Genomic DNA, 57,671 nt, shown 5'->3' on the forward strand with positions numbered 1-57,671 from the left:
CGGTTCTCGTCGATATCGCTACCGAAGTTGGTGGAGCGCACCGTTGCATTGCGCCATTTGACGCCGAAGTTCTTCAGCGGGCCGTCCTGGAAGACGTAGGCGATGTCCATGTTGCGTTCCCACTCCTTGCCGTCTTCGCGACCGGCACCCAGGTCGATGTTGTCACCGGACAGGTAGCGGGTCATGAAGGTCAGGCCGGGAATGCCGAGGCTGGCGAAGTTGAAGTCGTAACGGGCCTGCCAGGATGTCTCGTCCTTGTTGGCGAAGTCGCCGATCTGCACGTAGTTGACCAGGAAGGGATCGGTGCCGTTGATGTAGGCGAAGCCGGTGTCGCCACTCATGCTCTGGTAGCCGAGGCCAAAGGCGTGGCCGCCAAGGGCGTAGGTGAACATGGCGCCGAAGGCCTTGTTGTCGACGTTGCTGGAGCCTTCGTCGGTGGAGCGGGCGTAGCGCAGGTCGCTCTTCAGCGACTGCTTGTCGCCCAGCGGCAGCAGGTGGACGGCGCTGAAGAAGTGCTGTTTGTAGAACTGGTCCAGTTCGCCATAGTGGTAGCCGGTGGTGAGGCTGTCGGTCCACTTGTAGTTGGCGCCGGCGAAGTTGAACTCGTCGCTGGTGGTGCCTCTGCGGAAGCTGATGGCGCGGGCCGCCCCGCTGGTGATGGTCATGTCCTCGTAATCGGAGGAGTCACGCTGGTTGACCTGCTTGAGCTGGCCGGCATCGAAGGTGAGGCCGTCGAGCTCCATGGCGTTCAGGTGGCCGCCCTGGAAGGTCTGCGGCAGCAGGCGCGAGTCGTTGTACTGGACGACCGGCAGCTTGGGCAGCAGGGTGCCGACCTTGAGCACGCTCTTGGAAACGCGCAGTTTGGCGGTCAGGCCGAGTTCACCGTATTCGTCCTGGGCGCGGCCGGTTTCACGGTCGCGCTTGAGCAGGCCGGTGCCGGCGCGGTCGGGGCTGGAGTCGAGCTTGACGCCGAGCAGGCCGAGGGCATCGACGCCCACGCCGACGGTGCCCTCGGTGTAGCCGGATTCGTAGCGCAGGAGGAAGCCCTGGGCCCATTCCTCGGCCTTGGCCTGGGGGGCGTTTTCCTGGCGGAAGTCGCGGTTGAAGTAGAAGTTACGCAGTTCCAGGCTGGCCTTGCTGTCCTTGATGAACTCGGCCTGGGCAGGGGAGGCGACGCCGATGGCGGTGCCGGTTAGCAGGAGCAGGGAGGAACAGAGACGGCTATGTCGGGACATGTTCTTTCTCTTGTTATTGTGGAAGCGGGTGAGCTGGCGGGCCTCTTGTTGGAGGGTCAGCACAGCCGCGCAACTATTCACGGGCGAGCTGCCCATTGAAATGCGCTGTTCTACCGACCGCCGGTACGTAGAACTACCGAGCCGCTGCTCGGCAGCGCTTTGATGCGAGTGACCATGCAACTCAAATACAAGATCGTGACGCTCAGCGTTCTGCCCCTCATCGTGTCGGTGCTTTTTATTTGCGTCCTGGTGTTCGCCCAGAGCCGCAAGCTGGAGGAGGAACAGGCCAGGCTGGTGGAAAGCAGCATCATGGCTGCCAAGAAGGCCGAGCTGAAAAACTACCTGGAGCTGGCCCTGAGTCTGATCGCTCCGCTGTACCAGAGTGGACGGGACGATGAAGAGGCCCGGCAACAGGCGCTGCACATGCTGTCACGGGCGAACTTCGGCATGGACGGCTACTTCTTCGTCTACGACCGCCAGGGCAAGAATCTGATGCACCCCCGGCAGGCGAACCTGGTGGGCAAGGAGCTCATCGGCATGAAGGACAAGAACGGCCTGCCGGTCATTCAGGCGCTGCTCGACAGTGCCGAGAATGGGGATGGCTACCAGCTCTACACTTGGGAGAAGCCCTCCAACCGACAGGTGACCGAGAAGCTCTCGTACGTGGTGATGCTGGACCGCTGGGGCTGGATGCTGGGCACTGGCATTTACATCGATGATGTCGAGGTGGCGACCCTCAAATCCCGTCAGGAGGTGGCCAAGGGCGTGCTGACGACGGTACTGGCGATTGCGTCCTTCTCGTTGATCGCCGTGCTGGTGGTGTTCACCGGTGGCTTGATGCTGAACTTCACCGAACACCGCCTCGCCGACCGCAAGCTGTCCGCCCTCAACCAGCGCATCGTTCATCTTCAGGAAGAGGAGCGCTCGCGAGTATCCCGCGAGTTGCACGACGGCATCAGCCAGCAACTGGTGTCGATCAAGTTCCAGTTCGAGCTGGCCAGTCTGGAGCTGGAGAGCGGGCAGAGCAGGGGGTTGGAGAACCTGCGGACAGGCACGACACGCCTGGGCGAGGCGATTGGTGAAATCCGCCGCATCTCCCATGACTTGCGCCCGTCATTGCTGGACACCCTCGGCCTGTCGCCCGCCATCGACCAACTGGTGCGTGAATTCGAGCAGCGCACGGCGATCCGCACCCAGTACGAACGCGGGCTGGACGACGCCAGCCTCGATATGGACGTTCGCGTCACGCTGTTCCGCATCATCCAGGAGGCCCTTGGCAACATCGAGCGCCACGCGAAGGCCAGCGCCGCTATAATCTCGCTCTCCGCCAACCGGGACAGCATTGTCCTGCGGGTGGAGGACAACGGGGTGGGATTCGATCCCGGCGTGATGGATAGAAGCCAGGGAATCGGTCTGCGCAACATCAGGGAGCGGGTGGACCACCACCAAGGCGCTTTCAGTCTTTCCTCGATAACCGGCCGCACGGAATTGCAGGTCGAGATTCCCCTGCAAAGAGCTTGACGGCTCTACCCAACCAGAGGCCGTGATGAGCTTTCCCCGCCCCATCAGAATCGCGCTGATCGACGACCACGTGCTGGTGCGCGATGGCGTGAAATCCCTGCTATCGGCCATGCCGCACTTCGAGGTCGTGGCACAGGCCGAGTCCGGCGCCGAAGCGCTGGAGCTGGTGGCCTCCACCGAGCTGGACCTGCTGCTGGTGGACGTCGGCCTCAAGGACATGAACGGCCTGGAACTGACGCGCAAGCTGTGCAGCCTCTATCCGGGCATCAAGATCCTGATCCTCAGCATGTACGACAACCAGGAGTACGTGCGCACCTCCATCAACGCTGGCGCTTTTGGCTACGTGCTGAAAAACGCGCCTTCCACCGAGCTGATCGCCGCCATTGAGGCCATCGTCGCCGGCGGCAGCTTCTACAGCCCGGAAATCGCCCGCAAGCTGGCCACCAACATCCGCGACGAGAACGAGCTCACTCCCCGCGAATTGCAGGTGCTGTCGATGATCGCCAAGGGGCTGAACAACAAGGAAGTGGCGCGCGAGCTGGATATCAGCGTGCGCACGGTGGAAACCTACCGCCTCAGCATTCGCCGCAAGCTGAACATCGACACCCCCGCCGCACTGGTCAAGTACGCCCTGGAGCATGGGCTGATTTCCATCTGAACCTGATCCCGGCAACTTTCGGGCCGCGTTGATGGGTTTCGTTTCATGTTCTACCGGGACAGCGCCGTAGGATGGGTAGAGCCTGCGAAACCCATCGCTCCGTCATCGGGTTGCAGCGCTGTAGGACGGGCAGCCCAACTGCCGACTAGAACAGCACCATCTGCTTGTCGACCAGCGAGGCGAAGTCGTCCCCCACGAAGGGCAGGATGGCATCTGCAATGGGTTGCAGCTGGCGGGTGAGGTAGTGGTCGTAGTCGATGGCCGAGCGGCGCGTTTCCAGTGGCTCGGGACCATTCACGGTAATCAGGTAGCTGATCCAGCCTCCGTTCTGGTACTGGCGCGGTCGGCCCTGGCGGTCGTTGAACTCGTCGGCCATGCGCGCGGCGCGAACGTGCGGCGGCACGTTGCGGGTGTAGTCGTCCAGTTGGCGGCGCAGCCGCTTGCGATAGACCAGTTGTTCATCCAATTGTCCGGCCAGGGTGCGTTGCACGTAGTCGCGCACGTAATCCTGGTAGGGCTGGCGATTGAAGATGCGCTGGTAGAGCTCCTGTTGGAACAGCTGGGCCAGGGGCGACCAGTCGGTGCGCACGGTTTCCAGGCCCTTGAAGACCATCTCGCGGCTGCCGTCCGGACGCGCCACCAAGCCGGCGTAGCGCTTCTTGCTGCCTTCCTCGGCGCCACGGATGGTGGGCATCAGGAAGCGCTGGTAATGGGTTTCGAACTGCAGTTCCAAGGCGCATTCCAGGCCGTACTCCTGCATCAGGTGTTCGCGCCACCACTGGTTGACGTGTTGCACAAGGCTACGACCGATTCGCGTGGCCTCGTCTTCGCCATGGGGGCGCTTGAGCCAGACGAACGTGGAGTCGGTGTCGCCATAGATCACGCTGTAGCCCTGGGCTTCGATCAGCTCACGGGTGCGGCGCATGATCTCGTGACCACGCATGGTGATGGAGGAGGCCAGGCGCGTATCGAAGAAGCGGCATCCGCTGGAGCCGAGCACGCCGTAGAAAGCGTTCATGATGATCTTCAGCGCCTGGGACAGCGGCTTGTTGCCGTCGCGCTTGGCGGCCTCGCGGCCTTGCCAGACCCGTTCCACGATGGCTGGCAGGCTGTGCCGGCTGCGGGAAAAGCGGGCGCCGCGGAATCCCGGCACCGAATGCGCGTCGTCCGGCTGCTTGAGCCCCTCGATCAGGCCCACCGGGTCGATCAGGAAGCTGCGGATGATCGACGGGTAAAGGCTCTTGTAGTCCAGCACCAGTACCGACTCATAAAGGCCGGGACGCGAGTCCATGACAAAGCCGCCGGGACTGGCTTCCGGTTTCTTCTCGCCGAGGTTGGGGGCGACGAAGCCCTGGCGGTGCATCAGCGGCAGGTAGAGATGCGTGAAGGCCGCCACCGAGCCGCCGCTGCGATCGGTGGCCAGGCCGGTAACCGTGGCGCGCTCCAGCAGGAAGTGGAGCAGTTCGGTCTTTTCGAAGATGCGGGTGACCAGCTCGCAGTCCTTGAGGTTGTAGCGCGCCAGGGCGGGCTTGTCCTCGGTGAACATGCGGTTGATCTCGTCCATGCGCTGGTAGGGCGTGTCGATCGCCTTGCCTTCGCCGAGCAAGGTCTGGGCCACGTTTTCCAGGCTGAAGGACGGAAAGCTCCAGGTGGCCGAGCGCAGTGCCTCGATGCCGTCGATGATCAGCCGCCCGGTGGCTTCGGCGAAGTAGTGATTGTTGCCGCTGCCATGCTCGCGCCAGCCCATGGGGTCGCCGTCGCGGCCCAGGCGCAGCGGTACCTTCAGCTGCTCGGCATGGGCTTGCAGCACCCGCAGGTCGAACTGCACCAGGTTCCAGCCGATGATGGCGTCCGGGTCATGCTTGGCGAGCCACTGGTTCAGCGCTTCCAGCAGCTCGGCGCGGCTGTCCCGGTAGTCGAGCTGGAAATCGATGTCGCTGGCGTCGCCGTTGGCTGGGCCGAGCATATAGACCTGCCGTTGGCCGCAGCCTTCCAGCGCGATGGAATAGAGTTCGCCGCGCTCGGTGGTTTCGATATCCAGGGACACCAGCTTGAGCTGTGGGCGGTAGTCGGGAGTCGGTTTGAGCTGGGCATCCAGCAGCCGGCCACTGGCATCCGGGGTGCCGCCGAAGAGCACGGGCGCGGTGATGAAACGCTCCATCAGGTAGCGCTCCGGCGGACGGATATCCGCTTCGAAGACATCCACGCCAGCCTTGCGCAAGGCCTTGTCCAGGCGCATCAGCTGGCGGTACTGCTTGCAGTAGAGGCCGAGCACCGGGCGGTGCTGGAAATCGCAGAGGGCGAGGGGGCGCAGTTCCACGTCTTGTTCGGCCCGCAGCAGGGGCTCAGCACGCTCGCGCTGCTCGGCAGGAATGAAGGCCACCGACGTCTGGACGGGCAGGCGAATCTGTCGCGGGCCGGCGTCAGTGGCCAGCCAGAATTCGACTTCCGTTCCCTCGGGCGTGTCCCGCCAATGCCGGGTCAGGACGAAGCCTTGCTGTAAATCCACGACTGAAACCTCGGAACCTTTCTTCACTGCGGGATTCTACTCGTCATCGTTCCGCTGCGTGCGGCGGACGAGGTGCTGCTCATGGTGTCTGATTGACATGAAGAGAATGAGCTAAGCCATTGAATTGACAGCATACGGTCTGTCTGAGCAAGACTATTTTATCTGGCCAGCAAGGGGGCTTTTCTTTATGCTCCGCGGCCATTTTCATCCGTCCGGGAGACGATCATGCTGGACAATACCCTCGTACAACTCGAACAGCTCGTCGGTGAGCTGCTGCAACAGAACCAGGCCATCGCCGACGACAACGCGCGCATCCGTGCCGAGCTGCGCAAGGTCCGCGAAGAGAATGACAGCCTGCAACTGGCCGCGATGGAGCAGGAAGAGAAGCACAGCGCCACCGCGGAGCGCCTGCAGGCACTGGTTCGCCGCGTCAGTGAGAGCCGCGCCAGCGCATGAACAGAGACGGCATCCGCGTGCTGCGCATCCTCGGGCGCGAGTACAGCATCAAGGCGCCACCCGGTGAGGAGCAGGTGCTGCGGGATGCGGCTGCGATGCTGCAGGCGGAGATCGCCGCCAACAACAAGAAATTCCCCTACGTTACCGGCAGCGAGCTGGTGGTGCTTTCCGCGCTCAACCTATGCGCGCGCCAGTTGAACGCCGGCGACAATCCCCAGGATGAGGCCGACGTTACCCAGCGCCTGGCCGTGCTCAATCGGCGCATTCGCGAGCAACTGGACAACGCTGGCAACTGACCCAAGGGTGGAAATTCACAATGTGGATTTCCACCCACCGGGGGTCACTGGATGACGCGCAGGATATCGGCGCGGTTGATCTCGGTGCGACCGTCTTCGTACCACGCCGGAATGGCATCCTTGAGCAGTTCCTTGTCGCCATCCAGCTTGAACGGCTGGGTGTAGCGCTTCTTGCGGTAGGCATAGATGTAGTAGGTGCCTTCGCGATAGAGGATGCGGTCGAAGGTGTAGAAGCCGATGTGCGAGCCGTTGCAGCGCGCGGTCAGCACCACGTCGCCTTCCTCGTAGGGCAGGGCGCCCTCGGCGCATTCATAGGTGAAGAACTCGCGAACATCGTCCCAGGCCACGCCGTCGCTGCTGGACTTGAGGTGGTTGCGCGCCTCGTCTTCGGATTGCGGCGAGTGGTCGCTGTACCAGATGAACAGCGGGATGCTCTGGTTGATGTCGTCGCCCAGCCAGCCTTCGCTGTCCAGGTACTCGGCGGTGCGCGCCAGGCCGGCCTGCATGCGACGGTGGTTCTGCTTGTAGCTGTCCAGTGCATCTTCGAAGGCCTGCGAATGGCTGCAGGCCATCACGCCGTCGATGGCCTTCAGTGCCTGGACTCGCGTCAGGTAGGCATCGTACAGGGCCGCATCGGTGATCACGGTACAGGTATCGCGCACCAGGCTGACGCCCACCTGGGTCAGGTTGGCGCTGCCGACTATCACCACATCCGGCTCGATCAGGTACAGCTTCCAGTTCACGCTTGCCTGGTAACGGAAGTCCACCGACAGGGCCAGGTCAGGATTGGACTCGTTGAGGCAATGCTCGATGAAGTCGGGGGACGTCAGCGAGTTGATGCTGCCGACGATGATGTCCAGCTGGTTGCCATTCTCGATCATCTGGTCGATCAAGGGTTCGGTGCCGCTGGCGAAGGCCGAAACTATCGTGATCTTCTTTCCGTTCAGTTCGCCCAGATAGGTTTCAAGGCTGTCTTCGTAATCCAGAATTTCCATACAGTCTCCAGCGACATCGACTCTGCAATTTCGTCATTTTCGCACAGGCGATGCCATAAGCCAGCGTCCGAATTGCTCTGCGGACCCGCTGCATGGCTCGGACGTCTGTCGTGCAGCCCGGGGCGCGAGGCTCCGGGGCAGGAATGCGCGGGAAATGGTCGCTTCAATCGTTGCTTTCGGCGAATTCGCGCAGGGCATCGCCGTCCAGCCGGTAGCGCACCCATTCGTCCTGGGGCAGGGCGCCGATGGCGCGATAGAAGTCGATGGCCGGTTGGTTCCAGTCCAGCACGCTCCATTCCAGGCGGCCGCAGTCGTTGGCGCGGGCTTCGCGGCCGATTTCTCGCAGCAGGCGGCGACCGGCGCCGATGCCGCGTTGCTCCGGAGTGATATAGAGGTCTTCCAGGTAGATGCCATTGCGGCCCAGCCAGGTGGAGTAGCTGTAGAAGTACACCGCGTAGCCGATCGGCTGGTCGTCGAGCAGGCACATCAGGGCGCGGGAGGGTGCGTTGTCGGCGAACAGGGTGCGGCGAATGTCTTCGACGCTGGCGATGACCTCGTGGCCGGCACGCTCGTAGACCGCCAACTCGGTGATGAAATCGAGAATCTGTTGCGCGTCTTCAGGCTGGGCGGGGCGGATCGAGAGGGGCACTGTGACTCTCCATGGGCAGTTGAGGCGGCCATGCTAGTGCCTTTGACGGTCCGCATGAAGCGTCTGCCGAATCGCTCGCTAAGCTTGAGGGAGTACCCGGCCTGCGGAGGGCGAGGGCGTGATACTGCTGGCGAGCGTTCTCCTGGCCCTGTTGATGGGCTATGCCGTGCAGCGCGGTGGCACCTGCCTGGTGGCCGCGCTGGAAGAGGCCGTGAACAAGGGCCATTGGGCGCGCTTCCGGGCATTGCTGGAGACTTCGCTCTGGGTGCTCGGCGGCTTCGTCCTGCTGCGCGCTTTCGATCGCCTGCCCATGGTGCCCATGGGCTATTCGTTGCATTGGCATGCTGCGCTGGGCGGGGCCTTGTTGGGTATCGGGGCGTTCCTCAACGGGGGGTGCGCCTTTGGCGTGGTGGCGCGGATCGGCTCCGGGCAATGGGCCTGGTTGGCGACGCCGCCGGGCTTTCTCGCCGGCTTTGCCCTGGCCGGACGCAGCCAGGCAATGACGTCGGCCATGCCGGTGGCCATTCCGGACTGGTTGCAACAGGTTCCCATCGGCCTGGTGCCGCTGATCATCGCGGCGCTGGTGGCACGTCTGGGCTGGCTGGCCTGGAACCGGCACAACGGTTCGGCGAATGCGTCCATCTGGTCGCCGCACCACGCCACTATCGTCCTCGGGGTTGCCTTCTTGCTGCTGTTCGTCTGCGTGGGCGCCTGGGCCTACACCGACATACTTGCCGAACTGGGCACCGGACGTTTCATGGAGCTGGGCCTGCGCGGCGTGCTGCTGCCGGTGATGTTCGCCGGGGCGCTGCTGGGCGGCTGGACGGCTGGCCTTTGGGAGCATCGCTGGCCTACGCCGCGGGCGCTGCTGAAGTGTTTCTGTGGCGGGGTGCTGATGGGCCTTGGCGCCACCCTCGTACCCGGTGGCAATGACAGCCTGATCCTGTTCGGCATGCCGCTGCTCTGGCCGAATGCCTGGCTGGCCTTCGCCAGCATGTGCGTGGTGGTGGTGAGCTCACTCTGGTTGGTGCGGCTGCAGAAAGGGCGTGCGTAATGGAGCAGCGAACATCGCCTGTGCCAGACGAACCCATTCCCGGATTGCATCCGGGCTACGTTTGAGAACGGAGGGTTAGGGATTCGATAAAAAAGCCCGGCGATTGAGGCCGGGCTTCTTCTTTCGACGGTTGCAGACTCAGGCAGCGTGATCGAACGCCTTGCCCTTGGCCTTGCGCTCCACCTGCTTGCGGCAGGCTTCGCCAAAGGCTTCGAAGATCTTCACCGAATCGGGGTTCTTCGCCGCCTGCCATTCCGGGTGCCACTGCACCGCGAAGAGGAAGGGCGACAAGTTCGGCGCGTGGATGGCTTCCACCAGGCCGTCTTCAGCGCGGGCGATCGCCTCGATGCCTTTGCCGAGGGTTTTCAGGCCCTGGCCGTGCAGCGAGTTGACGCGGATTTCATCTGTGCCCAGCACCTTGTGCAGCCAGCTGTTCTGCTGAATGCGCACGCTGTGCGCCGGCGCGTACTGGACGTCTACCGGGTCTTCAGTGTTTTCGCGGTGGTCATTGAAGCCGGGCTCGGCGTAGACCTTCTGGTACATGTCGCCGCCCAGGGCGACGTTGATTTCCTGCATGCCACGGCAGATGCCGAAGATCGGCAGTCCGCGTGCGAGGGCAGCACGAATCAGGGGCAGGTCGAAGAGGTCGCGATCCTTGTCCTGGCCTTTCTCCGGAGTCAGGTTTTCCTGGCCGTAGAGCGCCGGGTCGATGTTGCTGCCGGCACCGGTGAGGTAAACGCCGTCAGCCATATCGAGGTACTGCTCGAGGTCTTCGGTGCCGCAGCATGTGGGCACGAGGACGGGTACACATTCGGAGATTTCTACCAGCGGGACGATGTACTTGTGGGTCATCACCTGGTAGTCGTGGCCCTTGCGTTCCTGGGCGCCCATGGACATCAGGACGACCGGTTTACGAGTGGTCTGTTTCTTATTGCCAATGTTGCTGTTGGACATATTTCACCTTGGGACAGGCTCAGCCTATCGTTGCTGTGCAGGCGCGCCAGTGAGGGTTAGCGCTACCTGAGATCCCGAGCACTGCCGGCTATCGGCGGGGCGATTTCCGGTCGAGACCTGCTATATAGCCTGCCAGAGCCGTTTAATATGTCAAACGATGTCGACGGAAAACGTAAAAAATATTGGCCGATTTTTATCGGTTTTTCATGCATAACTAATTGATTTATAAAGATAAGTTTGCCTGTAAGAAAATATTTTTAGGTTCAGCATCCAGAACGAGTGTTCAGAATGCTGGGCTTTCATGCCGGGTGGGGAAGTCCCGTCCTAGAGCGTCGTCGCCTTGCCCTGGCGGTCCAGCTCAAACACCTTGTTGCGCATCAGCCGCTCCCTGAGCCAGCGCTTGGCCTTGCCGCGCCCCTGCCGGCGCGGCCAGAGCAGGTCCACGCCCACCAGCCAGTCTGTGTGCGGATAGGCTTCCAGTTGCAGTTCGACCAGGTCGCCGTTGGCCAGGTCCCGATGGATCAACTGACGGGGCAGGGTTGCCCAGCCGACGCTCGCGCGCACCATTTCCAGCAGCGCCATATAGCTCTCCGCTTGCCATAGCCGGGTCGCGCGCAGGTATTCGCTGCTGGGCAGTTTGCTGGCATGCGCGCTGAAGGCCAGACGGCGGTGGGCATGAAGGTCGGCGAAGCGGACCCGAGGGAGCTGTGCCAGCGGATGCCCGGGGTGGGTGACGTGGACCATGATCAGCTTGCCCAACTGCTGGAACTCTAGCTCTCGCGGGTATTCCGGTTGGGAAAAGGCGATGCCCATCTCCACCTCACCCTTCTGCACCATGCCAGCCACATCGCCGTGTACCGGGTGACGGACGATCAGGTCCACATAAGGAAAAGCCTGCTCGAACTCGCAGAGCACCGGCATCACGGTGTTGTAGGGCACCTCAATGGCCAGGGTCAGGCTGGGCTCGGTTTCCTCCGTCAGGCTGTCGGCATGACCTTCCAGCGCCAGGCAGCGCTCCAGCACGGCTTCGGCTTCCAACAACAGCTTCTGACCCGCGGCGGTCAATGTCGGGATACGCGTTGAGCGGTCGAACAACTCGACGCCAAGGTCCGTTTCCAGGTTGGCGATGGCGGCACTCACGGTGGACTGCGTGCGCCCCAGCCTGCGCGCAGCTGCAGAGAAGGAGCCTGCCTGCGCAGCGGTTACCAGCACCTGCAGCTGATCCAGTGAAAACCTCATCATGCCTGTCCTTTCATCCATCGATGGAGACGATGGTTATTCATTTGGTCCATCGCTATCAAGTGGGGAGTATGGCGCCCAACCAGCACTGCCTCCTCGAATCGCTGGGCAACCCAAACCTCATAACAAGAACACGTTGCTTCCCAGGAGAATCCCCGATGAGCCATCCCCATCCCGTGGACCAGTTGCTTCCCGTCCGCCAACTCTTCACCTACGGCCTGCAGCACGTGCTGGTGCTCTATGCGGGCGCTGTGGCCGTTCCCCTGATCCTCGGCAGCGCCCTGGGTCTGACGTCTGCCCAGATCGTTCTGCTGATCAATGCCAACCTCCTGACCTCCGGTATCGCCACCCTGATCCAGACCCTCGGTTTCTGGCGTTTCGGCGCGCGTCTGCCGCTGGTGCAGGCCTGCTCCTTCATCGCCCTGGCGCCGATGGTGATGATCGGCAAGTCCTACGGGTTGCAGGAGGTGTTCGGTGCGGTGATCGCCGCCGGGGCCATCACGATTGCCCTGGCGCCGGTGTTCAGCCGTCTGTTGCGCTTCTTCCCGCCGGTGGTGATCGGCAGCCTGATCACCATCATCGGTATCTCGCTGATGCCGGCCGCGGCCATCTGGTTCGGGGGCGGCAACCCCGGCGCGGAGGATTTCGGCAAGCCGGCCAACCTGCTGTTGGGGCTGGCGACTGTAGCCATCACGTTGGTGGTCCACGCTCGGTTTTCCGGCTTCGTCGGTAACCTCAGCGTGCTGATTGGGCTGTTCGCCGGCAGCCTGATCGCTGCCGCATGCGGCATGACCGACTTCAGCCGGGTAGGGGAGGCGGACTGGTTCGAACTGTCCGCGCCGATGGCCTTTGGCGCACCGCAGTTCTCGCTCACGCCCATCCTGATCATGACCCTGGCGATGCTGGTGATCATGGCCGAGACCACCGGCAACTGCCTGGCCATCGGCAAGCTCACCGGTCGCGCCATCACCCCGCGCACCTTGGGCGATGCGTTCCGCGCCGACGGCCTGTCCACCATGATCGGCGGCCTGTTCAACAGCTTCCCCTACAACGCTTTCACCCAGAACACCGGTCTGATCGCGCTCTCCAACATCAAGAGCCGCTTCGTGGTGGCGGCTGCCGGTGGCCTGATGATCCTCATGGGCCTGTTTCCCAAGCTGGGCGCCCTGATCGCCGCGGTCCCCACGCCTGTGCTGGGCGGCTGCGCCATCGTGATGTTCGGCATGACCACGGTAGCCGGCATCCAGGAGCTGTCGCGGGTGCGCTTCGACGGTACTCGCAATGCCCTGGTGGTGGCGGTGTCCGTGAGTGTGGGCGTGCTGCCGATGTCCTTCCCGGCGCTCTTCGAGCACTTCCATGGCGCCCTGCGCCTGGTGCTGGAGAGCGGCATCTTCCTCGGCGCGGTGAGCGCCATCGTCCTCAACCTCCTGCTCAACCGGGAGGAAACCGCCAGCCAGGGCGACACCGCCGAGCTGGCCGACTGATTCGCGCATTCGCGCCTTTACTGCCAAGGAGTCATCGATGACCTTCAGCAATCTCGTTCCCACCGGAACCAGTGACCTCGATCTGGAGTTGCTGCGCCTCTCCATTCGCCTTTCCGAAGAGTCCCGCGAGCGCGGTCGCCACCCATTCGCCGCGTTGGTGGCCGACCGCAACGGCAAGGTGATCGCTCAGGCCGGCAACAACTCCATGCCGCCGGAAGGCGACCCGACCCAACATGCCGAACTGGTCGCTGTCGCCCTGGCGGCCAAGGTGCTGAGTCCCGACGAGCTGGCTCATTGCACCCTCTATACCAGCGCCGAACCCTGCTGCATGTGTGCCGGTGCGGTGTATTGGACCGGCATCGGGCGGGTGGTCTACGCGTTGTCGGAACACGCGCTGCTGGGTTTGACCGGTGCCCATCCGGAGAACCCGACCTTCTCTCTGCCGTGCCGCGAAGTGTTCGCGCGCGGCCAGCGCGAGGTCGAGGTGCTGGGGCCGATGCTGGAGTCCGAGGCCGCCACCGCCCACGACGGCTTCTGGTCGTGAGAGACCGCCTCTCCATTTACCTGGACGGTGTGGCCAGAGGCTGTGTGGCAGAACGCCTGGCGCTCCATTGCCGTCCTTCGTAGGGCGTGTTCGAGCGACGCGAAGCCCAACGTTGCGTGACTCTGATCGGTCACCGACGTTGGGCCGCGCTGCGCTCGGCGCCAACCGACAAGAACCCGCGCTCTTGCCTTGTGCAAACCATTTCCCACAGTGGCTGTCTTTCATGCCATGTTTTCCCGGCATGAACCGCAAGGCAGCCCCTTCATGAGCAAGCTCGTCACACGATTCGTCATCATTGCCACGCTTTTGACCCTGGCCGCGTGCGGCACCCGGGGACCAGAGGAACCGGTACTGCGGCCCGCTGAGGTGCGCGCCAAGGTGGCCAGGTTGATGCCGTCCAGCGTGGCGGATCGCCAGGGTTGGGCTGCCGATATCCAGGCCGCCTTCGCCGCCCAGGACATCCCGCCCACTAACAGCAACCTGTGCGCCGTTCTGGCGGTCACCGAGCAGGAATCCACCTATCAGGTCGACCCGCCGGTGCCAGGGCTGGCAAAGATTGCCCGGCAGGAAATCCAGCGCCGCGCCAGCCGCGTGCATGTGCCGGCGTTCCTGGTGAGTTCTGCGCTGAAACTCGATTCACCCAATGGCAAGACCTATGAGCAGCGTCTCAACCGTGTGCGCACGGAAAAGGAACTGAGTGTGATTTTCGACGACTTCATCGGCATGGTGCCCTTGGGTCAGAAGCTGTTCGGCAACTTCAACCCGGTGCATACCGGCGGCCCGATGCAGGTGAGCATCGCCTTTGCCGAAGCCAATGCGCAGGGCTATCCCTATCCGGTCAAGGGCTCCATCCGCCAGGAGGTGTTCACCCGGCGCGGCGGTATGTACTTCGGTATCGCCCACCTGCTGGGCTATCCGACCCATTACCCGAAGCCGCTGTACCGCTTCGCCGACTTCAACGCCGGCTGGTACGCCAGCCGCAATGCGGCCTTCCAGAATGCCGTGAGCCTCGCCTCGGGAATTCCCCTGGCACTGGACGGCGACCTGGTCATCCACGGCTCGAGCAAGGCGGGCTCCACTGAACTGGCGGTACGCGCCTTGCGGAAGTCGCTGGACCTCAGCGACTCCGCGATTCGCCGCGCGCTGCTCAAGGGCGACAGCCTGGCGTTCGAGGAAACCGACCTTTATGAGCGGGTCTTTGCCTTGGCCGACAAGGTCGAGCGACGCAAGCTGCCGCGAGAAGTGATGCCGGGCATCGACCTGAAGAGCCCGAAGATCACCCGCAAGCTCACCACCGAGTGGTTCGCCAAACGGGTGGATGAGCGTTATCAACGTTGCATGAAGCGCGCCTCGGCGACGTGAGGCCGCGCTTCAGCGCCAGGCGCATGGGGGCCGAGCGGCACCGGCGCTGAGTACATAGACGATTCGGGTTGGGAATGCCGTCGGTAGTTCCCGCCTTCGCCGTCGAGTGCGCGTGGCTCAGTACTTGATATCCCGAGCTCTCTCCCGCCCTTGCTGTTTGGTCTGCCGCTTATCTTGCCTGCACTGGGGGTTGCTTTGCTGATCGGCTGCGCGACAGTCCTGCTTTATCTGTCGTGCATCCTGACGGGTTTCCTGCCTGACATCTCGCGCGGCACGACGTTGTTGACCCTGCTCTGTAGCCCAGGATGTTCCTGCCACGGTCATCAGGAATATCGCGGCTACCAAGGCAGGTAGGCGAAGAATAGGCATGAGATGACCTCCTGTAGCCGAGGTGGCTTAACTACAAGTACAGCTGATTTCCCATTCGTTTGCCGCTGGGCCGAGAAACGGAGCGTGCAAGCGGGCGTCCCGCCTCAACGCTCCATCACATAGGTTCCGGGCGCGGGGCAGAGCGGAGGGTACTTGCGTGAGCCCAGCTTCTTCGGCGCTGGCAGGCTGTCGCCTGAGCGTTGTTGAATCCACTCCCGCCAATGGGGCCACCAACTGCCTTGCTGGCGTTCGCCGGCGTTCTGCAGCCAGGTTTCCGGATCGTCGGCAGCAGCAGGCGCCGCATAGAAGAACGACTTGGGATTGCCCGGCGGGTTGACCAGGCTCTGCAGGTGGCCGGCGTTGGACAGTACGTAGGTGGCGTCCGCGCCGAACAGGCGGGCCGTGCCATAGCAGCCTTGCCAGGGCGTGATGTGGTCGGTGGTGCCGCCAATCACATAGGCGCCGACCTCCACTTGGGTCATGTCGATCGATTCGCCGGCAATCTCCAGGGTGCCCGGGTTGCTGTAGGGGTTGAGTTGCACCAGGTCGAGGTAGTCCGCGTGCAACTGTGCCGGTAGCCGCGTGGTGTCGTTGTTCCAGGCGAGGATGTCGAAGGCCGGCGGCTTGTTGCCCAACAGGTAGTTGTTGACCCAATAGTTCCAGATCAGGTCGTTGGGGCGCATCCAGGCGAACATGCGTGCCATGTCCTGGCCGCTCAGCACGCCCTTGCGCCGCGAGCTGGCCTTGGCCGCGCGCAGGGCAGCCGGGGTGGTGAAGAGGCCGAGCGTGGTGTCGTCCAGTGCCGAGGGCATGTCGAGCACGCACACAGCCCAGCTGGTGTTGGCCACCTTGTGACCTTCACCACGGGCTGCCAGCCAGCCGAGGTAGGCCGCCAGGGTGATGCCGCCGGAGCAGGAGCCCCACATGTTCACGTCCGCGCTGCCGGTTACCTGGCGCGCCACGTCCACGGCCTGGTCGAGGCACAGGGCGTAGTCGGACAGGCCCCAATCGCGGTGTTCGCTGGTGGGGTTGCGCCAGCTGATGACGAACAGGTTCACGCCGCTGTCCTGGATCCACTTGATCAGGCTCTTTTCCGGCGCCAGGTCGATGGCGTAGTACTTGTTGATCTGCGGCGGTGACATCACCAATGGCCGCGCGTAGGTGTTCGCGGTGGTCGGCGCGAACTGCAGCAGCTCGAACATCTCGTTGCGGAACACCACCTCGCCTTTGGCTGTGGCGATGTTCTCTCCCACCTTGAATGGCGTGCTGTCGACCTGTGCCGGGAGTCCCCGGTTGTTCAGCAGGTCCTGGGTGAACTGTCGAACGCCCTTGGCCAGGCTCATGCCTCCCGTATCGACCAACTTGCGCAGGGCGGCGGGATTGGTCAGGGGCGAATTGCTCGGCGACAGGGCATCGGCCAGCAGCGACGCGACGAACTGGGCCCGGCTTTTCTCCATGGGAGCAAGATCGGTGGACTCGATGAAGCGAGTGAACTCGCTCTGGCCGGCCAGATAGCTTTGCAGCAGGGCACGCAAGAGAAAATTGGATTGCCAGGCCGGATCGGCGAAGCGCTTGTCCCTGGGGTCTGGCGCAACGCTCGACGTACCCCCGACGATGGCGCGCAACTCCTTCAGGTAACCCCCGAGGTGGTAGCCGGCCTTGAGCGGCGATTTGCCCAGGGCCTTGAGCAGGTAGCCGGTAGAGCTGGCCAGGTCCGCTGCGCGTACGCTGACCAACGGGTTGCCTGCCAGAGTCTGGTTCGCTGCCGTGCCGATCAGCTCGTGCTGCTCGGTGTTCTGCGGGAGGTCGGCGTCCTTGCGGGTGCGGCGGGTTCGGCCTGCTGCTGGAAGTCGCTTGGCGGTTGTTGCGGTCTGGCTCGATCGAGGGGATTTGCTCATTACGACTCTCATGTTCCCGGGCAAGGAACCCTGCTTGCGTTGAAGAGCATCGACTCTAGGCGGCGCGCCGACCGGAAGCCTTGCATCGCACGACAGCGGTTTTTCATTTCATGACATCGGCAGCGTTGGCCGACGGGTTGTGGGGGTAGCCCCCGACGGCAAATCGTCGAGGCTATTTCAATCAAGGGGCCGGGAGGGATGGAGGGAGGGAGCAGGATGCAGGATGCAGTTAAGCGAAGCGGTACCCGTCAACGGTGGTCGACGGGACCACCCGTCTTAACCGCGGCGTGCAAATATTTGCGTCGCTCCCTGCACCTTGTTGGTGTACCAGATCACCCGGCTTACGCCCCGCGTAATGGCCACATAGGCCAGGCGCAGGCTCTCGTCCTGCATCGCCTGGTCGTAGCTGTTGCGGAAGAAGCCCGAGTAGGCGTAGAGCGCATTGCGCAGCGGGTGTTTCTCCGGGGGCATGCAGTCGTCGACGATGATTGCCACCTCCGCCTGCAAGCCCTTGGCGCGGTGAATGCTGTAGGCCCGTACCGGCAGCGTCGAATCCAGTTGCGCCTGGATTTGCCGCAACGGTTCATTGCGCCGGCTCAGTACCAGCACGGCATTGCGGTCGGCACTGGCGCGGCTGGCGACGTGTGTGCACTGCGCCTGGATCTCCTTCACCAGTTCCGGCAGGCGCGCCTTGAGGTCGAAGCGGGTCACCAGCTTCACCCCATGGTCACCCGGTTGCATGGCCTTGAACGCCTTGCTCGCTTTGGTTTGCTTGAAGGCCACGCCGTCCAGCACCGCCTCGCCGTCGCGCAGCACCGGCTCGATGGAGCGGTAGTTGGTTTCCAGCATCAGCACGGTGCTTTTCTTCGTCTTGCCCTTGCTGGGGAAGTGTTTGTCGAAGTCCATGAACAGCTCCGGCGAGCTGCCGCGCCAGCCGTAGATGGACTGCCAGTCGTCGCCGATGGCCATCAGGCTGACTGCCTCGCCGCGGCGCGCCAGGCTGCGATGCAAGGCCTGCAGCCACTGGACGATCTGCGGCGAGATGTCCTGAAACTCGTCGATCAGCAAATGGCAGAAGGGCATCAGGGCCTCGTTGGGCACGCTGTCGCCCTTGGCCAGGACTTCACCCAGGCGCTGGAAAGCGGCGTTGAAGGTCATCAACCCCTGCTCCCTGAGCCGCTCGTCGAAGTACTTCCAGAACTGCACCTGGGCTTCGACGAAGGTGCGCTCACGTGGGGAGCAACTGAGCTCGTGTGGTTTCAGCTGGTCGAGGCGTATGCCGATGCTCTCCATGAACCCGGCCTGCGCATGGAAGGCTTCGAACAGCGGTAGCGAGGTGAACTCGCCGGCCAGTTTGAAGCCTTCCAGCGGCGCCTTGGGAATTTGCGGCGGCTGCCCTTCGGCGGGGGCGGGCAGGGGCGGCAGGTCCAGCAGGCTGTGTACCCGCTCGCGGAAGGTGGCGTCCGCCGTGTAGCACGCCTGATAGGCCTGTTGCAGCAGGCGCTGCTGGGCAGGGCGCAGGCGACCGGCGAGCAGCGGGTTGTCCAGCTCGCCCGCCGTGGCTTCATCCAATTGCTCGAACCAGCGCGGGTTACCCAGCAGCTCCTTGGCCAGGGTGCCCATTGCCGAGTGGAAGGTGCGTACGCACTGGCGCGCCTGGGCCGCGTCGAAGGGGAATTGCCAGAAGGCCAGGACCTTCAGCAGTTGCTCGCGCAACTGGGCGCAGGAGGCGTTGGTAAAGGAAATGACGGTCAGCTTCTCCGGCGCCACGCCCATATGGCAAAGCATGAACACCACCCGCAGCACCAGGGTGGTGGACTTGCCGGAACCCGCTCCGGCGAAGATGCGGGTGAGCGGGGCGCGGCCAAGGATCATCGCCCATTGCTCGTCTGAGGGCGCGCTCACCACGCCGACGGCCACCGCCTGGGCAACCCGTGCGCGCATGGCCTCTGCCTGCGCATCCGTCACCTTCATTCTGGCGCCGCTGTAAATACCGTCGTCATTGGCTGGGCGCGGTTTGGCGGGGCCGTCGCCAGCAGCGGTCTTACGGGTGCCACCGGCCTTGGCTTTAGCGGCGGTGGCGGGTTTCTTTGCCCGGGGTTTCGGCTTTCTGAGCTGGGCGGCCGCTTCGTTCTCGGCGCGCAGGTATTCAGTGGTTCGTGGGAAGTAACGCGCCAAGGCCCCCGACAGCAGCGACTTGTAGCGTTTCACAGCAGACAGCATGGGTTGATCCCTGTAACCACGACAAAGCGCGGAATCATAAGCGCTTTTGCGCGAAGACTGGATGATGGCGGATTGCTGTCGACCAAGCCGGGGCGGCTGGGACTCTCGCACAGGGATGGCTCGTCCCTGTCAAATTCGCTCACCCAGGTTGATGCCTTTCGACATTGCCGCCACCGGCCCCCGGCGCGACCATCCCGGCACTCCAACAAAAACAACCTGGGAGGCCACCCGATGCGCGATTACTTCACCGCTGCCCGCGAATTCGATTACGCCAGCGCCGCTTCCAACGCCCTGGCCGGGGAGCTCGACGCGCTCAACGCCTGTGTCGAATGCTGCGATCGCCATGCCGATTCGGGGCGCGTCGCCCTGGTCTGGGAAGGGCGCAACGGTGAACGGGCCACCTGGACCTTCGCCCAGCTCAAGGACGCCGCCGCGCGCTTCGCCAATTTCCTGCAGGCCCGTGGCGTGCGCCCCGGGGACTGCGTTTCGGGCTTGCTGCCACGTACCCCGGAGCTCCTGATCACCATTCTCGGCACCTGGCGTGCCGGTGCCGTCTACCAGCCCCTTTTCACCGCCTTCGGGCCCAAGGCCATCGAGCACCGCGTCCAGGGTGCTGGCTCGAAGCTGGTGGTGACTGACCTGGCCAACCGTTCCAAGCTGGACGAGGTAGGGGGGGCACCGCCGGTTCTGACCGTCGGCGAGGATTTCTGGCGCGAGCTGGAGCTTCAGCCGGACAGCTTCGAGCCGGTGTTGCGCAAGGCGTCCGATCCGTTCCTGCTGATGTTCACATCCGGCACCACCGGCCTGGCAAAGCCGCTGTCCGTGCCGCTCAAGGCCATCGTCGCCTTCGTCAGCTACATGCGTGACGCGGTGGACCTGCGCCCCGAGGACCGATTCTGGAACCTTGCCGATCCGGGCTGGGCCTACGGCCTCTACTACGCGGTGACCGGTCCGCTCGCCATGGGCCATGCCACCACCTTCTACGAAGGCGGGTTCACCGTTGAAAGCACCTGCCGCATCATCCGCGAGTACGGCATCACCAACCTGGCCGGCTCGCCGACCGCCTACCGCCTGCTGCTGGCTGCACGCGACGAGGTAGAGGGCGCCATCAAGGGCAGCCTGCGCGCCGTCAGCAGTGCCGGCGAGCCCCTCACGCCAGAAGTGATCCGCTGGTTCGCCGAAGGCCTGGGTTGCACCATCCATGACCACTACGGGCAGACCGAACTGGGCATGGTGCTGTGCAACCACCATGCGCTGGAGCACCCGGTGCGCCTGGGGGCAGCCGGCTTCGCCATGCCCGGTCACCGCGTGGTGGTGCTGGACGAGCAGCACCGCGAGCTGCCCTGCGGCCAGCCCGGCATCCTGGCCCTGGACATGTCGCGTTCGCCGCTGTTCTGGTTCCCCGGCTATCAGGGCATGGCCACCAAGGCGTTCGTCGGTGACTACTATCTGAGTGGTGACACCGTGGAGCTGAACGAGGACGGCAGCATCAGCTTCGTCGGCCGTTCCGACGACGTGATTACCACGTCCGGCTATCGGGTCGGCCCCTTCGATGTGGAGAGCGCGCTGATCGAGCATCCGGCCGTGATCGAGGCCGCGGTGATCGGCAAACCCGATCCGGAGCGCACCGAACTGGTCAAGGCCTTCGTCGTGCTGCACGCCGGCTACACTGCCGACGCCACCCTGTCCGAGGCACTGCAGCAATACGTTCGCAAGCGCCTGTCCGCCCATTCCTATCCGCGCGAAATCGAGTTCGTCGCGGAATTGCCCAAGACCCCGAGCGGCAAGATCCAGCGCTTCCTCCTGCGTAACCAGGAGATCGCCAAGGCCCAAGCAGCCGCCGCTCACTGATCCGAAGGAGTCGTAAACGTGCGTATCGAGAATTCCGTTTTCCTGGTGACCGGCGGCAGCTCCGGCCTTGGCCTGGCCACCGCCCGCGAGCTGGTGGGGCAGGGCGGCAAGGTGGTGCTGGTGGACATCAACGCCGATGCCGGCGCCGCCCGTGCCGAAGAACTGGGTGCCAACGCCCGCTTCGTCAAGGCAGACATTACCCGTGATGAGGACGCCCGCGCGGCCGTGACCGCCGCCGTCGAGGCCTTTGGTGGCCTGCACGGGCTGGTCAATTGCGCGGGTGTCGCCCCGGCCGAGAAGGTCATCGGCCGCAACGGCGCGCATGCCCTGGACAGCTTCGCCCGGACGATCAGCATCAACCTGGTGGGCAGCTTCAACATGCTGCGCCTGGCCGCAGAAGCCATGGCCCAGGGCGAGCCGAATCAGGAAGGTGAGCGCGGCGTGATCATCAACACCGCCTCGGTCGCGGCCTTCGACGGGCAGATCGGCCAGGCGGCCTATTCCGCGTCGAAGAGCGGTGTGGTCGGCATGACCCTGCCGATCGCCCGCGAACTGGCGCGCCACGGTATTCGCGTGATGTGCATCGCGCCCGGCATCTTCGAAACCCCGATGATGGCCGGCATGCCCCAGGAAGTCCGGGATTCCCTCGGCGCAGCAGTGCCGTTCCCGCCGCGCCTGGGTCGCCCTTCCGAGTACGCCGCGCTGGTCCGTCATATCGTCGAGAACACCATGCTCAACGGTGAAGTCATCCGCCTCGACGGCGCCATTCGCATGGCTGCCAAGTAAGGAGAACGCCATGACCCAGAGAACCGATCCGATCGTTATCGTCAGTGCCGTGCGCACGCCCATGGGCGGCTTCCTCGGCGACTTCAAGGACATGACTGCGGCGCAACTGGGCGCTGCCGCCAACCGCGCCGCATTGGAACGCGCCGGCGTGCAAGGCGACGCCGTGGACGAAGTCATCATGGGCTGCGTGCTGCAGGCCGGCCAGGGCCAGGCCCCCGCACGGCAATCCGCGCTTGGTGCGGGCCTGCCCCAGAGCGTGGTCTGCTCCACGGTGAACAAGATGTGCGGCTCGGGCATGAAGTCCGTGATGCTGGCCCATGACCTGCTGCTCGCCGGCAGCGCCGACGTGGTGCTGGCCGGTGGAATGGAGAGCATGTCCAATGCGCCCTACCTGCTAGAACGCGCCCGCTCCGGCTACCGCATGGGCCACGGCAAGGTGCTGGATCACATGTTCCTCGATGGCCTGGAAGACGCCTACGACAAGGGCCGCCTGATGGGCACCTTCGCCGAGGACTGCGCCCAGGCGTACGGCTTCACCCGCGAACAGCAGGATGCCTTTGCCATCACCTCACTGACCCGCGCCCAGAAGGCCATGGCCGACGGCCGCTTCACTGCCGAGATCGTGCCGGTGGAAGCCACGTCCGGCCGTGAACGGGTGACCATCAGCCAGGACGAACAACCGCCCAAGGCGCGCCTGGACAAGATCCCCACCCTGAAGCCGGCTTTCCGCGAGGGCGGCACCGTCACCGCGGCCAACGCCAGCTCCATTTCCGATGGTGCCGCGTCGCTGCTGCTCATGCGCCTGTCCGAGGCGGAAAAGCGCGGCCTGACCCCGCTGGCGCGTATCGCTGGCCATGCCTCCTTTGCCCATGCGCCGAACCTCTTCACCACGGCGCCGGTGGGTTCCATCCAGCGCGTTCTGGCCCGCACCGGCTGGGGTCTGAATGAGGTGGACCTGTTCGAAGTGAACGAGGCCTTTGCCGTGGTGCCCATGGTCGCCATGCGTGACCTGGATATCCCCCACGACAAGCTCAACGTCCACGGCGGCGCCTGCGCCCTGGGCCACCCCATTGGCGCCTCCGGCGCCCGTGTGCTGGTGACCCTGCTCAACGCCCTGACCCAGTACGACCTGAAGCGTGGCGTGGCGTCGCTGTGCATCGGTGGTGGTGAGGCGACTGCAGTCGCCATCGAGCGCATGAGCTGAGGAACGCGCAATGATCCCGAACGAAGACGAAATCCAGATCCGCGACATGGCCCGGCAGTTTGCCCAGGAACGCCTGAAACCCTTCGCCGCCGACTGGGACCGTGAGCACCGCTTCCCGGCCGAGGCCATCCGCGAAATGGCCCAGTTGGGCTTTCTCGGCATGCTGGTGCCGGAGGCGTGGGGCGGCGCGGCCACCGGCCACCTGGCCTACGCCATGGCCCTGGAGGAGATCGCTGCTGGTGATGGCGCCTGCTCCACCATCATGAGCGTGCACAACTCGGTGGGCTGCATGCCCATCCTCAAATACGGAAGCCAGGAGCAGAAGGAACGCTTCCTGCGCCCGCTGGCCACGGGCGAGATGATCGGCGCCTTCGCCCTCACCGAGCCCCAGGCGGGTTCCGATGCCAGCGACCTTCGCACCCGTGCCCGCCGCGACGGCGACCACTACGTGCTGAACGGCGCCAAGCAGTTCATTACCTCGGGCAGCCATGCGGGGATGGTGATCGTATTCGCCGTGACCGATCCGCAGGCCGGCAAGAAGGGCATCAGCGCATTCATCGTGCCCACCGACACGCCCGGTTATCAGGTCGTTCGGGTCGAGGAAAAACTCGGCCAGCACGCGTCGGACACCTGCCAGATCCAGCTGGACGAGGTGCGCATTCCGGCGTCCCTGCGCTTGGGCGAGGAGGGTGAGGGCTACCGCATCGCCCTGTCCAACCTGGAAGGCGGGCGCATCGGCATTGCCGCGCAGTCCGTCGGCATGGCCCGCGCGGCCTTCGAGGCGGCGCGGGACTACGCCCACGAGCGCAAGACCTTCGGCAAGGCGATCATCGAGCACCAGGCGGTGGCCTTCCGCCTGGCCGATATGGCCACCCAGATCGCCGTCGCGCGGCAGATGGTGCACCACGCTGCCAGCCTGCGCGAAGCCGGCATGCCCTGCCTGACCGAAGCCTCCATGGCCAAGCTGTTCGCCTCGGAAATGGCCGAGAAGGTGTGTTCGGCTGCCATCCAGACCCTGGGCGGTTACGGCTACCTGAAGGACTTCCCGGTGGAGCGGATCTACCGCGACGTGCGCGTGTGCCAGATATACGAAGGCACCTCCGACGTGCAGCGCATGGTGATCGCCCGCAGTCTTTGATCCCTGGGGCAGCTGCGCTGCCCTTAGCGAATGAGTTCCCCCCATAAGGCCTGTACCGAAGCACTGTGGGGGCGATTTCAATCGCTATGCAGGCCGCAGGCCTGCCCATTTTTCATGAAGGAACTTCCTATGACCTACCAGACCCTGCTGGTGGAGCAGGCCGGCGCTGTCGGCCTGGTCACCCTCAATCGCCCCGAGGCGCTGAACGCCATCAACACCCAGCTCATCGACGAGCTGAACCGGGTGCTCGACGGATTCGAACGGGATGCATCCATCGGCTGCGTGCTTATCACCGGTTCCGCCAAGGCCTTCGCGGCGGGGGCGGACGTCAAGGAAATGGCCGAGCTGTGCTTTCCCGGCACTTACCTCGACGACTTCCTCGGCCGCTGGGATCGCGTGGCCCAACGGCGCAAGCCGATCATTGCCGCCGTGGCCGGCCACGCACTGGGTGGCGGATTCGAACTGGCGCTGATGTGCGATTTCATCATCGCCGCAGACACCGCGCGATTCGGATTGCCGGAAGTGAAACTGGGGGTGATTCCGGGTGCCGGCGGTATCCAGCGCCTGACCCGCCTGGTAGGTCGCGCCAAGGCTATGGAGCTGCTGCTGAGCGGTCGCAGCATGGATGCCATCGAAGCCGAACGCAGTGGCGTGGTGGCACGGGTGGTGCCCGCGGCCGAACTGCTGGAAGAAGCCATGGACAGTGCCAGCCGCATCGCCGCGCAATCGCGCACCGCGGTGATGATGCTCAAGGAGTGCGTCAACCGCGTGGACGAAGGCTCGCTGGCGGAGGGGCTGCGCTTCGAGCGGCGGCTGTTCCAGGCAGTGTTCGCCACGCCGGACCAGAAGGAAGGCATGGGCGCCTTCATCGAGAAGCGCAAGCCGGAGTTCGGTCGTTAGCCCCGTCCTCTAGGGGGCATTGTGGGGGCGAATTCATTCGCTGAGGGGAGCGCAGCAGCCCCCCGCGGTATTGCAGGGCAGGTCTTCGACCTGCTTAGCGATTGAAATCGCCCCCACAGTGTTCGTGCCCAGATATCACGCCCGTTCCTTCTGCTCCTGCGCCGTCACCTGCTGGCAGATTTCGATGATCTGCTCGCGCATCCAGCGGTTGGCCGGGTCCTGATCGGTGCTTTCGTGCCAGTAGAGGTGGGTTTCCAGGGACGGCACGTCATGCACCGGGAGGTCCACGTAGTGCAGGTCCTGGCGGCGGGCGAAGCGCTCCGGGACGGTGATGGCCAGGTCGGTGCCGTGCAGCACGGTCGAGGCCATCAGGTAGTGCTGCGAACGCAGGGTCACCTTGCGCTGGATACCCATCTTGCCCAGTGACAGGTCCACGTAGCCCAGGCCGCTGCGACGGCTGGAAATGTGGATGTGGGACAGCGACAGGTACTCGTCCAGGGTGATCTTTTCCTTGGCCAGAGGATGACCGCGGCGCATGGCGCAGACGTAGCGGTCTTCCATCAGTTTCACGTGGCGCACTTGCGGGTCGGTGTTGAGCGGGGCGTCCACGGCGAAGTCCAGGCGGCCGGCGGCCAGTTCCTTGGTGGTTTCGCGGCGCTTGGCCAGGAAGCTCTCGATCTGCACGGTTGGCGCCAGGCGGCGCAGGCGCTGGAACAGCGGCGGCAGGATCACCGTTTCGGTGAGGTCGGTCATGCTGATGCGGTAGGTCTTGTTCGCCTGGGCCGGGTTGAAGGTGCGGCTTTCCTGCACCGATACCCGCAGCAGCTGCAGGGCATTGCGCACCGGGCCGATGATGTTCTGCGCCATGGGCGTGGGCACCATGCCTTGGGCGGTGCGCACAAAAAGGGGATCGTTGAAGGTTTCCCGCAGGCGGGCGAGGGCGTTGGAGACGGCGGGCTGGGTGATGCCGACGATCTGGCCGGCGCGGGTCAGGTTGGCCTCGGTATAGATGGCGTCGAAGACGATGAAGAGGTTGAGGTCTACCTTGTTCAGATTCATGCCGGGCGTGCTCCTCGAAGTTGTTTTTATCAGCGGATCATATATCGGTGATGAATGTTCATAGATGCCGAAAATAGACTAGGGAAATCTTACGCCCTGTTCTAGCATCCTTACCAGACCTCACCAAACAGCCCGTAAAAGGTAGCCCCGCATGGATTTCGCCTATTCCCCGAAGGTCCAGGAACTGCGTGAACGCGTCACCGCATTCATGGACGCCTATGTCTATCCGGCCGAGCCGGTATTCGAGCAGCAGGTTGCCGAAGGCGACCGTTGGCAGCCCACCGCGATCATGGAAGAGCTGAAAGCCAAGGCAAAGGCGGAAGGACTGTGGAACCTGTTCCTGCCGGAATCCGAGTACGGCGCTGGCCTCACCAACATGGAGTACGCGCCCCTGGCCGAGATCATGGGCCGCTCCCTGCTGGGCCCGGAGCCGTTCAACTGCTCCGCGCCGGATACCGGCAACATGGAAGTGCTGGTGCGCTACGCCAATGAAGAACAGAAGCGTCAATGGCTGGAGCCTCTGCTGCGTGGCGAGATCCGTTCGGCCTTCGCCATGACCGAGCCGGGCGTGGCTTCGTCCGATGCCACCAACATGGAAGCCCGCGCGGTGCGCCAGGGTGACGAGTGGGTCATCAACGGCCGCAAATGGTGGACGTCGGGCGCTTGCGATCCGCGCTGCAAGATCCTCATCTTCATGGGCTTGTCCAACCCGGACGCGCCGCGCCACCAGCAGCACTCGATGATTCTGGTTCCCATGGACACCCCCGGCGTGAAGGTCCTGCGCCCGCTGCCGGTGTTCGGTTACGACGACGCACCTCACGGCCATGCCGAGGTGCTTTTCGAAGACGTGCGCGTGCCCTACGAGAACGTGCTGCTGGGCGAGGGTCGCGGCTTCGAGATTGCCCAGGGTCGTCTCGGTCCGGGCCGCATCCACCACTGCATGCGCTCCATCGGCATGGCTGAACGCGCCCTGGAACTGATGTGCAAACGCGCCGTCAGCCGCACTGCCTTCGGTCGCCCGCTGGCGCGTCTGGGTGGCAACATCGACAAGATCGCCGACTCGCGGATGGAAATCGACATGGCCCGCCTGCTGACCCTGAAGGCGGCCTACATGATGGACACCGTGGGTAACAAGGTAGCCAAGAGCGAAATCGCGCAGATCAAGGTCGTGGCGCCCAACGTCGCCTTGCGCGTGATCGACCGCGCCATCCAGATCCACGGTGGTGCCGGTGTTTCCAATGACTTCCCGCTGGCCTACATGTACGCCATGCAGCGCACCCTACGCCTGGCCGATGGCCCGGATGAAGTGCACCGCGCGGCGATCGGCAAGTATGAAGTCGGCAAATACGTACCCAAGGAAATGCTGCGCAGCGGTCAGTGATCGCCCGCAACGAAGAAGGCCCGCATTGCGCGGGCCTTTTTCGTTTCTCTGTTTCGTAGTTCGGGCTACGGGCTATTCCTTCTTGGGAGCATCCCCCTCGCGCAGCCAACCCATCCGCAGGTGCAACTGTGCCGCGAAGGTGCGCGCGGCCAGTTCCTCCTGAAAGGTCAGGCCGCGTTGCCCCAGGCGTACCCGCCAGTAGGTCCGGCCGCCTTTCTCGAAGGGCTCAATATGCACTTCATCCATGTTTCTCCAGGTCTCCCGTGCGCTGGGCCGGGCGGTCGCGGGTTTTCAACAGGGACAGGAGCACGCCGCCGGCAAGGAGGCCGAAGGTTACGCCAAGGGACAGCAGCGGGGGAATCTTGCCGATGAAGCCGTGCAGGAAAATCTTGCCGCCGATGAAGATCAGCACCAGGGCCAGGGCGTACTTCAGGTAGACGAAACGGTGCATCAGTGCCGCCAGGGCGAAGTAGAGGGCGCGCAGGCCGAGAATGGCGAAGATGTTCGAGGTGTAGACGATGAACGGGTCCTGGGTGATCGCGAAGATCGCCGGGACGCTGTCCACCGCGAACACCAGGTCGGCCAGTTCGATCAGCACCAGGGCCAGGAACAGCGGGGTAGCGTAGAGCAGGGCCTTGCTCTCGCCGGCTTTCTTCAGGCGTACGAAGAAGTGCGCGCCGTGCAGGTCGTCGGTAACGCGGATATGACGGCGGACAAATTTGAGCACCGGATTGTTGGCCAGATCCGGATGGGCTTCCTGGCGGGCGAAGAGCATCTTCACGCCGGTAAACAGCAGGAAGGCGCCGAACACGTAGAGGATCCAGTCGAATTCCTTCACCAGGGCGCTACCCAGGCCGATCATGATCGCGCGCAGCACCACCACGCCGAGGATGCCCCAGAACAGCACGCGGTGCTGGTAGCGGCGGGGGATGGCGAAGAAGCCGAAGATCATCGCCATGACGAAGACGTTGTCCATGGACAGCGATTGTTCGACCAAAAAGCCGGTGTAGAACTCCAGCGCACTCTGCGCACCCAGCTCGAACCAGACCCAGACACCGAACAGCACGCCGACGCTGAAGTAGCCGCCGTAGAGCAGCAGGCTTTCGCGCATCTCGATTTCGTGTTGGTCGCGGTGAAGCACCCCGAGGTCGAAGACCAGCAAGGCAAGGACTATTGCGAGGAAGACGAGCCACAACCAGGTGGCGGTGCCGAGGAAGTCGGCGGTGAGAAATGCATGTAGAGCTGCCATGAGCCCCTCCTTCTGTCGTAGTTGAAGAAGTGACTCCGACATGGCGGCTGGCAAGCCGTCAGAGGGGCCCGGCGTCACAAAAGGAAGCCTAACCGTTGGTCGGGCAAGGTAGATACGGGGGCGCTGTAACAAATCTTTGCCCTGTCTTTGCCTGAAATCTCCCTATGAGCATCCAAAGAATTCTGATTTGCATTTGGTAATGATTATTATTAGATGATAATTTCTGCATCCGCCGTCAGATGCGCTTCCGCCTGCACGGCCGCCAGGCGCCAGCCAAGGGCGCCGCACACAGCAGAAAAATAGAAAGCCAGTGGTTAGCCGGCTAACCAAGCAGACAGACCATTCAAGGGGTTTGAGAGTGCAACAGCAAAATGCGTTCAACGCGGTGAATACGGCTGGGGATGCCGTTGCCGCACGGCTCAAGCGTCACCCGTTGTCCGTGGCGATCCTGGGGGTGACCCTGGCATTGCAGGCCGGTGGGGCGCTTGCCGAAGAGCAGCAGAACGGCAATGGATCGCTGGAACTGGTGGCGACTTCCATCACCGACAACCGTCTGGGTGAAGCCACTGAAGGCACGGGTTCCTACACCACCGGTTCGACACGCACCGCCACCAAGCTGTCGCTGTCGCCTCGCGAGACCCCGCAATCGGTCAGCGTCATCACTCGCCAGCAGATGGATGACCAGGGCCTGACCAGCATCGGTGATGTGCTTTCGAAAACACCGGGTATCACCGTCAACAAGCTGGATAGCAGCCGCGCCAGCTTCAAATCCCGCGGCTTCGAGATCGACAACTTCCAGATCGATGGCATCCCGGCGGCCTTCCGCTTCGGCAATGGCATCGACCAGGCCGACATGGTCATCTACGACCGCGTGGAAGTGCTGAAGGGCTCTACCGGCCTGCTCAGCGGCTTCGGCAGCCCTTCTGCCACCGTCAACCTGGTGCGCAAGCGCCCGACCAAGGAACTCTCCGGCTACGTTTCCGCCGGTGCTGGCAGCTGGGACACCTACCGCACCGAGTTCGACATCGGCGGTTCGCTGACTCCCCAGGGCAGTGTGCGTGGCCGCTTCGTTACCGCCTATGAAGACGGCCAGTCCTTCATGGACCACCTGTCCGAAACGAAGCAGGTCTTCTACGGCATCCTTGAAACCGACATCACTGAAGACACCTTGCTGAGCGCCGGCCTGAGTCGCCAGACCAACCGCCCGGAAGGCTCCTCCTGGGGCTCTTCGACCCCGCTGGTGGACAGCAACGGCAACGAGTTCACCCTGTCCCGTTCGTTCAATCCAGGCACCAAGTGGAGCCAGTGGGACAACACCGCCGACAACGCCTTCGTGACCCTGGAGCAGCGCCTCGCCCACGACTGGATCGTGAAGGCTTCCATCAGCCGCACCGAGACCGATGCACCCATCACCCTGGGCTCCGCCGCCAGCGGCAACCCGAACCCGGTGGATGGCAGCGGCATGTTCATCTGGCGCGGCAAGTACCGCTACGAAACCGCCCAGAATGCATACGACCTCTACGCCAGCGGCCCCTTCCAGCTGCTCGGCCGCGAGCATGAGCTGGTGGTCGGCCTGTCGCACCGCGATATCGAATCCAAGTCCACCAACTGGCCCTTCTTCTTCGACAGCGTGCCGACCATCAATGGCTGGACCGGTGACTTCCCTGAGCCGGCCTGGGGCAATCCGACCTCCAGGCAGGATGACGAGCTGAAAGAGTCCGCCGCCTACCTGACCGGACGCTTCAAGCCCACCGACGATCTGTCGATCATCCTGGGCAGCCGCGTCTCCAACTGGGAGCTGGACAGCACCGGTACCGACCTAAGCACCGGCCAGAGCGCCAAGCTGCAGGATCTGCAGGAAAACGGCGTGGTGGTGCCCTATGCCGGCGTGGTCTACGACCTGAACGACACGTACTCGGTCTATGCCAGCTACACCAGCATCTTCAAGCCCCACGAGAGCGAGCAGGATGCCAGTGGCACGGCCATCGAGCCGGAAGAGGGTGATGCCTACGAGTTGGGCCTGAAGGCAGAGTTCTTCGATGGTCGCCTGAACGCCAGCGCAGCCGTGTTCGAGGTCAAGCAGGACAACCTGCCGGAGCAGATCGGTTTCGACGCGGTCAACAACAAGTCCATCTACCGTGCTGTGCAGGGCGCCAAGACCAAGGGCTTCGAGCTCGAGGTCGCTGGCGAGCTGATGCCGGACTGGCAGGTGCAGGGTGGCTACACCCACCGCATTACCCGTGACGGTGATCACGACAAGATCTCCACCACCGAACCGGAAGACATGTTCCGCCTGTCCACCAGCTACCGCCTGCCGGGCCAGTTCAACAAGCTGACCATCGGTGGCTCCGCCAGCTGGCAGAGCAAAATCTGGAAGGACGTGTGGAACCCGGCGACCAATGCCAGCGACTTCGAGTACACCCAGGAGAGCTACTGGCTGCTGGATGCGATGGCGAAGTACCAGGTTACCGAGCAGGTGTCGGTCACTCTCAACGCCAATAACCTCACCGACGAGAAGTACTTCAGCAACCTGGGCTTCTACGAAGGTGGTTTCTACGGCGATCCGCGCAACTACATGCTGACCACCCGCTTCGACTTCTGATGCGGCAAGGCCCTGCTCCCGAAAAGGGGCGGGGCCTCCCATCTTCCGTAGGATGGGTTGAGGTACGAAACCCATCGGCGGGGCTATCCGCCGGCTCAATACACCCAGACTTCCACCCGACGGTTGCGAATCCGTCCTTCCTCGGCCGTGTTGGCCGCCACCGGCAACTCGTCTCCGAGCCCGGTCACGTCCCGCAGGCTCACGCCACCCTTGGCCAACTCCCGGCGCACCGCCATGGCCCGCAGCTTGGACAGCAGTTCGGCACGTTGCGGGTCGGCCTTGGGATCGCCAAAGCCCACCAGTACCGCCTTCTGTTCCACCTTGTTGGACTGTTTCAGGTAATCCAGCACCCGCTCCACGTCGCGCAGGGCCTTGTTGTCGAGGTTGGCGCTGCCTTCCTGGAAACGGAAGTTCACCGACAAGCGCTGGGCATGGGTGGCCAGGTCGCGGTAACGCTCGGGCATATCCTGCAGCGCCTGGACCTTGATTGCCTGGACCTGCTGGGCGACGAAACCGGTCTGATCGACGATCGCCTGGCCGCGTGGGCTCTGGGCGAAATGCACCAGGGCCTGGGCCCAGCGATTCTGCTCACCCGGCTTGATATAGATGAACAACCGACGCGACAGCGGATAATCCTCGGTGGCGATCAGCTCTGTGCTGGGCGGCATCGCCTGGGAGTTGCCGTCGGCAATCGCCAGTGCACGGGCCTGATTGATCGAGGCCAGGCCGACGAAGCCGATCCCCAGCGGATCGCCACTGACAGCGGCAGACAGCTTGTCATTCGATTCGAAGCGCTGGGCGGTGCCGGACAGGCTCTTGCCCTGGCGGGCCAGTACCAGTTCCTTGAAGGTGTCGTAGGTGCCGGACTGGTCATCGCGGGCATAGAGGTGAATGGCACCGCCCTTGCCGCCGAGTTCGTCCCAGGTCTTCGTTTCGCCAGCGAACACAGCGGCCAGCTGTGCGGTGGTGAGGGCGCGCAACGGGTTGTCCGGGTGCAGGATGATGGCCAGGCCGTCGATGGCGATCACCTGTTCGGCGTAATGGCTGCGCAAGTCACCGAAGGTGGAAAGGTCCTTGGCTTCGGCGTCCTTGATCGGGCGCGAAGACGCGGCCAGGTCAGCGCTGCCCTCCTTGAGTGCGGTGAAACCGGTGGACGAGCCATGGGCGGCCAGTTCCACGCGGATTTCCCTGCCCTGGGCATCGTGGCCGAGGATGTGCACCTCGTTTTCCCGATCCCCTGGCGTCTGGTGAATCGCGCGCATCCCTTCTTCTTCCAGCATCCCCTTGATCAGCGCCGGCCCCAACTTGGCGCCGATGGTGTTGGAGCCCTGGATACGCAGGACAGTCTCGGGCTGGGCGGCAAAAACCGACCAGGGAAAGGCATAGCAGACGAAACCGAGCAGCAACATGCTGAGGGCACGGCCCCACAGGTCCTTGTCGCTGGCGGTCATGGCGCGCGGCATGGGCAAACACCTTGTTACTAGGGAGTGGAAGGAGCCGCGAGATTAAGTCAGCCGGGTGACGGAGATATGACAGGACGGCTCTGGCATGGGGCTTTGCTGTATACGGCGAAATTTCGCCTGAAGCGACGTGGCCGCTCCTACAGCTCAATAAGCCCGGTCCTGCTAGCCGGAAAAATGCAAAGGGGTAGGGTAGCCCGCTGCTTGAAATGCCCCGCGGGGTGTTTCAAGCCGGCGCTTACGCGCATCCCCTAATTGTTCGAGGAGTGTTGTGATGAGTGGTTGGTTCGAGCTGCGCAAGAATACGGGTGGCACTTGGCGCCTGCGTTTGAAGGCAGCCGATGCGCAGACCCTGCTGGATACCGGTGTCTATGAGGACCGTGGCGTCGCGGAGGCGGCCATGGCCCTGTTTCGCGAGAACTGCGTGCATGAGGAGCGCTTCGTACGGCGCATCGATTCCAGCGGCAAGAACTACTTCAAGCTGCGCGCGGCCAACAAGGACATCATCGCCCGGAGCCACCTCTATGACTCCGAGCACGCCCTGCAGCGCGCTATCGAGACCATCATGCGAGTGGGTGCGACCCAGATGGTGAAAGAGGCCTGAGCGAACAGGCGATGAAAGAAGAAAGGCCCATCAATGATCGATGGGCCTTTTTCGTGCTTGTGGCTGAGCAGTGCGAAGCCCAACTCGCAGTTCATGCACACCGATTCTCAACTGAACCTTGCCGCTATGTTCCCGGGCTTCTCCCTTCCTTTCCAACGCCGCGCCTAAGTGCCCCGGCGGAGGTTCGAACCTCCGCCGGGGGCCTTGTGTCGTGTCTTTTCTGCGTCCTCCAGGTATCGCGATTGCCGATAGGTCGCATCCCAACAAGCGATTAGTCAGAGCCAGCCCCTCACGTCAACCTTTGCCCGTCGCCCGGTCATTCCCGCCTGGCGATGCCACTCCGGCATTTCTGGCCCTACCGGCCCGGTCTGCCTTGATCCGGCCGGTCGTGGCTCACGAGAAGTTCGCCAACAAGAACAATAAGAGGGTTCGTTCGATGGCTATTCGCAATATCGCCGCTGCGCGGCGTGCGCCCTTCACCCTGACGCTCGCCGCGGCCCTGGTGTATGGCCTTCCCTCCGCCCAAGCGTTCGAGATTCAGACCGGCAACCCCGACCTGAGTCTGCGCTGGGACAACACGCTCAAGTACAGCGCCGCCTGGCGCCTGAAGGACCCGAGCAGCACGCTCACCGAAGGACAGGTCGCCCGCAACCAGGACGACGGTGATCGCGCCTTCGACAAGGGGCTGATTTCCAACCGGCTCGACATCCTCTCCGAATTGGACATCGGCTACCGCGACTTCGGTGCTCGCGTCAGTGGTGCCGGCTGGTTTGACACCGAATACCAGAAGGACAACGACAACGACGACCCCACCCGCGCCAACCAGCGTTCGGTCGCCTTCGACGAGTTCACCGACGACACTCGCCACCTGCATGGTGGTGACGCCGAGCTGCTGGATGCCTTTGTGTACTGGAACGGCGCCCTGGCCGACAAGGCGACCTCCGTGCGCGTCGGCCGCCATGGCCTGATCTGGGGTGAAAGCCTGTTCTTCGGTGCCAACGGCATCGCCGGCGGCATGGCGCCGGTGGACGTGGTCAAGGCGGTGTCGGTGCCCAACACCCAGTTCAAGGAAATCACCCGCCCGGTCAACCAGCTCTCCACCACCTTCCAGATGACCGACGACCTGTCCCTCGGCGCGTTCTACCAGTTCGAATGGGAAGAAACCCGTCTGCCCGGTGCCGGCAGTTACTTCTCGGTCAGCGACACCATCGGCGAAGGCAACGAGCGACTGGTCGTAGGGGCGCCGTTCCCGACCTTCCTGGGTGGCAACCCGTCCAGCCCGGCGGCCTTCTTCCATGGCAACGACAAGGAAGCCAAGAGCTCGGGGCAGGGCGGCCTGCAGCTGCGCTACACCGCCGACACCACCGAATACGGTCTTTACGCCATCCAGTACCACGACAAGTCGCCGAAGCTGTACCTCAAGCCCAGCGCTACCGGTCCGAACTTCGCCACCGGCAAGATCGGCGAGTACTACTGGGTCTATCCGGAGAACATCCGCGCCCTGGGCGCGAGCTTCGCCACCACGGTGGAAGAGTTCAGCTTCGCCGGTGAAGCCTCCATGCGCTGGAACATGCCGCTGGTTTCCAATGGTCAGACCGTGCTGCCTGGCGTGGTTGCCGACAACGATGACGATCCGCTCTACGCCGTGGGGCGCACCGCGCACGTCAACCTGAACATGCTGGCGTCTCTCGGCCCGTCGTTCATCTCAAACGAGGCCAGCCTGGTGGGCGAGATCGCCTGGAACCGGCTGCTCAGTGTGACCAAGAACCGCGCCGCGCTGGACCCGGGGGCCACCGACGATGGCGTGGGCATCAAGCTGGTCTACAGCCCGACCTATCGCCAGGTGTTCCCCGGCATCGACCTCAGCGTGCCGTTGGGCATCAGCTACTTCCCCATGGGCAAGTCGGCGGTGATCAGCAGCTTCGGGCCTGACAACGGCGGCGACTTCAACATCGGCGTCAGCGCCACCTACCTCGACCGGGTGACCTTCGGCCTCACCTACACCCACTACTACGGGGCGGAAGACACCAACCTCGACGCGCTCAACCACTTCACCTTCAAGCAGTCGCTGAAGGACCGGGATTACCTGGCCTTCTCCGTGAAATCCACCTTCTGAGGGACTTGCGCATGACCATCCCGTTCACTCTCAAGACCTTCTGCCTGGCCCTGGTCGGCGCAGCCGCCCTGAGCCTGCAACCGGCGCTCGCCAGCAGCGCCGCCGACCTCGGCAAAAGCCTGACCCCGCTGGGCGCCGAACGCGCCGGCAACGCCGACGGCAGCATCCCGGCCTGGGACGGCGGCTACACCCGGGTGGATGCCGGCTTCAAGGAAGGCGGCAAGCGTAGCGATCCGTTCGCCGCCGACAAGCCGCTGTTCAGCATCACCGCGAAGAATATGGACCAGTACGCCGACAAGCTCAGCGATGGCGTCAAGGCCATGTTCAAGCGCTACCCCGAGACCTACCGCCTCGACATCTACCCGACCCGCCGTACGGCCGCAGCGCCGCAGTGGGTGTACGACAACACGCTGAAGAACGCGCATAGCGCCAAGCTGGTAGAGAGCAGCGCCGGCCCGGTGCCGGAAGGGGCCTACGGCGGCATTCCATTCCCGGTGCCGAAGAACGGCACCGAGGCCATGTGGAACCATGTGTTGAACTGGCGCGGCACTTCGGTGGCCATGGATTTCCGCCATTACCTGATGACCGCAGACGGCGCCCAGGTGCTGACAACCGACGGCAAGGCCGTACAGGAGATGCCCTACTACTACCCCGATGGCTCGGCCGCGACGTTCGAAGGCGATTACTGGCTGTTCCGCCTGCTCAACGTAGGGCCGCCGCTGCGGGCCGGTGAGCAGATCATGGGGCGCACCAACCTCAACGGCGACAAGTCCCAGGCACACGTCTACCTGACTGGCCAGCGTCGCGTGCGCAAGCTGCCCAACGCCTGCTGCGACACCCCGACGCCCGCAACTGCCGGAGTCATGTCGTTCGATGAACTCAGTGTGTTCCAGGGTCGTCTGGATCGTTTCAACTGGAAGTTGGTGGGCAAGCAGGAGATTTACATCCCCTACAACGCCAACAAGGTGCAGGCGGCGGCCAAGCCCGAGGACCTGTTCGCCAAGCACCACATGAATCCGGACTACGTGCGCTGGGAGCTGCACCGCGTCTGGGTGGTGGAGGCGGACCTTGCACCGGGCAAGCGCCACCAGTTGCCCAAGGGGCGCTACTACCTCGACGAAGACACCTGGCAGGCCATGCTCGGTGACCGCTGGGACGCCAACGGCCAACTGGCCAAGACCCTTTGGTCACTGCCGGCAGTCATGCCTGACCTGCCTGCCGTGGCTCAGCTGTCCTCCGGGTTCTACGACCTGATCTCCGGCACCTGGTTCATCCAGAACCTTTACGCCGGCAAGGACCAGCAATACGCGGTGGTCGATCGCTACAAGGCGGCGGAGTTCTCCCCGGCGGCGATGGCCGGGCGTGGCGTGCGCTGAAGCCTTACCGGGAGGACGCGCGCCGTCCTCCCGCTTGCGTAACGAGATCGAGGTAGAACATGAACAGATTGCGTCAGGTGGGCGGCCTGTTGTTGGCCCTCGCCCTGCCGATCACCCCCGTGTGCTTCGCCGCTGGCCAGGCCGCCGGGGATGTGCTGGAAAGTCCGGCCATGCGTGTGTCCAATCCTGAGCGTGCGGTCTTCATCGACCTGGCCCGCGCGGGCGACCGCCTGGTGGCCGTGGGTGAACGCGGGCTGGTGCTCCTGTCCGATGACAACGGCCAGCATTGGCGCCAGGCACAAGTGCCGGTGTCGGTGGGGCTGACCGCTGTGCAGTTCGTCGATGCCCAACAGGGCTGGGCGGTGGGGCACGCTGGTGTGATCCTGGCCAGCCGTGACGGCGGGGACACCTGGCAGTTGCAGCTCGACGGCCGCCGCGCCGCGCAGCTGGAACTGGATGCCGCGCGCCATGAGATGCCGGCGTCGGCCGATGCCGAGGCTGCAGAGGCACGCGTGCAGACGGCCGAACGTATGGTGGAGGAGGGGGCCGACAAACCGTTCCTCGCCCTGGCCTTCACCGACGCTCAGCATGGCCTGGTGGTGGGTGCCTACGGCCTTGCCTTCCGTACCGAGGACGGCGGCGCCACCTGGCGTTCTGTCGTCGGCGCCATCGACAACCCGATGGGCTTGCACCTGTACGCCGTGGCACGGCAGGGCGAGCGCTGGTTTCTCGCTGGCGAGCAGGGCTACCTGGCCCGTGCTGACGACGGCCAGCATTTCCTGCCACTGGACACGCCCTACAGCGGCACCCTGTTCACCCTGGCGAGCCGCGCCGATGGTGCTCTGCTGATCGGCGGCCTGAAAGGACATGCCTTCCTCCTGGCGCCGGGTGCCGATAGCGCTGAAGCGCTACCGGTGATGGCGCCGGTGTCCTTCAGCGATGCCATCCGCCTGGCCGATGACCGCGTGCTGCTAGCCAATCAGGCAGGCGGCCTGTTCACCAGTGTGACGGGCACCATTGCCCCCGCCGCCAAACCCCAGGGCAGACCGGTGTCGGGTGTGATCCAGGCCGCCGACGGCAGCCTGGTCGTCGCCGGCTTCACCGGCTTGTCCCGCCTGGCGTTGCCCGCCGTTTCCGCCTCGGAGTGAGTTCATGAATTCCGCTCGCCAACCCTCGCTGCCCGAGCCGGGCGACTTCGATCCGCGCTCCGGTTCGCTGGTCGAACGCGCCCTGTTCAACCACCGCCATTGGGTGCTGCTGCTGTGCCTGCTGACCACCGTGCTGCTCGGCTGGCAGTCCAGTCGTATCGAACTGAACGCCAGCTTCGAGAAGATGATCCCCACCGGGCATCCGTACATCGCCAACTACCTGGACAACCAGAAGGAACTGTCGGGCCTGGGTAACGCCCTGCGCATCGCCGTGGCCAACCGCAAAGGCGACATCTATGACGCCGACTACCTGAAGACCCTGCAGGCCCTGAGCGATCGGATCTACCTGCTGCCGGGGGTCGACCGCGCCTATATGAAGTCGCTGTGGACGCCGGCCACGCGGTGGGTTTCGGTGACCGAAGAGGGCCTGGATGGCGGGCCGGTGATCCCTGACGAGTACGACGGCAGCGCGACGTCCCTGGCGGAGCTGCGGCGCAATGTGCAGCTGTCCAACGAAATCGGTCAGCTGGTGGCCTTCGACCAGCGCTCCAGCATCATCTACGTGCCGCTGTTGTCGCGTACGCCGGATGGCCAGCCGCTCGACTACGCCACCCTGTCCGAGCAACTCGACGCCCTGCGGGCGGAGTTCCAAAGCGACAACCTCGACATCCACATCACCGGCTTCGCCAAGAAGGTCGGCGATCTGATCGAGGGCCTCGAGCAGATCCTGCTGTTCTTCGCCGTCGCCATCCTCATCACCACCGCCGTGCTTTACGGCTACACCCGTTGCGTGCGCAGCACCGTGCTGGTGGTGCTGTGCTCCCTGGTGGCTGTGGTCTGGCAGCTCGGCTTGCTGCCGCTGCTGGGCTACGAGCTGGACCCGTACTCGGTGCTGGTGCCCTTCCTGGTGTTCGCCATCGGCATGAGCCACGGCGCGCAGAAGATGAACGGCATCATGCAGGACATCGGCCGCGGCATGCACCGCGTGGTGGCCGCGCGCTTCACCTTCCGCCGCCTGTTCCTCGCCGGCCTCACCGCGCTGTTGTGCGATGCGGTCGGCTTCGCCGTGCTGATGATCATCCAGATCCAGGTGATCCAGGACCTGGCGATCATCGCCAGCATCGGCGTCGCCGTGCTGATCTTCACCAACCTGATCCTGCTGCCGGTGCTGCTCTCCTACGTCGGCGTGAGTCCGCGCGCCGCGGAGCTGAGCCTCAAGAGCGAGCGCGCGGAGGAGGGCGGTCAGGCCCGTCATCCGTTCTGGCGCTTCCTCGACCTGTTCACCCGCAAGCCCTGGGCCGCCCTTTGCGTCGGCATCAGCCTGGTGATGGCGGTGTTCGGATTCATGGTCAGCCTGCACCTGGCCATCGGCGACCTCGATGCGGGCGCCCCCGAACTGCGGCCCGACTCGCGCTACAACCAGGACGACGCGTTCATGACCCGCAGCTTTGGTGCCAGCAGCGACCTCTTCGCGATCATGGTGCGCACCCCGGACAACGCCTGCGCACGCTACGACATCCTGCGCAAGGTGGACGAACTGGACTGGCAACTGCGCAGCCTGCCGGGGGTGGATTCGACCAATTCGCTGGCGCTGCTCAACCGCCGCATGCTGGTGGGCCTCTCCGAAGGCAGCCCGAAGTGGTACGAGCTGCAGAACAACCAGGCGATGCTCAACATGATCACCGCCAGCGCGCCGCGCGGGCTCTACAACGAGTCCTGCAACCTGCTGACGCTCTACGTCTACCTCACCGACCACAAGGCCGAGACCTTGACCCGCCTGGTCGAGCACGTCGAAGCCTTCGCCGCCGCCAACGACACGGCCGACGTGAAGTTCCAGCTCGCCGCCGGCAACGCCGGGATCGAGGCCGCTACCAACATCGTGGTCAAGGAAGCCAACCGCGAGATGCTGTTCTGGGTCTACGGCGCGGTGATCCTGCTGTGCCTGGTCACCTTCCGCTCCTGGCGCGCCACCCTCTGCGCGGTGATTCCGCTGATGCTCACCTCGATCCTCTGCGAGGCGCTGATGGTCTGGCTCGGTATCGGCGTCAAGGTCGCCACCCTGCCGGTGATCGCGCTGGGCGTGGGCATCGGCGTCGACTACGCGCTGTACGTGATGAGCATCATGCTCGGCCATCTGCGCCAGGGCAGCAGCCTCTCCGAGGCCTATTACCGTGCGCTGGTCTCCACCGGCAAGGTGGTGATGCTCACTGGCGTCACCCTGGCGATCGGCGTGGGCACCTGGATCTTCTCACCCATCAAGTTCCAGGCCGATATGGGCGTGCTGCTGGCCTTCATGTTCGTCTGGAACATGGTCGGCGCCCTGGTCCTGCTGCCGGCGCTGGCCTACTTCCTGCTGCCCGCCACCCGGCGCCGCGACGCCGCCTCCGACGAGGCGGCTGTGCCGGCGAAACGGAATGCGACCGCCAGCAGCCCACTGCTGCTGGACGCCATCAATCCCTGAACCGCCACTACAACAACAAGAGCACATCGGCATGACACGACTGATCGAGACCTTGCAAGCCCTCTGGAATGGCTTGCCCGACGCTGTCGGGCACTACGCAGAGGGCGCCTACGGGCTGTTGCCGGAGGTGCGCCGTGACCTCCATTGAACGCCAGGCCGGACTGCCGCAATCCCTGCTGCTGCTGCTCGGCAGTTGCCTGCCGGTACTGGGTGCCGTGCTCCTGGCACCGGTACTGCCGCGCATGCAGGCGCACTTTGCCGACACGCCGGGCGCCGAGGTGCTGGTGCCCATCAGCCTGACCATCCCGGCCCTGGTAATCGCACTGCTCGCGCCCTTTGCCGGAGTGATCGCCGACCGCCTCGGGCGCAAGCCGCTGCTGCTGGCCTCGATGCTGCTGTACGCCGCCTGCGGGTTGCTGCCGCTGTGGCTGGATTCGCTGGCCGGCATCGTCGCCAGCCGTGCCGGACTGGGGCTGGCGGAGGCCGGCATCATGACCTGCTGCACCACCCTGATGGGGGACTACTACCAGGGCGCGCGCCGCGAGCGGCTGTTCGCCCTGCAGATGGTCGCCACCTCGCTGTCGGCAGCGGTGTTCATCGCCCTGGGCGGCGCCCTCGGGCAGGACGATTGGCGCGTACCCTTCGTGCTCTACGCGTCCGGCTTGTTGTTCCTGCCGCTGATGGCGGCGCTGCTCTGGGAGCCGCAGGTGGGTTCGGTCGACGTGCAGCCTTCGAGCACCGAGCGCTTTCCCTGGAGCGCGCTACTGCCGCTCTACGGGCTCACGGCGCTGGCGGGCATCAGCCTGTTCATCGTGCCGGTGCAGGCGGGCTTCTTGCTCACCCTGTTGCACGTGGATTCGCCGCAGCAGATCGGCATGACCATGGGGGCCAACCAGCTCGGTGTGCTAGCCGGCGCCTTGAGCTTCCGCCTGCTGGGCGGCCTGCGACGGCAGAGCCTGCTGCTCATCGCCTTCGCCACGGCGGGGGCTGGCGGGCTGCTGATGGCCGAGGCCGGCAACCACGCCCTCGTCATCATCGCCGTGCTGGTCAACGGCCTGGGCATTGGCCTGATGCTGCCGACGCTGATTACCTGGGTGATGAGCCAAGTCAGCTTCGCCCAGCGCGGTCGTGCGACGGGCGGCTTCACCGCCGCGCTGTTCGCCGGCGAATTCATCAGTCCGCTGGTGGTGCTGGGCCTCAGCGGCGGCGCCGTGAGCGAGCTGCCGGCTGCCCTGGCACTGGTGGCCATCGCGCAACTCGTGCTGGCGGTCGCGTGCCTGGCACTGCCCTGGCTGTTCCGCCCGCTGGCCAGCACTGCGCCGTCCATTTCCTGATTCCATCTGGAGCATTCCATGGCCCATCCCCTGGATTCCGCCGCGCTCGACCAGTTGTTCCTGAAAGCGCGCTCGCACAACCTCTGGCAGGACCGCGACGTACCCGACGCGCTGCTGCACCAGCTCTATCAGACCCTGCGCCAGGGTCCGACCAGCAACAACTGCTGCCCGGCGCGCTTCGTCTTCGTGCGCAGTGCCGAGGCCAAGCAGAAACTGCTGCCGGCCCTCAAGGGCCACAATGGCGACAAGATGCTGCAGGCGCCGGTGACGGCCATCGTTGCCTGGGACAGCCGCTTCTTCGAGTTTCTGCCCGAGCTGTTCCCCATCTATGACGCGGGCGCGGCCTACCGCGACAACCCGCAGGCGGCCTCCAGCGTGGCACTGCGTAACAGCAGCCTGCAGGGCGCCTACCTGATGCTTGCCGCCCGCGCCCTCGGGCTTGATTGCGGCCCCATGTCCGGCTTCGACAACGCCCAAGTGGACGCAGCGTTCTTCCCTGATGGCAGATGGCGCAGCAACTTCCTCTGTTGCCTGGGTTACGGCGAGCCCACCGGCCTGCGCCCGGCCGGTCCGCGCCTGTCCTTCGAACAGGGCTGCCGCATCCTATGAGCAGCCCCTTGTTCTCATTGGCGGGCCAGGTCGCCCTGATCACCGGTGCCACCCGTGGCATCGGCCTGGCCATCGCCCGCGAATATGGTCGTGCCGGCGCGCGGCTGGTGATCAGCAGCGAGAGTGCCGATGACTGCCAGCGCGTGGCGGCGCAGCTGCGTGGCGAAGGTTTCGAGGCTGAAGGCCTCTCCGCCGACCTTGGTTGCGAGCGCGAAGTCCGCCAACTCGCCAGCCTTGCCCTGGCACTGCATGGCCGGATCGACGTGCTGGTGTGCAATGCCGGTGTCGCCCCGCACCTGGGGCCGCTGGCCAGCGCCGATGCTGCGCAGTGGCGGCTGACCCTGACAGTGAATCTGGAAAGCGCGGCCTGGCTCACCGGCGCGCTGCTGCCGGCCATGGCGGAGCAGGGTGGGGGCAGCGTGGTGCTGATGGCCAGCATCGCCGGCGTGCGCGGCAACAAGGGCTTGGGGCTCTACGGCCTGTCCAAGGCTGCGCTGGCGCAACTTGCGCGGAACCTCGCGGTGGAGTGGGGGCCCATGAATATCCGCGTCAACGCCATCAGCCCCGGCGTGATCCAGACCGAATTCGCCCGACCACTCACCGACAACCCCGAGGTCATGCAGCGGCGTCTTGCGCTCACCCCGTTGCGCCGTGTTGGCCGGCCGGAAGAGGTGGCGGCCCTGGCGCTGCTGCTGGCCGCACCCGGCGGCGCTTTCATCAGCGGTCAGAACATCATCGTCGACGGTGGCACCACCATCGGCGACGGCAATTGAAAGGAGTTCCCATGCAAGCACTTCCCCCCTTCAAACGCGTGGTCACCGGCCACGACGCCGCTGGCCAGGCCGTGGTCGCCGAGGCTGGCCCGACGCCGAACATCTTTCCTCTGAAAGCGGTGCCCGGCACCCTGTTCCACGAGGTTTGGAACAGCGCGACCTGCCCGGCAGCGCTGGACAATGGCGGTGACCCCACCGACAAACCGCTGCAACTCAGCCCCGGTTCGCTGGGCAGCGTCATCCGCGTGGTCGATATCCCGCCGGACAGCCTGCAGAACCAGGTCAGCGCCGAGGATGCCGCCGCCTGCTTCGCGGAAATCGGCGAGGCCCATGCTGGAACAGGCAAGGCCGACTCCAGGCACAAACTGATGCACCGCACCGAAACCCTGGATTACGGCATCGTCACCGAAGGTGAGGTCTGGCTGGTTCTGGATGGCGAGGACGTCCACCTCAAGCGTGGCGACATCGTGGTGCAGCGCGGCACCAATCATGCCTGGAGCAATCGCACCGAACAGATGGCGCGGATGGTCTTCATCCTGCTGGACGGGCGCTATGCACCGGAGCTGGCGGAGGTGCTGAAATGAAGCTTGCCACCCTCGCCGATGGCAGCCGTGACGGCCGCCTGCTGCTGGTCTCCCGTGATCTGACCCTCGCCGTGGACGCCAGCGACATCGTACCGACCCTGCAAGCCGCCGTGGATCAGTGGCAGCGCGTGGAGGCCGGGTTGCTCAGTCGCTACGACGCCCTCAACCGGGGCGAGGCCGTCGGTGCTTTCGAATTCGACCCGAGCCGGGTCATGGCGCCGCTGCCGCGTGCCTGGCAGTGGCTCGACGGCTCCTGCTTCCTCAGCCATGGCGAACTGATGCAGCGCGCCTTTCACCTCGATCCCATCGAGGGCGTCGAAACCACGCCGCTGATGTACCAGGGCGCCGGTGACGACTTCCTCGGTGCGCGCCAGGACATTCCGTTGCCCAGCGAGGCTCACGGCATCGACTTCGAAGGTGAGTTTGCCGTGCTGGTGGACGAGGTGCCCATGGGCTGCACGGCCGACCAGGCGCTTGCGCACATCCGCCTGGTACTGCAGGTCAACGATGTCAGCCTGCGCGCCCTGGCGCCGCGGGAAATGAAGACCGGCTTCGGCTTCGTCCAGGCCAAGTCCTCCTCCAGCTTCGCCCCGGTGGCCGTGACCCCGGACGAACTGGGCGATGCCTGGCAAGGTGGGCGCGTGCACCTGCCGCTTAACGTGGAGTGGAACGGCAACTGGTTCGGTCACCCCCACGGTAGCGCCATGCATTTCGGTTTCCACCAGTTGATCGCCCATGCCGCGCTGACCCGTCGTCTCGGCGCTGGCAGCATCCTGGGCTCCGGCACCGTTTCCAACGCCGACCGCAGTGTGGGCTCCGCCTGCATCGCCGAGCGCCGTGCCATCGAGATGATCGAGCACGGCGCGCCGCGCACCGGTTTCATGCGCTTCGGTGATCGCGTGCGCATGGAAGCGCGCAATGCCGATGGCTCGCCGCTGTTCGGCGCCATCGACCAGTGCGTGGTCCGGGGAGGTGCGCCATGCGTGTGATGGTGACCGGTGCCGGTGGTTTTCTCGGCCGGCTGCTGGTCCAGCGTCTGCTGGCGCGGGGCACTCTGCGCGGCCAGCCGCTGGATACCTTGGTGCTGCTGGACCAGAAGCTCGATGGATTTGCGCAGGACCCGCGCCTGCGCCTGCTCGCCGGCAGCATCACCGATCCGGCGCTGCAGCGTCGCGCCCTCGCCGACGGCGCTGACGTGGTGTTTCACTTGGTGAGCATCCCCGGTGGCGCTGCCGAACAGCAGTACGGCCTGGGCCATCAGGTCAACCTGTTGGCGAGCCTCGAATTGCTCGACCAGTTGCGCCGCTGCGCCCGGCCGCCGGTGTTGGTCTACGCCAGCAGCGTGGCCGTCTACGGTGCCGAGCTGCCGGCGCGCATGGACGAGCAACTGGCACCCCGTCCGGTGCTCTCCTACGGCGCCCACAAACTGATGGTGGAGACCCAGCTGAGCGACCTGGCCCGGCGGGGCGAGGTGGATGGCCGTGCCCTGCGCCTGCCCGGCATCGTCGCCCGGCCACGGGAGCCCAACGGCTTGCGCTCGGCCTTCATGAGCGACCTGATGCACGCGCTCGCCGCTGGCCAGGCATACGAATGCCCGGTGTCATCGCAAGCCAGCGCCTGGTGGATGTCCGCCCACTGCTGCCTGGATAACCTGCTGCACGCTGCCGAACTGGACGACCCCGGCGACTCGCGTGTCTGGCAACTCCCGGTGCTGCACCTGTCCATCGGCCAGGTGGTAGACGCTCTGGCCGACGTATTCGGCGAAGACCGGCGCGCCCTGGTCAACTACCGGCCCGATGCCGAGCTGGAGCGCCTGTTCGGTCGCTATCCGTCACTGCGAACCCCCCAGGCCCGTGCGCTGGGCTTCCGCCACGACGGCTCCGCCCTCACCCTGGTACGCAATGCCCTGAACCCCAATCAACGGCCGCGCCGCCTGCGCGCTGCGCCGCAAACCGCCTGAGATCGCCCGTCATGACCCTTGCTCGCAAACGCCGCCTCATCGACCTGTCGGTAACGCTCGACAACAATCCGTACACGGACCCACCGCCGCTGCTGCCGAAAATCGACTACATGGACCACCAACAGGGCTGGCCGGAGATGGCGGCCATGTTCCCCGGCCTGTCCATCGACCAGATGCCGGGTCAGGAGTCCTGGGCCGCCGAGCGCCTGTCGATCACCACCCACAGTGGCACCCACATGGACGCGCCCTGGCATTACGCATCGACCACCGACGGTGGCAAGCCGGCCTTCGGTATCGACGAATTGCCGCTGGAGTGGTGCCTGCAGCCCGGCGTGAAGCTGGACTTGCGCCACCTGCCGGACGGCCACGTGGTGACGGCCGCCGAGGTGGAGGCAGAGTTGGCGCGCATCGGCCATGAACTGCAGCCGCTGGACATCGTGCTGGTGAACACCCGCGCCGGCAGCCTGTTCGGCCAGCCGGGCTATCTGGAAGCCGGCGTCGGCATGGGCCGCGAGGCCACGCTTTACCTGCTGGAGCGCGGCGTGCGCGTGGTAGGCACCGACGCCTGGAGCTGGGACGCACCGTTCAAATACACCCGCGAGCGCTTCGCCGAGAGTGGCGACGCGTCCATCATCTGGGAAGGGCACAAGGCCGGGCGCGACATCGGTTACGGGCAGATGGAGAAACTGGCCAACCTCGACAGCCTGCCGGCCAGCGGTTTCCTGGTGTCCTGCTTCCCCTACAAGATCAAGCATGCCTCTGCCGGCTTCGTTCGCGCCGTGGCGATTTTCGAAGAATAAAAACAGGAGTTCCTCATGCGCTTCCCCATCCTGCTGGCTGCGTTGGCTTGCCTTGCCCCAGCCATGGCCAGCGCAGCCGATCGCCCCAATATCCTGTTGGTCGTCGCCGACGACCTGGGTTACTCGGACCTGGGCGCTTTCGGCGGCGAAATCGAGACGCCGAACCTGGATAGCCTCGCCGCCAGTGGCCTGCAACTGACCAGCATGTATGCCGCGCCGACCTGCTCGCCAACGCGTGCGATGCTGATGTCCGGTACCGACAACCACCTGGCGGGCCTGGGCACCATGGGGGAGGCCATCCAGCCCTTCCAACGCGGCAAACCGGGCTATGAGGGCTACCTGAATCAGCAGGCCCATTCCATTGCCGAACTGCTGCGCGATGGCGGCTACCGAACCAGCATGGTGGGCAAGTGGCACCTGGGCTTGACCCCCGAACAGGGGCCGGACAAACGCGGCTTCGAGCGTTCCTTCACGCTGCTGGAAGGTGGCGGTGTGCACTACAAGCCCAAGCCGGGCTCGACCGCGAAGATCGAACAGATCACTTACCGCGAGAATGGCCAGCCGGTGGAGTTGCCAGAAGATTTCTATTCCACCGATTTCTACACCGACAGGCTGCTTGCCTACCTGAAAGAGGGTGAGGGCAGTGGCAAGCCTTTCTTCGCCTACGCTGCCTACACCTCGCCCCACTGGCCGTTGCAGGCGCCGGATGCCTATCGGGACAAATACCAGGGGCGCTACGACGGCGGTTACGACGCGGTGCGCCTGGCGCGCATCGAGCGCATGAAAAAGAGCGGTCTGTTGCCGGCCGACTTCCAGAGCGCCGCACCGCTGCCGGCGACCCCGCAGCTGCCAGCCTGGGACGGGCTAAACGAAGCGCAGAAGCGCGTGGAGGCGCGCAAGATGGAAATTTATGCGGCGATGGTCGACAACCTCGACCACAACATCGGCCGCTTGCTGGACTACCTGCGCCAGAGCGGCCAGCTCGACAACACGCTGGTGGTCTTCATGTCCGACAATGGTGCTTCCGGCGAGCGTCACGAGATCTTCTTTCCGGCCCCACCGGGAACTGACAACCGCCTGGAGAACCTCGGCAAACGCGGCTCGCAAATCGACTATGGATTGCGCTGGGCCGAGGTGAGCGCGGCGCCGCTACGTCTGTTCAAGGGCACCACTGCCGAGGGGGGGATCAGTGTCCCGGCCATCATCCGCCTGCCGGCCAATCTGCATCGTCAGGGGCTGGAGCGCGCCGTGGCGCGCGTGGATGACCTGGCGCCGACCTTCCTCGCCCTGGCCGGGTTGCCCGATCCGGGCGATTCGTACAAGGGACAGCCGAAGCACCCCATTACCGGCCGCTCCATGCTGCCGATGCTGGAGGGCCAGGGCCGCGCTGAGCCGGTCATGGCCGGGGAACTGTTCGGCAGCCGCTATTACCGCGAAGGCAATCTCAAGCTCTTGGGCCTGGTGCCCTGGACCCGGCCGGGCCAACCCTTGCCGCCGCTGCGCTGGCAGTTGTTTGACCTCTCGCAGGACCGTGCCGAACAGCACGACCTCGCCGCCAGCCAGCCTCAGACCCTGGAACGCCTGCAGCGTGCCTGGCAGGACTACGCACGCCAGGTGGGCGTAGTGGCTCCACCGTCGGCGGCCAAGGCGCCTTGACGCCGGCGCGACTGCCGGCAACCACCCGGCGTCCGTGCACTACGCGGCGCCGGTCTCATTTCTCTTCACCCTATGGAGCGACCGCCATGCGCTTGATCGCCTTGCTGTGGGGCGCGTTCGCGCTCCTGATTACCCCTGCAACCGTCCAGGCCGACGAGGAACAACGGGCACGCCAACTGCTGTTGCGTGCTGTCGAGTACTACCAACTGCAGGGTGACGCGGCCTTCGCCGCATTCAGCCGTCAGGGCGAGTTCATCGACGGCGAGCACTACGTGTTCGTCGTGGACACTCACGGCACCATGCTCGCCAGCGGCGGCACCTCGGCGGTGCTGATCGGTCGCGACGTCACCGAAGCCCTGGAAGCGGAACTGCGCGACGGCTTCCGCCAGGCCTTGCAGGGCGCCGAGGGCGAGGTGCGGGTGGCCGAATACCGCTGGATGAACGCTCGCGACGGCCGTGTGGAACGCAAGCGGGTGTTCTTCCAGCGGGTGGGAGATCGGGTCATCGCCGTCGGCCTCTACCTGCCCCGGGCCACGCCCCAGCAGGCCGAGCAGCTGCTGCAACGCGTGGTGACCGCCCTGGAACAGGACCCGCAAGCCGGCATCGCCGCGATCAATGCGCTGTCGCCGCGCTTTCGCGAGGACGACCTGTATGTCTTCGTCATCGACCTCGACACCGGGCGCTACCTCGCCCACGGCTACAACCTGCGTCTGCTCGGTGTGGCGTTTGCCAGCGTGCGCGATCCCGACGGCAAGCCGGTCGGCGCGCCGATCCTGGCGCTGATGAAGGACCGCCGCGCGGGCGGTTACGACTACCGCTGGAAGAACCCGGTGACCGGCAAGGTCGAGGACAAGTACGCCCTGCTGCGCAAGACCGGGCACCTGCTGGTTGCGGTGGGGTACTACAAGAAGCCCGAGTGAGCGAGCACATCGGGGCAGCTGCCGGAACGCCTCTGGAACCCGGTAAGCAGATTGGCTCAAGTCGTTCCCGCGACACTCGATGCAGGCCTCGCCACTTCAATCGCTGAGCAGGTCGTAGGGCTACGCCAATACCCCACTTCCCATACGGTGTGACCACCACTTCCCGGCGTATCGCAAAACAAAAAAAGACTCCCGGGCCAGCCGGTTCCCGGGAGTTGAGGTGGCAGGCGCCCCGTGCTCGGCGCGTGTTGCTGTGGGGCTTGCCTGCCGATGACGACGGAGCGCGTCAATGCTTGGGCGGCGGGCCGCCCGGGGCCCATTTCTCCTGATAGCGGAACAGGAAGTACTGCGAGGTATCCGCGCCGGGTGGCGACACGCGGGCGTTCCAGCTGTCGTCGTGCAGGTCCATGTCGGCGTCGTACTCCACATGGCAGCCCATGGGACTGTTGAAGTACCAGAACCAGTTGGAGCCGAGCTGGTGACGGCCTGGCCCCCAGAAGGACTCGTAGCCTTTCTCGACGAAGCGGGTACCGGCCAGCATCACCTCGGTCGGTCCGCCCATGTGGAAGGTGAAGTGCTCGATGCCCTTCATGAACGGCGGCGTCTGGATCAGGAACAGGGTGTGATGGTCCAGGGTGCCACCGGGACGCAGGAACGGTCCGGTGTCGATGAAACGGTCGGTGCAGACGAAGCCCAGGCGGGTGTAGAAGGCTTCGGCCTTGGCGTGGTCCGGCACGAAGTAGACGACATGGGACAGGCTGCGGGGCAGCGCGGCCATGTCGTCGCTGGCGCCCAGGCTGTTGACCGCGCGGCTGGTGCTGGCGCCGGGCGCGTTGCTGATTTCGCCGGGCAGGTCGAGGGGCCGCCGGCAGGTGATCTGGAAGCCCAGGGCGAAGCCCATGTCATCCACCGTGCGCAGGACACCGTCTTCGCCACGGATGACGTCGCGGTCCGTCGACAGCTCGGCCTCGATGGCCTGCAGGGTGACTTCGTCGGCCACACCGTAAACGGTTTCGCGCAGGGTGTTGGCAGTTTCCATGGCTCTGGGCAGGCGCGGGTCGTCGCGGTGGCGAATCTCGATGCCGGTGCCGTCCAGGGCTTCCAGGTAGCCGCCGGTGTGGTCGATGGCGCGTGGCTTTAGGCCGTAGTCGGTGAGGTATTGCACGCAGGCGTCGACGTTGTCGACGCCGAACACCAGGTAGTCGGGTCCGATGATCTTCATGGTCAGGTTCTCGTCTCGCTCGTCAGGCGGTGCGGCCGCCGAGGGTCTCGGCGACCCAGTCGGCGATGTAGTGGCCGGCATTGATGGAGTTGTCGAAGCTGGAGTGCTGCACGCCACCTTCGCGGGGGGTGAAGATTTTCAGTTCACGCTTGGGGCTGTTGACCAGTTGCTCGTAGGTGCGATGGGCCCATTTCAGCGGAATCTGCGAGTCCTGCTCGCCGTGCGTGACCAGGAACGGCACCTTGATGCGCTCGACCACGCCGTCCAGGTGGACGTTCTCGGCGATGGCCATGAACTCCTCGACGTTCTTGCCACCCCAGACCCAGCGCACATGCTCCCAGTAATGCGGCACCGGGAAGCTGCCCTCGCGCTCCAGGCGGCGCTTCTGTACCTCGCGCCAGTCATGGTTGGCGCCCCAGACCACGCCACAGGCGAAGCGCGGCTCGAAGGCGACTACGCGCGGACAGTAGTAGCCGCCGAGGGATACGCCCTCGCAACCGATGCGCGTGGCATCCACGTCCGCACGGTCTGCCAGCCAGTCGAACACGCGGCTACCCCAGTGCTCGGCGTCATAGCGGGCCTTGAGGTCATGCAGGCGCAGGGCCTCGCCGGTGCCCGGCTGGTCGAGTACCAGTGAGGACACGCCGCGCTTGGCGAGCCAGGCGGGCAGGCCGACGCGGTATTTCATTTCCTTGGTGGAATCCAGGCCGTTGAGCTGCACCAGCAGCGGCGCGGGCCCCGTCACGCCTTCGGCGCGCACGTAGAGACCGGAAAGCACCTTGCCCTCGTAGGGAATCTCGACTCGCTCGCAGTTTTCTCCCGAGAGGTCGATGCCACGGGCGAAGGTGTCGAGGAAGCGCTGGTACAGCTCCAGGCGGCCGGGAGCACCGTGGGCCTGGAGGCGTTCGCAGGTCAGGTAGTAGGTGGCGGCACGGTTGTACTTCTCGCCGGCCGAGAGCAGTCGGCCATTCTCTTCGTCCTCGCGGGCGAGGTCGCAGAGCTTGTCGGCCATCTTCGACCAGGTTTCGCGGAAAGCACGGGTACCGGCGGCATCGGGCTGCTTGGCGGCCTCCTGCAGGGGCTCGCACATCTCGACGATCTCGCCGATGCGCGCGCCCATTTCCAGGGCGAGGTCAACGGAGAGGTTCCAGACGTAGTTAGTGGGGAAATAACGGAACATGTTGTTGTTTTCCTTCTTCTGATCCGGGGCGCCATCTTCCCCGGCTCTTGGGGCTTACCGCTCGGGTCGGTTTGGGCAGGGCGCAAGGCAGGCGAGCCCGGAGTGACTGCTCCCGCAGCAGGCAGTTGTGCGGGCGCCGACCGCCCGGTGGGGCGGCCATGGCAAGCTCGCATGGGGCCAGGAATTGAACAAATCGCTTGTTCGGATGCCAGCTATCGGCAGGCGAGATACCTCGTGCCCGGCGTGCCCAGGTCATGGCGAATGACGATGCCTCGCATCGCCAGTCTCGATTGGTGGCCCCCGGGACCGGGCGGCTAGCGTACGCGCCGCTGTTTCTGGCCCGAACCACGAGGAAGGACGCCCATGTCGAATCACCCCCATCGCCCGTTCATGCCCCTTGCCAGCGTCACGCGCTGGTTGGGCCACCGCTCCGTCGGCAGCAAGCTGTCGCTCGGCTTCGGCCTGGTGCTGCTGGCCACCTTGGGCATGGCGCTGGCCACTGTCCAGGCATTGCAAGTGCTGCAGGCCCGCGTCACCGAACTGCGTGCGCTGGACGCCTTGCAGCTGCACCTGGCCGGGGCTCGCCTGGCGGAGCGGGACTTCGCGCTCGATCTTGCACCGGAGTCGGCCGAGCGGGTCGGTACAGGGTTGGACCAACTGCGTAAAGGGCTGGCCGCCAGCGGTTCCGACGCGGATTTCCGCACGAACCTGGATGACACCACCCAGGCTTACCGCAGCGCCTTTCAGGACTATGCGCAGGCTTTGGATACAGCACATGCGGCGCGGCTGCGGATGCAGGCCCAGGCGGAGACGCTGGGGCAGCGTTTCAGCAGCCTGTTCCTTGACCAGCTCGATGGGATCAACCTCGGACTGGAGGCCGGTACATCGCCGGGTACGTCGCACATGCAGTTGCTGGAGGAGGCCGTGAGCCTGCGCGAACGGTTGGCCAACCTGCGCGACAGCGAGCTGTATTTCACCCTTGATGCGCAAAAACGCTACCGCGACGACTGGGAGAACCGCATGAACGAGCTGGCTACCGCACTGGCCAGTCTTGCCGCGCGCCTGGACGGCGAGCAACGTGCGGCGCTGGAGGAGGCGCGCCAGGCCCTGGAGGTGTATCGCCAGGCCTTCCTGAGCTTTGCCCGGGGCGGCCAACTGGCTCGCGCTGCCGAGACGCAGATGAGTCAGGTGGCGGACAGGGTGGCGCAGCAGCTGGATACGCAGCGCGCATTGCGCAGCGGGGCCTATGCAGAAACCCGGCGACAGCTCCACAGAGCGCTTGGGCTGCTGGCGCTCCTGGCCTTACTGGTCAGTGCCGGGGCGGCGCTGGCAATTCATCGGGCACTGGTCGTGCCGCTGCGGCGCATGCTGGCCCTGGCGCGGCGTATCGCCGGCGGGGATCTCGGCGAAATGGCGGCCCCGCCTGCGCGGCGCGATGAACTGGGGCAGTTGCAGGATGCTGTGGGAGAAATGCTCGCTGCCCTGCGCATGCTGGTGGGCCGCATCGGTGGCGATGTCGCTCAACTGGATGGCGCCGCCGGCACCCTGGTGGCGATGGTCGGGCGCACGGCGGCGGGGGTGAGCGCGCAGCGCCGGCAGGCCGAGCGGGTCGCCGAGGCCATGGCGGACATGACGCGCTCGGCGGCGCAGGTCAGCGAGCAAGTGGCCGGCAGCGGTGCGGTGCTGGCCGATGCGGGCGCCCTGATCCACGAAGGGGATGCGTTGGTGCGCCAGGCCAGCGAAAGCCTTGAGCACCTCGCTGAGGAAATGCGCGCCAGCGCCGGATCGATGCAGGTGCTCAAGGCGCAGAGCGAGGCCATCAATGGTGTGCTCGATGTGATCAATGCCCTGGCCGAGCAGACCAACCTGCTGGCGCTGAACGCGGCCATCGAGGCGGCGCGGGCCGGTGACCATGGTCGCGGTTTCGCCGTGGTCGCCGACGAGGTGCGCGCTCTGGCTAGCCGCACCCGCGCTTCGACCGGGGAGATCGAGGCGATGATCCAGCGCCTCGGCGAGCTGACCCGGGCTACCGCCGATGGGCTGGCAGGCAGTCAGCGGCTGACCGAGGAGGGCGCCGAGCTGGCGGGACGGGCGACCGGGGTGCTGGCGGCGATCACCGCCGCGATGGCACGGGTCGAGCGCAGCGGGCGGAACATCGCCGAGGCGTCCGCTACGCAGCAGGCCGTGGCGCGCCAGGTCGACGAGGTGGTGCTGCAAGTGGCGCGCGTGGTGGAACAGAACGCCCAGGATTGCCGGCGCCTGGAATCGGCCACGGACAGCCTGCAGACGCTGGGGGCGAGCCTGGGCGAGGCGGTCGGCGCCTTCCGTGGCGCGCGCTGGGGCTCAGGCGAGAACCGGTGAGTCCGGCCGCTGTACGATCTGCGCCAGCTTCTGGCGCAACCAGCGCAGCATGGGGTCGCGGTCCAAACTGCGGTGCCAGCTCATGTATTCCTGCATCGCGGGTAGCTCCACTGGCGGCGGCAGGATGCGCAGCGGCAGGTTGCGCGCGTAGAGCCGCGCCAGGCGGCTGTGCATGGTGGCGATGCGCTGCGTACCGACGACCAGTTGCGGCAAGGTGTTGAAGTCGTGGGTGATGACTTCGAGCCGGCGCTTGCAGCCGTACTGGGACATGAACCACTCCTCGATGCCCGGCGTGCGACTGCGACCGAAAGCGACGGCCACGTGGCCCATGTCCAGGTACTGCTCCAGCGTGATCCGTTCGCCGATGCTGTCGTTGTCTGCCCACACCACACAAACGTGCTGCTCTTCGAACAGCAGCTCGGAAGGGTGTTCTTTCACGATGTAGTGCTCGGGCGCGATCATCAGGTCCACCTCGCCGCGCATGAGCATCTCGACGGCGGTTTCGCCGGGGCTGATCAGCTCGAAGGTCATTAGCGGCGCTTCCTGGTTGATCTCCCGGATCACTTCGGCGAACACCACGCTGATCAGATAGTCCGACGCCATGATGCGGAAATGCCGCTTGCTCTCGGCGATGTCGTAGACCGGCTTGGCCGTGATGGAGGTCTGGATTTTCAGCAGGACTTCGCGAACCGGGATCTCCAGTTCCTTGGCCAGGGGGGTGGGCATCATCTTGCGTCCCACCTGTACCAGCAGATCGTCCTCGAAGTAGGTGCGCAGGCGCCCCAGCACGCCGCTGGTGGCTGATTGGGTCATGTGCAGGCGGGCGGCGGCGCGGGTGATGTTCTGCTCTTCCAGCAGTACATCCAGCGCCACCAGGAGGTTCAGGTCCAGGTGTTTGAAGCGCATGGCAGCAGGCTCTTGTTGTATTTATTTTCGCGATACCCTGCATCCCGACTAACGATTAGTCAAATTGTTACCGCCTTCCTAGCCTGTGCTCCCAAGGGATGCTCACCGGCTGCCGTGCTGCCTGCCGGGCCTGTGCGGCCCCTCCTGAAAAAACCTTCCCGCCCGGGCCTCCGCGCTCGCGTTCGCCCGTGCGCCAACAACAAGAACAAGGATTCATCCATGAGCGATATCAGCAAGGCACTCATCGTCGGCGGTGGCATCGGTGGACTCTGCGCGGCCATCGCGCTGTGCCGCCAGGGCGTGTCGGTCGACCTGGTGGAAATCAAGTCCGAGTGGACCGTCTACGGTGTTGGCATCATCCAGCAGAGCAACGTGGTGCGGGAGATGTCCCGTCTCGGCGTACTCGACCGTTACCTGGATGCTGCCTATGCCTTCGAGGATGTCGGCATCTACGACCTGCAGGGTAATGTCCTGGCGCGCATTCCCGGCCAGCGCCTGGCCGGCCCGGAGTATCCGGCCAACGTCGGCATTTCGCGCCTGGCGCTGCACCAGGTGCTGAGCGGAACGGCCATCGAACTGGGCACGCAGGTACGCCTCGGCCTTAGCGTGGAACGCCTCGAGCAGGACGCCGACGGCGTGGACGTGACCTTCACCGATGGCAGTACCGGGCGCTACGACCTGGTAGTGGGAGCCGACGGCGTGTATTCGAAGATTCGCGGCATGCTCTTCGGCGACACCTACAGGCCGCGCTTCACCGGCCAGGCCGTGTGGCGCTACAACTTCCCGCGTCACCCCTCCATCGACCACCTGGCCAGCTACGTCGGCTCCGAGGGCAACGCTGGCCTGGTGCCGCTGGCCGGTGACCTGATGTACATGTTCTCCACCTCTCACGAGCCGGGTAACCCCTGGCACGAACCCAAGGATTTCGCCGACCTGATGCGCGACCGCATCCAGCACATCGGCGGCCTGGTGGGCGAACTGCGCGAGCAGATCACCGACAGCAGCCAGGTGGTCTACAAACCGATGGAGGTGGTGTTCGTCGATGAGCCCTGGTTCAAGGGCCGCGTCCTCCTGATCGGCGACGCCGCTCACGCGACCACCCCGCACCTGGGGCAGGGCGCCGGCATGGCCATCGAAGATGCGTTGGTGCTGAGCCTGGAACTGGCTGGCGAAGGCCCGCTGGAGGCGCGCCTGAACCGCTTCATGGCGCGTCGTTTCGAGCGCTGCAAATACATCAGCGTGAACTCCATCCTCGCCGGTGAACGCGAGATGGCCCAGGACCGCAGCTTCGACCGTGTCGGCCTGACCAAGGCGATGCTCGCACGCACCGCCGAGCCCATCTGAAGGCCGCGGCCGGTCCCCGGACCGGCCGTCTCACCTGCCTTTTCCACGTTCCGCACCCGGCTTGGCCGGGTGCTGGACAAGCTGATCGCCGACGAGCAGGCGGCTCAGATCAGCATGAGCGTGGTGCCGGGCTGAGTATCCGTTCTGGCGATACCTCGCATCTCCAATCGCGATTGGTTGGGCCGGCGAGGGCCGTGGCAGCCTGCGCCCTAACTTGAGACTCAGAGACGGGCCGTGCTTCAGGACATGACATTTCTCTGCCACGAGGGTCACTTGGAAGTGGGCGTTGCGCGGGGCTTCGATCCTTGGGGCGAGGGGCGCGACACCGTGCTCGCCCTGCGCTGGCGGGGGCAGGTTCGGGTCTACCGCAACCTGTGCCCGCACCTGGCTGTTGCCATGCAGTACCGCAAGGATCGCTTCATGTCCGGCGACGGCCAGCACATCGTCTGCTTCGCCCACGGCGCGCTGTTCCGTCCCGACAACGGTTTTTGCGTCCTCGGCCCTTGCCTTGGCCAGTCGTTGCAGGCATTGGATGTGCGCACCGACGCGGATGGCGGCCTGTGGCTGGACGAAGTCTGCAGTGTGGCCCGCGAAGGAGCACATCCATGCGTTTCCACGGTCTCGACCTGAACCTGCTCGCGGGGCTCGATGCGCTCGTCGTCGAGCAGCACGTTACCCGCGCCGCGCCCCGGCTGCACTTGACGCAATCGGCCGTGAGCGCCGTCCTTGGCAGGCTGCGGGAGCATTTCGCAGATCCACTGCTCGTCCTGGTCGGTGGCCGGATACCGGCGAATCCTGATCCCGCTGCAACGAAGGAGTCTCCATGGCAAAGGGATTTCAGTGATATCTCCGCGCTTCGTGAAAGTAAAAGGCCCATCATTGATGGGCCTTTTTCGTGCTCGAGGCTGGCGCATTGCGGCGACTGCCTGCGGATTCAGGCCAGCTCCAGCCAGATCGGCGCATGGTCCGACGGCTTTTCCATGCCGCGCAGGTCGTAGTCGATACCGGCATCTTTCAGGCGTGCCTGCAGCGGCTGGCTCGCGAGGATCACGTCGATGCGCAGGCCGCGCTTGGGGGTGTCTTCGAAGCCGCGGCTGCGGTAGTCGAACCAGCTGAAGCGGTCATTCACTTCGGGGTTGAGCTGGCGGAAGCTGTCCACCAGGCCCCAGTTCTTCAGGCGCGCCAGCCACTCGCGTTCTTCCGGCAGGAAGCTGCATTTGCCGGTCTTCAGCCAGCGCTTG

48 protein-coding genes and 1 pseudogene (1 of these 49 running past the window's edge) are annotated in these 57,671 nt (G+C 64.8%); 33 read left to right on the forward strand and 16 right to left on the reverse strand.

What is annotated here, in order from left to right; genetic code table 11:
* Positions 1-1,235 (reverse strand): OprD family porin (locus E8F20_RS07055; protein WP_280283127.1); only part of this gene is annotated, 1,235 nt, incomplete at its 3' end.
* Positions 1,236-1,409: 174 nt separating this feature from the next.
* Between E8F20_RS07055 and E8F20_RS07060 the strand changes: the two genes are divergently transcribed.
* Both E8F20_RS07060 and E8F20_RS07065 read left to right on the forward strand, forming a co-directional pair.
* Positions 1,410-2,756: a cache domain-containing protein gene (locus E8F20_RS07060; protein ID WP_280283128.1), complete on the forward strand. Its 1,347-nt coding sequence runs from the start codon at positions 1,410-1,412 to the stop codon at positions 2,754-2,756.
* Between the two features lie 25 nt (positions 2,757-2,781).
* Positions 2,782-3,414, forward strand: a complete 633-nt coding sequence (locus tag E8F20_RS07065) for a response regulator transcription factor (RefSeq protein WP_028630482.1) — start codon at positions 2,782-2,784, stop codon at positions 3,412-3,414.
* A gap of 145 nt (positions 3,415-3,559) precedes the next feature.
* Here E8F20_RS07065 and E8F20_RS07070 read toward each other — a convergent pair whose 3' ends face one another.
* On the reverse strand, positions 3,560-5,923 hold the full coding sequence (locus E8F20_RS07070) for a DNA polymerase II (protein WP_280283129.1): 2,364 nt from the start codon (positions 5,921-5,923) through the stop codon (positions 3,560-3,562).
* A 225-nt stretch (positions 5,924-6,148) separates the two neighbouring features.
* Here E8F20_RS07070 and E8F20_RS07075 point away from each other — a divergent pair, with 225 nt between their 5' ends.
* Together E8F20_RS07075 and E8F20_RS07080 are read left to right on the forward strand one after the other, a co-directional pair.
* Positions 6,149-6,379, forward strand: coding sequence for a hypothetical protein (locus tag E8F20_RS07075; RefSeq protein ID WP_028630484.1), 231 nt, complete (start codon positions 6,149-6,151; stop codon positions 6,377-6,379).
* On the forward strand, positions 6,376-6,675 hold the full coding sequence (locus tag E8F20_RS07080) for a cell division protein ZapA (protein WP_028630485.1): 300 nt from the start codon (positions 6,376-6,378) through the stop codon (positions 6,673-6,675). The genes E8F20_RS07075 and E8F20_RS07080 overlap by 4 nt, the downstream gene beginning before the upstream one ends.
* Positions 6,676-6,719: 44 nt before the next feature.
* Here E8F20_RS07080 and E8F20_RS07085 read toward each other — a convergent pair whose 3' ends face one another.
* Together E8F20_RS07085 and E8F20_RS07090 are read right to left on the reverse strand one after the other, a co-directional pair.
* The gene (locus E8F20_RS07085; protein WP_280283130.1) at positions 6,720-7,670 is read right to left on the reverse strand and encodes a phospholipase D family protein; all 951 of its coding nucleotides are present in this window, start codon (positions 7,668-7,670) and stop codon (positions 6,720-6,722) included.
* Between the two features lie 163 nt (positions 7,671-7,833).
* Entirely contained in the window at positions 7,834-8,319 is a 486-nt protein-coding gene (locus E8F20_RS07090) for a GNAT family N-acetyltransferase (protein ID WP_280283131.1), read from the reverse strand.
* Positions 8,320-8,437: 118 nt separating this feature from the next.
* Here E8F20_RS07090 and E8F20_RS07095 point away from each other — a divergent pair, with 118 nt between their 5' ends.
* Positions 8,438-9,373: a YeeE/YedE thiosulfate transporter family protein gene (locus tag E8F20_RS07095; protein WP_280283132.1), complete on the forward strand. Its 936-nt coding sequence runs from the start codon at positions 8,438-8,440 to the stop codon at positions 9,371-9,373.
* 138 nt (positions 9,374-9,511) lie between these two features.
* Here the strand turns inward: E8F20_RS07095 and E8F20_RS07100 are convergent, their stop codons facing one another.
* Together E8F20_RS07100 and E8F20_RS07105 are read right to left on the reverse strand one after the other, a co-directional pair.
* Entirely contained in the window at positions 9,512-10,327 is an 816-nt protein-coding gene (locus E8F20_RS07100) for a type 1 glutamine amidotransferase (RefSeq protein ID WP_280283133.1), read from the reverse strand.
* A 324-nt stretch (positions 10,328-10,651) separates the two neighbouring features.
* Positions 10,652-11,566: a LysR family transcriptional regulator gene (locus E8F20_RS07105; protein WP_280283134.1), complete on the reverse strand. Its 915-nt coding sequence runs from the start codon at positions 11,564-11,566 to the stop codon at positions 10,652-10,654.
* Positions 11,567-11,724: 158 nt separating this feature from the next.
* On the opposite strand from E8F20_RS07105, the gene E8F20_RS07110 reads away from it, so the two are divergent.
* The 3 genes from E8F20_RS07110 to E8F20_RS07120 all read left to right on the forward strand — a co-directional run bounded on the left by E8F20_RS07110 (position 11,725) and on the right by E8F20_RS07120 (position 14,956).
* On the forward strand, positions 11,725-13,050 hold the full coding sequence (locus E8F20_RS07110; RefSeq protein WP_280283135.1) for a nucleobase:cation symporter-2 family protein: 1,326 nt from the start codon (positions 11,725-11,727) through the stop codon (positions 13,048-13,050).
* A 37-nt stretch (positions 13,051-13,087) separates the two neighbouring features.
* Positions 13,088-13,594, forward strand: a complete 507-nt coding sequence (locus E8F20_RS07115; protein WP_280283136.1) for a nucleoside deaminase — start codon at positions 13,088-13,090, stop codon at positions 13,592-13,594.
* A 264-nt stretch (positions 13,595-13,858) separates the two neighbouring features.
* Entirely contained in the window at positions 13,859-14,956 is a 1,098-nt protein-coding gene (locus E8F20_RS07120; RefSeq protein ID WP_280283137.1) for a DUF1615 family protein, read from the forward strand.
* 473 nt (positions 14,957-15,429) lie between these two features.
* Here the strand turns inward: E8F20_RS07120 and E8F20_RS07125 are convergent, their stop codons facing one another.
* Both E8F20_RS07125 and E8F20_RS07130 read right to left on the reverse strand, forming a co-directional pair.
* Positions 15,430-17,223 carry an alpha/beta fold hydrolase gene (locus tag E8F20_RS07125; RefSeq protein ID WP_280283138.1) on the reverse strand — a complete coding sequence of 598 codons (1,794 nt, stop codon included), beginning with the start codon at positions 17,221-17,223 and terminating at the stop codon, positions 15,430-15,432.
* A gap of 276 nt (positions 17,224-17,499) precedes the next feature.
* Entirely contained in the window at positions 17,500-19,446 is a 1,947-nt protein-coding gene (locus E8F20_RS07130; RefSeq protein ID WP_280283139.1) for a DEAD/DEAH box helicase, read from the reverse strand.
* A gap of 231 nt (positions 19,447-19,677) precedes the next feature.
* On the opposite strand from E8F20_RS07130, the gene E8F20_RS07135 reads away from it, so the two are divergent.
* From E8F20_RS07135 to E8F20_RS07155, 5 genes are all read left to right on the forward strand, one after another.
* Complete coding sequence (locus E8F20_RS07135; protein ID WP_280283140.1) at positions 19,678-21,297, forward strand: acyl-CoA synthetase; 1,620 nt, start codon at positions 19,678-19,680, stop codon at positions 21,295-21,297.
* Positions 21,298-21,315: 18 nt separating this feature from the next.
* The gene (locus E8F20_RS07140; protein ID WP_028631186.1) at positions 21,316-22,083 is read left to right on the forward strand and encodes a 3-hydroxyacyl-CoA dehydrogenase; all 768 of its coding nucleotides are present in this window, start codon (positions 21,316-21,318) and stop codon (positions 22,081-22,083) included.
* A 10-nt stretch (positions 22,084-22,093) separates the two neighbouring features.
* Positions 22,094-23,287, forward strand: a complete 1,194-nt coding sequence (locus tag E8F20_RS07145) for an acetyl-CoA C-acyltransferase (protein WP_280283141.1) — start codon at positions 22,094-22,096, stop codon at positions 23,285-23,287.
* Positions 23,288-23,297: 10 nt separating this feature from the next.
* Positions 23,298-24,425, forward strand: coding sequence for an acyl-CoA dehydrogenase family protein (locus E8F20_RS07150; RefSeq protein WP_280283142.1), 1,128 nt, complete (start codon positions 23,298-23,300; stop codon positions 24,423-24,425).
* A 129-nt stretch (positions 24,426-24,554) separates the two neighbouring features.
* Positions 24,555-25,325, forward strand: coding sequence for an enoyl-CoA hydratase (locus E8F20_RS07155; protein WP_280283143.1), 771 nt, complete (start codon positions 24,555-24,557; stop codon positions 25,323-25,325).
* A gap of 135 nt (positions 25,326-25,460) precedes the next feature.
* On the opposite strand, the gene E8F20_RS07160 is transcribed toward E8F20_RS07155, so the two are convergent.
* Positions 25,461-26,384 (reverse strand): LysR family transcriptional regulator, encoded by a 924-nt coding sequence (locus tag E8F20_RS07160; protein ID WP_280283144.1) that lies wholly within the window; start codon positions 26,382-26,384, stop codon positions 25,461-25,463.
* 151 nt (positions 26,385-26,535) lie between these two features.
* Here E8F20_RS07160 and E8F20_RS07165 point away from each other — a divergent pair, with 151 nt between their 5' ends.
* A complete protein-coding gene (locus tag E8F20_RS07165; RefSeq protein WP_137820763.1) occupies positions 26,536-27,765 on the forward strand; it encodes an acyl-CoA dehydrogenase in 1,230 nt (409 codons plus the stop codon).
* 72 nt (positions 27,766-27,837) lie between these two features.
* Here E8F20_RS07165 and E8F20_RS07170 read toward each other — a convergent pair whose 3' ends face one another.
* Together E8F20_RS07170 and E8F20_RS07175 are read right to left on the reverse strand one after the other, a co-directional pair.
* Positions 27,838-28,011, reverse strand: a complete 174-nt coding sequence (locus tag E8F20_RS07170; RefSeq protein ID WP_280283145.1) for a hypothetical protein — start codon at positions 28,009-28,011, stop codon at positions 27,838-27,840.
* Positions 28,004-29,014, reverse strand: coding sequence for a TerC family protein (locus E8F20_RS07175; RefSeq protein WP_280283146.1), 1,011 nt, complete (start codon positions 29,012-29,014; stop codon positions 28,004-28,006). The genes E8F20_RS07170 and E8F20_RS07175 overlap by 8 nt, the downstream gene beginning before the upstream one ends.
* Before the next feature lie 358 nt (positions 29,015-29,372).
* Here E8F20_RS07175 and E8F20_RS07180 point away from each other — a divergent pair, with 358 nt between their 5' ends.
* The gene (locus tag E8F20_RS07180; RefSeq protein WP_280283147.1) at positions 29,373-31,616 is read left to right on the forward strand and encodes a TonB-dependent siderophore receptor; all 2,244 of its coding nucleotides are present in this window, start codon (positions 29,373-29,375) and stop codon (positions 31,614-31,616) included.
* A 95-nt stretch (positions 31,617-31,711) separates the two neighbouring features.
* Here the strand turns inward: E8F20_RS07180 and E8F20_RS07185 are convergent, their stop codons facing one another.
* Positions 31,712-33,079, reverse strand: a complete 1,368-nt coding sequence (locus E8F20_RS07185; protein ID WP_280283148.1) for a phosphate ABC transporter substrate-binding/OmpA family protein — start codon at positions 33,077-33,079, stop codon at positions 31,712-31,714.
* 271 nt (positions 33,080-33,350) lie between these two features.
* Here E8F20_RS07185 and E8F20_RS07190 point away from each other — a divergent pair, with 271 nt between their 5' ends.
* From E8F20_RS07190 to E8F20_RS07255, 14 genes are all read left to right on the forward strand, one after another.
* Positions 33,351-33,680, forward strand: coding sequence for a YegP family protein (locus E8F20_RS07190; protein ID WP_280283149.1), 330 nt, complete (start codon positions 33,351-33,353; stop codon positions 33,678-33,680).
* 436 nt (positions 33,681-34,116) lie between these two features.
* On the forward strand, positions 34,117-35,796 hold the full coding sequence (locus E8F20_RS07195) for a DUF1302 domain-containing protein (protein ID WP_280283150.1): 1,680 nt from the start codon (positions 34,117-34,119) through the stop codon (positions 35,794-35,796).
* Between the two features lie 11 nt (positions 35,797-35,807).
* Positions 35,808-37,172 carry a DUF1329 domain-containing protein gene (locus E8F20_RS07200; RefSeq protein WP_280283151.1) on the forward strand — a complete coding sequence of 455 codons (1,365 nt, stop codon included), beginning with the start codon at positions 35,808-35,810 and terminating at the stop codon, positions 37,170-37,172.
* A gap of 59 nt (positions 37,173-37,231) precedes the next feature.
* Positions 37,232-38,320 (forward strand): YCF48-related protein, encoded by a 1,089-nt coding sequence (locus tag E8F20_RS07205; protein WP_280283152.1) that lies wholly within the window; start codon positions 37,232-37,234, stop codon positions 38,318-38,320.
* A 4-nt stretch (positions 38,321-38,324) separates the two neighbouring features.
* Positions 38,325-40,781, forward strand: coding sequence for an MMPL family transporter (locus E8F20_RS07210; protein WP_280283153.1), 2,457 nt, complete (start codon positions 38,325-38,327; stop codon positions 40,779-40,781).
* 134 nt (positions 40,782-40,915) lie between these two features.
* On the forward strand, positions 40,916-42,115 hold the full coding sequence (locus E8F20_RS07215; protein ID WP_280283154.1) for an MFS transporter: 1,200 nt from the start codon (positions 40,916-40,918) through the stop codon (positions 42,113-42,115).
* An 18-nt stretch (positions 42,116-42,133) separates the two neighbouring features.
* Positions 42,134-42,724, forward strand: coding sequence for a malonic semialdehyde reductase (locus E8F20_RS07220; protein WP_280283155.1), 591 nt, complete (start codon positions 42,134-42,136; stop codon positions 42,722-42,724).
* On the forward strand, positions 42,721-43,497 hold the full coding sequence (locus E8F20_RS07225; protein ID WP_280283156.1) for a glucose 1-dehydrogenase: 777 nt from the start codon (positions 42,721-42,723) through the stop codon (positions 43,495-43,497). Before E8F20_RS07220 ends, E8F20_RS07225 begins: the two co-directional genes overlap by 4 nt.
* An 11-nt stretch (positions 43,498-43,508) precedes the next feature.
* Positions 43,509-44,081 (forward strand): cupin domain-containing protein, encoded by a 573-nt coding sequence (locus tag E8F20_RS07230; RefSeq protein ID WP_280283157.1) that lies wholly within the window; start codon positions 43,509-43,511, stop codon positions 44,079-44,081.
* Complete coding sequence (locus E8F20_RS07235) at positions 44,078-45,070, forward strand: fumarylacetoacetate hydrolase family protein (protein ID WP_280283158.1); 993 nt, start codon at positions 44,078-44,080, stop codon at positions 45,068-45,070. The genes E8F20_RS07230 and E8F20_RS07235 overlap by 4 nt, the downstream gene beginning before the upstream one ends.
* Entirely contained in the window at positions 45,061-46,041 is a 981-nt protein-coding gene (locus E8F20_RS07240) for an NAD-dependent epimerase/dehydratase family protein (RefSeq protein ID WP_280283159.1), read from the forward strand. Before E8F20_RS07235 ends, E8F20_RS07240 begins: the two co-directional genes overlap by 10 nt.
* An 11-nt stretch (positions 46,042-46,052) precedes the next feature.
* Positions 46,053-46,841, forward strand: coding sequence for a cyclase family protein (locus tag E8F20_RS07245; protein ID WP_280283160.1), 789 nt, complete (start codon positions 46,053-46,055; stop codon positions 46,839-46,841).
* A 15-nt stretch (positions 46,842-46,856) separates the two neighbouring features.
* Positions 46,857-48,497: an arylsulfatase gene (locus tag E8F20_RS07250; protein WP_280283161.1), complete on the forward strand. Its 1,641-nt coding sequence runs from the start codon at positions 46,857-46,859 to the stop codon at positions 48,495-48,497.
* Between the two features lie 86 nt (positions 48,498-48,583).
* On the forward strand, positions 48,584-49,417 hold the full coding sequence (locus tag E8F20_RS07255) for a cache domain-containing protein (RefSeq protein WP_280283162.1): 834 nt from the start codon (positions 48,584-48,586) through the stop codon (positions 49,415-49,417).
* Between the two features lie 286 nt (positions 49,418-49,703).
* Here E8F20_RS07255 and E8F20_RS07260 read toward each other — a convergent pair whose 3' ends face one another.
* Together E8F20_RS07260 and E8F20_RS07265 are read right to left on the reverse strand one after the other, a co-directional pair.
* Positions 49,704-50,639, reverse strand: a complete 936-nt coding sequence (locus tag E8F20_RS07260) for a VOC family protein (RefSeq protein ID WP_280283163.1) — start codon at positions 50,637-50,639, stop codon at positions 49,704-49,706.
* Between the two features lie 22 nt (positions 50,640-50,661).
* Positions 50,662-51,819, reverse strand: a complete 1,158-nt coding sequence (locus E8F20_RS07265) for a prolyl oligopeptidase family serine peptidase (RefSeq protein ID WP_280283164.1) — start codon at positions 51,817-51,819, stop codon at positions 50,662-50,664.
* A gap of 363 nt (positions 51,820-52,182) precedes the next feature.
* Between E8F20_RS07265 and E8F20_RS07270 the strand changes: the two genes are divergently transcribed.
* A complete protein-coding gene (locus tag E8F20_RS07270) occupies positions 52,183-54,180 on the forward strand; it encodes a methyl-accepting chemotaxis protein (protein ID WP_280283165.1) in 1,998 nt (665 codons plus the stop codon).
* Here the strand turns inward: E8F20_RS07270 and E8F20_RS07275 are convergent.
* Positions 54,163-55,086: a LysR family transcriptional regulator gene (locus E8F20_RS07275; RefSeq protein ID WP_280283166.1), complete on the reverse strand. Its 924-nt coding sequence runs from the start codon at positions 55,084-55,086 to the stop codon at positions 54,163-54,165. The genes E8F20_RS07270 and E8F20_RS07275 overlap by 18 nt on opposite strands.
* 219 nt (positions 55,087-55,305) lie before the next feature.
* Between E8F20_RS07275 and E8F20_RS07280 the strand changes: the two genes are divergently transcribed.
* The 3 genes and pseudogenes from E8F20_RS07280 to E8F20_RS07290 form a co-directional block, all read left to right on the forward strand.
* The gene (locus tag E8F20_RS07280) at positions 55,306-56,430 is read left to right on the forward strand and encodes an FAD-dependent oxidoreductase (RefSeq protein WP_280283167.1); all 1,125 of its coding nucleotides are present in this window, start codon (positions 55,306-55,308) and stop codon (positions 56,428-56,430) included.
* A gap of 246 nt (positions 56,431-56,676) precedes the next feature.
* The gene (locus tag E8F20_RS07285; protein ID WP_280283168.1) at positions 56,677-57,060 is read left to right on the forward strand and encodes a Rieske 2Fe-2S domain-containing protein; all 384 of its coding nucleotides are present in this window, start codon (positions 56,677-56,679) and stop codon (positions 57,058-57,060) included.
* A pseudogene (locus tag E8F20_RS07290) lies at positions 57,036-57,215 on the forward strand (LysR family transcriptional regulator); the annotation flags it as partial. The gene E8F20_RS07285 and the pseudogene E8F20_RS07290, both read left to right, overlap by 25 nt.
* Before the next feature lie 149 nt (positions 57,216-57,364).
* Here the strand turns inward: E8F20_RS07290 and xthA are convergent.
* Positions 57,365-57,671, reverse strand: the 3' end of a protein-coding gene (xthA, locus tag E8F20_RS07295) for an exodeoxyribonuclease III (protein WP_280283169.1). Its footprint extends 506 nt past the window's final position; the window shows 307 of its 813 coding nt (coding positions 507-813); the start codon falls outside the window, past its right edge; the stop codon is at positions 57,365-57,367.

The sequence above is a fragment of the Pseudomonas sp. BN415 genome (assembly GCF_029871195.1).
GTDB lineage: Bacteria > Pseudomonadota > Gammaproteobacteria > Pseudomonadales > Pseudomonadaceae > Metapseudomonas > Metapseudomonas resinovorans.

Coding starts and splice junctions, on each gene's coding strand:
- E8F20_RS07060 (WP_280283128.1), top strand. CDS start 1,410: ATGCAACTCAAATACAAGATCGTGACGCTCAGCGTTCTGCCCCTCATC.
- E8F20_RS07235 (WP_280283158.1), top strand. CDS start 44,078: ATGAAGCTTGCCACCCTCGCCGATGGCAGCCGTGACGGCCGCCTGCTG.
- E8F20_RS07220 (WP_280283155.1), top strand. CDS start 42,134: ATGGCCCATCCCCTGGATTCCGCCGCGCTCGACCAGTTGTTCCTGAAA.
- E8F20_RS07160 (WP_280283144.1), bottom strand. CDS start 26,384: ATGAATCTGAACAAGGTAGACCTCAACCTCTTCATCGTCTTCGACGCC.
- E8F20_RS07120 (WP_280283137.1), top strand. CDS start 13,859: ATGAGCAAGCTCGTCACACGATTCGTCATCATTGCCACGCTTTTGACC.
- E8F20_RS07080 (WP_028630485.1), top strand. CDS start 6,376: ATGAACAGAGACGGCATCCGCGTGCTGCGCATCCTCGGGCGCGAGTAC.
- E8F20_RS07280 (WP_280283167.1), top strand. CDS start 55,306: ATGAGCGATATCAGCAAGGCACTCATCGTCGGCGGTGGCATCGGTGGA.
- E8F20_RS07150 (WP_280283142.1), top strand. CDS start 23,298: ATGATCCCGAACGAAGACGAAATCCAGATCCGCGACATGGCCCGGCAG.
- E8F20_RS07155 (WP_280283143.1), top strand. CDS start 24,555: ATGACCTACCAGACCCTGCTGGTGGAGCAGGCCGGCGCTGTCGGCCTG.
- E8F20_RS07105 (WP_280283134.1), bottom strand. CDS start 11,566: ATGAGGTTTTCACTGGATCAGCTGCAGGTGCTGGTAACCGCTGCGCAG.
- E8F20_RS07255 (WP_280283162.1), top strand. CDS start 48,584: ATGCGCTTGATCGCCTTGCTGTGGGGCGCGTTCGCGCTCCTGATTACC.
- E8F20_RS07100 (WP_280283133.1), bottom strand. CDS start 10,327: ATGTCCAACAGCAACATTGGCAATAAGAAACAGACCACTCGTAAACCG.
- E8F20_RS07205 (WP_280283152.1), top strand. CDS start 37,232: ATGAACAGATTGCGTCAGGTGGGCGGCCTGTTGTTGGCCCTCGCCCTG.
- E8F20_RS07145 (WP_280283141.1), top strand. CDS start 22,094: ATGACCCAGAGAACCGATCCGATCGTTATCGTCAGTGCCGTGCGCACG.
- E8F20_RS07270 (WP_280283165.1), top strand. CDS start 52,183: ATGTCGAATCACCCCCATCGCCCGTTCATGCCCCTTGCCAGCGTCACG.
- E8F20_RS07125 (WP_280283138.1), bottom strand. CDS start 17,223: ATGAGCAAATCCCCTCGATCGAGCCAGACCGCAACAACCGCCAAGCGA.
- E8F20_RS07210 (WP_280283153.1), top strand. CDS start 38,325: ATGAATTCCGCTCGCCAACCCTCGCTGCCCGAGCCGGGCGACTTCGAT.
- E8F20_RS07085 (WP_280283130.1), bottom strand. CDS start 7,670: ATGGAAATTCTGGATTACGAAGACAGCCTTGAAACCTATCTGGGCGAA.
- E8F20_RS07265 (WP_280283164.1), bottom strand. CDS start 51,819: ATGTTCCGTTATTTCCCCACTAACTACGTCTGGAACCTCTCCGTTGAC.
- E8F20_RS07065 (WP_028630482.1), top strand. CDS start 2,782: ATGAGCTTTCCCCGCCCCATCAGAATCGCGCTGATCGACGACCACGTG.
- E8F20_RS07285 (WP_280283168.1), top strand. CDS start 56,677: ATGACATTTCTCTGCCACGAGGGTCACTTGGAAGTGGGCGTTGCGCGG.
- E8F20_RS07190 (WP_280283149.1), top strand. CDS start 33,351: ATGAGTGGTTGGTTCGAGCTGCGCAAGAATACGGGTGGCACTTGGCGC.
- E8F20_RS07260 (WP_280283163.1), bottom strand. CDS start 50,639: ATGAAGATCATCGGACCCGACTACCTGGTGTTCGGCGTCGACAACGTC.
- E8F20_RS07245 (WP_280283160.1), top strand. CDS start 46,053: ATGACCCTTGCTCGCAAACGCCGCCTCATCGACCTGTCGGTAACGCTC.
- E8F20_RS07225 (WP_280283156.1), top strand. CDS start 42,721: ATGAGCAGCCCCTTGTTCTCATTGGCGGGCCAGGTCGCCCTGATCACC.
- E8F20_RS07130 (WP_280283139.1), bottom strand. CDS start 19,446: ATGCTGTCTGCTGTGAAACGCTACAAGTCGCTGCTGTCGGGGGCCTTG.
- E8F20_RS07115 (WP_280283136.1), top strand. CDS start 13,088: ATGACCTTCAGCAATCTCGTTCCCACCGGAACCAGTGACCTCGATCTG.
- E8F20_RS07275 (WP_280283166.1), bottom strand. CDS start 55,086: ATGCGCTTCAAACACCTGGACCTGAACCTCCTGGTGGCGCTGGATGTA.
- E8F20_RS07185 (WP_280283148.1), bottom strand. CDS start 33,079: ATGCCGCGCGCCATGACCGCCAGCGACAAGGACCTGTGGGGCCGTGCC.
- E8F20_RS07200 (WP_280283151.1), top strand. CDS start 35,808: ATGACCATCCCGTTCACTCTCAAGACCTTCTGCCTGGCCCTGGTCGGC.
- E8F20_RS07170 (WP_280283145.1), bottom strand. CDS start 28,011: ATGGATGAAGTGCATATTGAGCCCTTCGAGAAAGGCGGCCGGACCTAC.
- E8F20_RS07110 (WP_280283135.1), top strand. CDS start 11,725: ATGAGCCATCCCCATCCCGTGGACCAGTTGCTTCCCGTCCGCCAACTC.
- E8F20_RS07175 (WP_280283146.1), bottom strand. CDS start 29,014: ATGGCAGCTCTACATGCATTTCTCACCGCCGACTTCCTCGGCACCGCC.
- E8F20_RS07240 (WP_280283159.1), top strand. CDS start 45,061: ATGCGTGTGATGGTGACCGGTGCCGGTGGTTTTCTCGGCCGGCTGCTG.
- E8F20_RS07135 (WP_280283140.1), top strand. CDS start 19,678: ATGCGCGATTACTTCACCGCTGCCCGCGAATTCGATTACGCCAGCGCC.
- E8F20_RS07075 (WP_028630484.1), top strand. CDS start 6,149: ATGCTGGACAATACCCTCGTACAACTCGAACAGCTCGTCGGTGAGCTG.
- E8F20_RS07195 (WP_280283150.1), top strand. CDS start 34,117: ATGGCTATTCGCAATATCGCCGCTGCGCGGCGTGCGCCCTTCACCCTG.
- E8F20_RS07250 (WP_280283161.1), top strand. CDS start 46,857: ATGCGCTTCCCCATCCTGCTGGCTGCGTTGGCTTGCCTTGCCCCAGCC.
- E8F20_RS07165 (WP_137820763.1), top strand. CDS start 26,536: ATGGATTTCGCCTATTCCCCGAAGGTCCAGGAACTGCGTGAACGCGTC.
- E8F20_RS07230 (WP_280283157.1), top strand. CDS start 43,509: ATGCAAGCACTTCCCCCCTTCAAACGCGTGGTCACCGGCCACGACGCC.